The organism is Neisseria sp. P0021.S005 (assembly GCF_051956955.1).
In genome coordinates, this window is the sequence record NZ_JBQCWY010000001.1 from 1 (window position 1) to 56,857 (window position 56,857).

The window sequence follows — 56,857 nt, forward strand, 5'->3', positions numbered from 1 at the left end:
CCGAATCAAATCGGTTTTTTATTCCCATTCAGGGAAAGACTCTAAATTACAGAGCGTCTTTCAATGCTTTACCGGCACGGAATTTAGGAGTTTTAGCAGCAGCAATAGTCAAAGGCTCGCCAGTTTTAGGGTTGCGGCCTTGACGTTCGGCGCGTTCGCCGACGTAGAAAGTACCGAAACCGACCAGAGTAACAGTGTCGCCGTTTTTCAACGCATTGGTTACGGCATTAGTAGTAGCATCCAAAGCTTTTTGCGCAGCAGATTTGGAAATGCCGGCTTCTTGAGCAATTGCTTCGATCAATTCAGACTTGTTCACAATTAGTCCCTTCCTATCGTAAAAAATGATGAAATGCCCGAATACTCGGGGCTTAAGCACTTTTAAAGCACATACGCACTTTATAGCAATTCTGAAATTATCATGTCAAGTAAAAGATGTGGAATTGCCCTATTTTTGTGGCATTCAGGGCAAAACCACATTTTTTGCAACATCAGACGACCAACTTAATGCTTGGTTGCTTTTGTTCTTGACTTCGTCTTAGAAGTTTGCGGGGTCTCGGCAACCGCCAATTCAGCCGCCCATTGCTCAGGCTGAGCTTCCAAACCCAAAGCCAACACTTCATCAATCCATTTGACCGGATGAATGGTCAGACCGGTTTTAACATTTTCAGGGATTTCTTCCAAATCTTTGACGTTGTCTTTTGGAATCAATACATGCTTGATACCGCCGCGCAAAGCAGCCAGCAGTTTTTCTTTCAAACCACCAATCGGCAAGACTTCGCCACGCAAAGTGATTTCGCCGGTCATCGCCACGTCTGCACGCACCGGAATTTTGGTGAAGGCAGAAACCATCGCCAAAGTCATGGCGATACCTGCGCTCGGACCGTCTTTTGGCGTCGCACCTTCAGGCACATGAACGTGAATGTCTTTCTTCTCGTAAAAATCAGGCGCCAAACCCACTGATTCAGCACGGGAACGGACAACCGACCATGCAGCCGATACCGATTCTTTCATGACATCGCCCAGTTGGCCGGTGCATTGAATCGTACCTTTACCCGGCAAGGCAACCGCCTCTACGGTCAATAACTCGCCACCGACTTCGGTCCAAGCCAGACCGGTTACCTGGCCGATGCGGTTTTCGCTTTCGGCCACACCATAGTCGAAACGGCGCACGCCCAGATAGTCATGCAGATTTTTCTCAGTAACTTTAATCGCTTTAGGCTTGGCCTTGCTTACTGTTTTGGATTTGGACGCTTTTTTCTTGTCCTCATTCAAAGTAACCTGCATCACCACTTTGCGACAGATTTTGGCAATTTCGCGATCCAACGAGCGGACACCGGCCTCGCGGGTGTAGTAACGGATAATATCGCGCACCGCACTTTCATCAACCACCAACTCACCCTCTTTCACACCATTGCGCTTCATTTGTTTCGGCACAAGGTATTGCATGGCGATATTGATTTTTTCATCTTCCGTATAACCGGACAGACGGATAATTTCCATACGGTCAAGCAGCGGAGTCGGGATATTCAAGCTGTTTGAAGTGGCAATAAACATCACATCGCTCAAATCATAATCGACTTCGGCATAATGGTCAGCGAACTTGTTGTTTTGCTCAGGATCCAGCACCTCAAGCAAAGCACTGGCAGGATCACCACGGAAATCGCTGCCCATCTTGTCGATTTCATCAAGCAGGAACAATGGGTTTTTCACACCCGCTTTCGCCATATTTTGCAAGATTTTGCCCGGCATAGAGCCGATATAGGTACGGCGGTGGCCGCGGATTTCGCTTTCATCACGCACGCCGCCCAACGCCATACGCACATATTGACGGCCTGTGGCTTTGGCAATCGACTCACCCAAGGAAGTTTTACCCACCCCCGGAGGGCCAACCAGACATAAAATCGGGCCTTTGAGCTTGTCCATACGTTTTTGAACGGCCAAATATTCCAAAATGCGCTCTTTAACTTTTTCCAAACCATAGTGGTCGGCATTCAAAATCAAATCAGCCTTGGCAATATCTTTGCTGACACGGGATTTTTTCTTCCACGGCAACTCAAGCAAAGTATCGATGTAGTTGCGCACGACGGTAGATTCCGCAGACATCGGCGGCATCATTTTCAGTTTTTTCAATTCAGACAGACATTTTTCTTCAGCCTCTTTGCTCATGCCTGCTTCTTTGATTTTGTTTTCCAGCGCATCCAGCTCGTCGCGCTCGTCTTCTTCGCCCAATTCTTTCTGAATCGCTTTTACTTGCTCATTCAAGTAATACTCACGTTGGGATTTTTCCATTTGACGTTTCACACGGCCACGGATGCGTTTCTCGACCTGCATGATATCGAGTTCGGCTTCCAACTGCGCCAGCAGAAATTCCAAACGGTCAACAATGCCGGCAGTCTCCAGTACATATTGACGCTGCTCTAATTTCAGCTGCAAATGCGCGGCAATAGTATCGGCAAGACGGCTGTTGTCATCGATACTGCTGATGGTACTGATAACTTCGGCAGGGATTTTTTTGTTCAATTTCGCATATTGCTCAAATTGAGTCAGCAAGGTACGGCGCAAGGCTTCAATTTCGGGATTGTCCTTGTCGCTGTTTTCATCAATCGCCTCCACATGGGATAAAAACAGTCCGCCTGTTTCGTCAACCGTCAATGCGCGCGCACGACGGATACCTTCTACCAACACTTTAACGGTGCCGTCAGGCAGCTTCAAAACCTGCAAAACTTGGGCAACCGTACCAGTTTGGTGCAAATCTTCAGCTTTAGGGTCTTCTGTATTAGGGTCAAGCTGGGCCAACAGGAAAACCGGATCATCATTAGCCATTGCCGCCTCAAGGGCTGCAATCGATTTAGGACGACCGACGAACAGCGGCAATACCATATGCGGATACACCACGACATCGCGTAAAGGCAAGGTAGCCAGCGCACTGTATTCCTCGAAATATTTGTCTTTTGTCGGCATAGTTAGAAATCTCAATCATTGTTAAATCAGAATGTAGCTCAAAATTGGGCTGAAGCGCTCCATTTCAAGACTTGAAAACAGCTTATCCGCACCTATTTTCTAAAACATCATTTTTAATAGCCCGATATGGACGTTTACGATAAAATATATCGGATTTTGGGCCGTCTGAAAACTTTTCAGACGGCCCTGGCTAACCAAAAAAGGTAGTAAACCATGACAGACTCAACCGAAAAAAAATCATTAATTGAATTCCCTTGCACCTTTCCTGTAAAAGTCATGGGCGTGGTTCATCCGGAATTTGAATCCGCCATCTTGGAAACCGTGCGCAAACACGCTCCCGATACCGAGCCGCACCACATTACTACGCGCCCAAGCAGCAAAGGCAACTATACCGGCGCGACTGTCCATGTAAATGTTGAAAATCAAGAGCAGCTCGACAATATCTACCGCGACCTGACTTCACACGAATTGGTAAAAGTGGTGCTGTAATGAAAATCGTGCACAAAGGCTTGGTCGATTACCTGCCGACTTTCGAAGCCATGAAGGCATTTAATGCCTCGCGTGACGAAAATACCGAAGACGAATTATGGGTGGTCGAACATCCGCCCGTATTCACTCAAGGCTTGGCCGGTAAGCCCGAACACCTCCTCATCCGCGACGATATTCCCGTTGTCCAAATTGACAGAGGAGGTCAAATTACCTACCACGGTCCTGGCCAATTGGTCGTTTATACGATGATCAATTTCAAACGCCGTAAGACCAGTGTGCGCCATATCGTTTCCGCACTTGAAAACAGCATCATCGCCACCTTGGCAGAATACGGCATCGAAGCAGCCGCCGACCCCAAACGTCCCGGCGTTTATGTCGGCGAGCGTAAAATCGCTTCCCTGGGCCTGCGTATCAAAGACGGCTCCGTTTACCACGGCTTGGCGCTTAACGTGAACATGGATTTAAGTCCGTTTACCCATATCAACCCCTGCGGTTATGCCGGTATGGAAATGACCCAAATTGCCGACTTTGTCTCTCCGGCACCCGGCTTGGCAGAAGTTTCAGACAAACTGACCAAGCATTTACAGAAAGAGCTGGCATAAGGCCGTCTGAAAATATTCGACCCCAACACCATCTTTTAACTGCCCCTCTGAACCCACAAGCCCTTAGTTCATAAAGACTACAATAAGCTTTTCAGACGGCCTTTATAACGACAGAAAGAACACATCACCATGAGTGAAGAAGTAAAAAACGACCCAAAACGCGGCATCAAACTGAAAGGCGCAGATAAAACTGCACGCATTCCGATTAAAGTTGTTCCATTGGAACAAAAATTGAAAAAGCCCGAATGGATCCGCGCCAAATTACCGGGCAAGAAATTCTTTGAAATCAAAAACATTCTTCGCGAACAAAAAATGCATACCGTGTGCGAAGAAGCATCTTGTCCAAATATCAGCGAATGCTTTACCAAGGGTACGGCCACATTCATGATCATGGGCGATATTTGTACCCGCCGCTGCCCGTTCTGCGACGTTGGTCATGGCCGCCCCAATATGCTGGATCCTGACGAGCCTAAACACTTGGCCGAATCCGTTAAATCCATGAACCTGCGCTATGTCGTGATTACTTCCGTCGACCGTGACGACCTGCGTGATGGCGGCGCCCAACACTTCGCCGACTGCATCAAAGCCATCCGCGAAACCAGCCCGAATACCAAAATCGAAATCCTTGTTCCCGATTTCCGCGGCCGTTTGGACATCGCACTGGAAATCTTGGCAGAAACACCGCCCGACGTGATGAACCACAACTTAGAAACCCATCCAAGCCTGTATAAAAAAGCCCGTCCGGGTGCCAATTACCAACACTCCCTCGAGCTTCTGCGCCGTTACAAAGAAATGATGCCCCATATCCCGACAAAGTCCGGCATCATGGTCGGCTTGGGCGAAACAGACGAGGACGTACGCGAAATAATGCGCGATATGCGTGCCAACAATATCGAGATGATTACCATCGGCCAATATCTGCAACCTTCAGACGGCCACCTGCCCGTCCTACGCTATGTAACGCCTGACCAATTTAAAGTTTTTGAAAAAGAAGCATACGAATTGGGCTTTACTAATGCCGCGATCGGCGCAATGGTTCGCTCCAGCTACCACGCAGACGAACAAGCAGCCGAAGCTTTGCGTGAAACCCACGGCGGTTGCAGCCACCACTAAGGTTTAAATCATATAAGGCCGTCTGAAAAATCAGGGGACTATTTTTTCAGACGGCCTTTGTTTATGCAAAACTCTTTAGATTTTCAAAAAATAAACCTTAGTCGGGCCCTATTGAGCCAATCTTAAGTAATACAAAAAAGCGGCTAAACAGGATAAACACTGTTTGCCGCTTTTTAATTTATTTCTTTATTTTACTTCTTCAACAATTTTGCCGCTTCAATCGCGTAGTAAGTCAAAATACCATCGGCGCCAGCACGTTTGAATGCCAATAAGCTTTCCAAAATGGTTTTTTCGCCATCCAGCCAACCGTTTTGAATGGCAGCCTGAAGCATGGCATATTCGCCGGAAACTTGGTAAGCATACGTCGGTACGCCGAATTCGTCTTTGACTCGGCGGACGACATCCAGATACGGCAGACCCGGTTTTACCATAACCATGTCTGCGCCCTCTTGAATATCCAATGCTACTTCGTGCAAGGCTTCGTTAGTATTTGCAGGATCCATTTGGTAGGTTTTCTTGTCTGCCTTACCCAGATTGCCGGAACTACCGACGGCATCGCGGAACGGGCCATAGAACGCTGAAGCATATTTTGCCGAATACGCCATAATGCGCGTATGGATATGTCCGGCATCTTCTAAGGCTTCACGGATGGCAAGAATACGTCCGTCCATCATGTCTGACGGGGCAATGACTTGTGCGCCTGCATCGGCATGACACAAAGCCTGTTTTACCAAAACTTCAATGGTTTCATCGTTGAGGACATAGCCATTTTCATCGGTTAAACCGTCTTGACCGTGAATGGTGTAGGGATCCAAGGCAACGTCGGTCATGATACCCAGCTCTGGGAATTTCTCGCGCAGGGTTCGTACTACTGTCGGCACCAAGCCTTCAGGATTATAAGCTTCCTCCGCAAACTCGGTTTTGTTTTGCGTTACCACGGGAAACAAAGCCAGCATAGGAATGCCGAGCTTCAGTGCTTCTTCAGCAGTGAACAACAATTTGTCCAAACTTTGGCGTTTGACACCCGGCATGGATGGGACTGCCTCTTCCTGATTCTGGCCTTCCAATACAAAAACCGGATAGATCAAATCATCTGCCGTCAAAGTATGCTCGCGCATCAGACGACGTGAAAAATCATCTTTACGCATACGGCGCATACGGGTGTTTGAGACATAACGCGGAGGGAAATTCATAACAATTGCCTTTCAATAATGAAGTCTTAAAATCAGTCTTCGACTTGACGTATGGCTTTGACCGAACGTTTGATTTCGCTGAACGTACCGGTTTTATAACTATTACGTTCCTGTTCGGTCATACCGTTTTGATCCAATTTGGCGATATTTTTCAATGCCTCGGCATACTGGCCGTCTGAAAGTTTTTCCTGTTTGATGCGCCAACGGTTGTTCACTTCGGAAGCCGTCCATAAGCCTACTTTGTTGTAGTAGAACAAAATGCTTGCCGCCAGCGTCTTCATATCGCTGTCGGGTTTGGCACTGCCGATACTGCGGCCGATACGGTTATTACGTTGATCGACTGCCTGGTCGGCAAGGTAGCGGCTGAAGTAGTCGTCTTTACCTTCTCGCAACTCCATATCCGTCAGACGCGCATTACCTGCTTTTTCTGCAATAATGCTGTCGAATTTAGAAGCAATCGCCGCCTGCCACAATGCTTGGCGTACGGCATTGACCTGTGTTCCCCTGCTGTCGCCGTTTGCTTTGTCGTCCAAACCTGTACGCTCGGCAAAGCGTGTGGCATTACTGGTCATATTGATTAAGCCTTCGTCTTCCATCCCGATAACTTGGGCGGCCACGGGATGGTTAAGCGCGAATTGAGCCATTTTACTGCGGCGGCTTTGATCTTCCTGATACGATTGGCAACCGGACAATACCAGCATGCCGAAAACGGCGCATTGAATGTGTTTTTTAATATGTTTCATGATGTAACTATCGATATTATTGTGTGAGTTCAACTTCTTTGTTTAACATAGAAACGCCCGTAAGCGCAAAATAATTTCCACACGGCCAAATCAGCGCATGAATGGCTATTTTATAATAAAAATAAGGCCGTCTGAAAACTTTCAGACGGCCTGAGTATTTTTAACCCAGTAAGCTGCGAATCTGCGGCCAATAAAACAGGCAGGCTATCGAGCAAATAGCAATACTGATACCGGCTGCATTAATGCTGCTGATTTTTTCCTTAAATATTGCCGCACCGATCAGCGTACCCAAAACAATCACGCCAATATTCATACCGGCAAAGACCAAGGTTGGATTATCCTTCATGATTTGGTGTGCCGAGATGTAGGTAACAATATTCAAAAAGTTCAGACAGCCCAAAATCATACCGCCCACTATGCCCTCTTTGGTCCATTTGCTTCCTTTGGCAAACAGGTAGCCAAACATCAAGATACCGGCCAAACAAAACGCCACCAGCAAATTACCGGCAAAAGCGGTACCGCTTTTCGCCACTTGTTTGAACAAAATATCGATGACGCCGTAGCCGCACCAGACGCTCAAAAGCAGCATTACTTGCGTGCTGAAGCCGCCGGATTTCTTGCCGCCATCGCTTTTCCAAAGCAAGAAAAACAGTGCCGTAAATGCCAATACCAAACCGATCAGACGGCCTTCGGTCAACTGCTCATGGAAAAGCGTGAATGAAGCGACAATCGGCAGAAACAGCGATAAGCGTTGTGCCGCGTCCGATTTGACGATACCTGCCGCATCTACGGATTTGCCCATAATGACAAACACGCTTGGCAGCAATATGCCCAAGGCCGCAAAAAGCCACCACGTCGGTAAAAATACCTGCGGATTGCTCAAATCGGGTTTTAACACCAGCATGGTCAAAGTGACGGCAACGATATAATTCACCGCCACCGCCTGCTCGATATTGATTTTTTGCTTGCGCGCCACTTTCAGCAAGACAGACACCAACACGCTGCAAACGATACTTGCCAATAAATATGCCATGCTTTAAAACCATCCTTGATTGGAAACAGGCTTATCTTCATTCAGTTTAATCAGTCCGACGACTACACGGTAAATAAACCAAATGGCAGTTACCAATAAAATCAGCCAACCAATTAAGATCAGTGTAGTAAAAGTTCCCAAAACCGTACCCACTAAAGACACCCAAAATGTCTTAATCAAATAATCGATATGACTGGCGTAAATACTGCCTTGAGCCTCATCGCGTTTAACATACGCCATAATCACACCGACAACGGGGGTAAACAAAATCAATAAGCCCACAGCATATGTAACATAAGCAATAAAAACATAGTTTTTTACGTCAGAGCTGGGCGTGTTGACCACATTTGTCGCCGTATTATTGAAGCTGTTGTCTTTGGCTTCCTGACGCTCGTACTGCATAGCCGCATCATAAGCCAAACGTTTTTCCGGATGAGACAATACTTCAAACGCCTGTCCGATGGCTTTGAAACGCTCCGCATCTTTCTGAATATCCGGATTGGCCACCAATTTGCCGTAAGCTTCGCGGATAACGTTGATATCCGCATCCTGAGATACACCCAAGATTTCGTATAAATTCACTTGTTCCATCTGTATTCCCCTCCTTTACGCGTCCACTGCAACATGAACATCTTGCGGATTAAGCGTCCGCAGGTTTTCAGGCTTCATGCCTACGATAAACCCACGTTTGCCGCCATTGATAAAAATCTCGTCCAAAGCCCAAATACTTTCTTCCACATAAACCGGCAACGCGGTTTTCATACCGAACGGCGACGTCCCGCCGACCAAATATCCTGTCCATTTCGCCGCCTGATCTGCCGTTGCCGGTTCGATGTGTTTCAAACCCAGTTCGCGCGCCAGATTGCGGGTGGAAATATGTTTGTCACCGTGCATTAAAACAACCAAACCTTTTTTATGCTCATCCTGCAAAACAATCGTTTTGATGACCTGATGCTCGGGCTTGCCCGTACATTCGGCAAAACGCGCCGTACCACCATGTTCTTCATATGCGTAAACATAAGGGACAAAATCGATTTTCTTACTGCGTAAAAAGCGTACTGCCTGCGTAACCGGATATTCTGCTTTACTCATGGGTTGTTTTCCGCCATCCTTTTCAGACAGCCCCTCTTAAATGTGGAACGTAAACAGTCGCAATGTTACCATACCTTCTTTTTGAAATCAGGAGACAACATGGACATCCGCTATCTTGGCACAAACAAACGCTATTCGGAAGCCGTCGTGGCCAACGGCTTGGTTTTCCTCTCCGGCATGGTTCCCGAAAATCCTGAAGCCGATGCCAAAGCGCAAACTGAAAATGTTTTGGCGCAAATCGATTCATGGCTCACCCAATGCCAATCCAACAAAGCCCACATTTTAGAAGCCACCATCTATCTGCCCGATATGAACGACTACGCCGCTATGAATGAAGCCTGGGACGCATGGACAGCGCCCGAACGCGCTCCGGCCCGCGCCTGCGTGGAGGCGAAACTGGCTTCGCCCGACTGGAAGGTTGAAATCAAAATCACCGCCCTTCAAATCAAATAAAGCACAAATATCAGGCCGTCTGAAAACGCCGCTTCAACCAAGCAGGCGCAGTTTTTCAGACGACCTTTATTCTTTTGCGGTACAATACCGCCCTTAAATTTTTCTATTATTTCAAAGCACAAACAGCCATGTCCAAAAAAACCAAGCAAGAATTAGAAAACAACAAACTCAGCAAACGCCTGCGCCACGCTGTCGGCGATGCGATTAACGATTTCAACATGATCGAACCGGGCGACAAAATCATGGTCTGCCTCTCAGGCGGCAAAGACAGCTACGCCCTTTTAGACATTCTGCGCCAGCTTCAAGCCAGCGCGCCGATTGATTTCGAACTGGTCGCCGTCAATCTCGACCAAAAGCAGCCGGGCTTCCCCGAAGAAGTATTGCCAACCTATCTCGAAAGCATCGGCGTTCCCTATAAAATCGTTGAAGAAGACACTTATTCCACCGTCAAACGCGTGTTGGACGAAGGCAAAACGACTTGTTCGCTGTGCAGCCGCCTGCGCCGCGGCATCCTCTACCGCACCGCAAAAGAATTGGGCTGCACCAAAATTGCCTTAGGACACCACCGCGACGACATTCTTGCCACTATGTTCCTGAATATGTTCTACGGCGGCAAACTCAAAGCCATGCCTCCCAAACTAGTCAGCGACAACGGCGAACACATTGTCATCCGTCCTCTGGCGTATGTCAAAGAGAAGGACTTGATCAAATACGCCGAGCTGAAGCAATTCCCAATTATTCCATGCAACCTCTGCGGCTCTCAGCCCAACCTGCAACGCCAAGTCATCGGTGACATGCTGCGCGATTGGGACAAACGTTTCCCCGGCCGTATTGAGTCTATGTTCTCCGCGCTACAAAACGTCGTTCCATCACATTTGGCCGATACCGAACTTTTCGACTTTGTCGGCTTGGAACGCGGTCAAAGCCTGAAACACGGCGGCGACTTGGCATTTGACAGCGAAAAAATGCCGGAACGTTTCTCCGACGGCAGCGAAGAAGACGAAAGCGAAATCAAAATCGAGCCGCAAAAAGCTGAACGTAAAGTCATCAATATTTTGGCAAACAAACCCAAAACCTGCGGTTTATAATTCCATTTAATTTTCAGACGGCCTTTTGGTAGCTATTTACCGAAAGGCCGTCTGAATATTCATATTTGAAATTTTTTCTATTCTTTTTTATCTATTCTTTCCCTGACAAACCGTGCAGCAGCAACCCCAATATATCCTGCGGCAGCTTTTGTGGTGCAGCGGTATAAAGTGCAGTCAGTTGCGGATGGTGCATCAATATATCTGCCTGACGGATGAACAGGTCAATGAGCTCCACCGGCAAATCGGGCTGAATCAGGCGGCGTTGTTGTAGAGTATGGAAGAAGCCGCGCATAAAAGCGTATTTTTCTTCGTTCAATTCGTGGAAAAATCGCTCCAGCTCCAAATCGGTGTTCTCTTCAATGTCGCGCAGGAAAGCGGCGGAATAAAGTTCTTCAAACGATTGTTTTTGCAAGACAAACACAGCCTCGGCGGCTTCGCGCAGGCTGCATTGCCGTTCAAGCAGATTTTCAAATTCGGCACGGACGCGGTTTTTCTGCTCGGTAACAATTTCCTGCAAGAGTGCGTTTTTACCGCTGTAATATTTGTAAAAAGTGACGCGGCTGACGCTGGCCTCGGCGCAGATACTGCCTACGAATACGGCGGAAAAGCCATGTTCGCGGAATAGGCGGCGGGCGGTGTCGGCGATGGTTTGTTGTTTGCTGGCAGTCATGACGGTAAGAAGATTTTGATTTTGTTCATAAAGGTTTTTCATTAAAGTTATCCGCAAGTCGGATACTCATCATATTTCCCCACAGCGGCAATGGCAATATAACGGCTTTCAGACGGCCTCTTTCCTTATCCTTCCGCTCCGCCCTACGAATGAGGACTATCGGATGCTTGGCAGGCCAAATTCATGAAGATTACAGAATCTGCCTCCTCCAACCTTCTCCCAAAAATAGGAGAGGGATTTTTTTGGATGATTCACAAGATAAGAGGGAAGTAAAGTGAATGATAAACACTTGCATTCCTGTTTCTTATTTCTTATACTTTACATTAATAGTTTGTTTTATGTAAATGTGTAAATACAAATATTTGCATACTGACGGAGCAATTGGATTACCTGATGTTCAATCCACCCCGACGTATGCCGTCTGAAAGGATAAGGAAATGCAGAAACACACCCTCCGCCGCCTCCCCCTATTGATTGCCGCCGCTTTCGCCTCCGAATGGATTTATGCCACCGATGCGGTGCAAGATGCGGAACAGGTGCAGTTGGAAGAAGTCGTCGTCACCGGCGAACGCACCAACCGCAACGGCTTTGAAACCGCCACGTCCAACCGCGTTTTCTCCACGCCGAACATCGACCGCAGCGGCCACAATCTTTCCGCAACCGACCTGATCAAACAGACTGTGAACACGGTGGACTTGGGCAGCGGCAACGATTTGCCGACCGTGCGAGGCGTGGACGGCTCCGGCCCTGCCGTCGGCGCGGTAGCGTTCTTTGCGGGCACGCGGCCGCGCCTGAACCTGTCCATAGACGGCCGCTCCGCCACTTACAACGAATACGCCTTCGGCACGCAATCGCTGTGGGACATGCAGCAGGTGGAAGTCTTGCGCGGGCCGCAAAGCCATGTGCGCGGGCAGAACGCGGTGGCGGGCGCGGTGGTGATGCGTTCCAAAGACCCGACCGACGAATGGGAAGGCGCGCTACGCTTGGGTTTGGGCAACCAGAAAACGCGCAACATCGCCGGCGTAGTGTCCGGCCCGATTGTGAAAAACAACCTTGCCTTCAGATTGAGCGCGGAACGGCAGCAACGCGAAAGCTACGAGCCGTTCGTGTCCTACGAGCCAACCGGCAATCCGCGCCGCGTGGAAAACACCAACGTGCGCTTCAAACTTCTGCTCACGCCCGAAAACCATCCCGATTTTTACAGCCGCCTGACGCTGAACCACATCCGTTCGCGCGCGCCGCAAAACGAAATCATGGGCAACACTGCCAGCCGCCGTTTTTTAAAAGAAAAACCCGTGTTCGTAACCGGCTCGACATCGGGCATCTGGGACGTATCGTGGCAGCTTAACGACTATCTGAAACTGGAAAACAAACTGGTTTACGGCCGCTACCACAACGAGCGGCTGCACCTGCCAATGACCGTCAGCCCGCAAGGCGTGCCCGCCGAACTAAAAGGCCGCGAACTGCAATGGGAGCCGGTATTGCATTTTTCAAACAAAGGCCGTCTGAAAGGCCTTGTCGGACTGCACTACTTCCGCAGCAAACAAGACGAATGGGTGGACATCCGCAGTGTCGGCGGCCGCAACACCTTTGACGACCGCAACAGCGTACGCGCCCTGTTTGCCGAAACCACATACAGCCCCAGCGAAAAATGGGACATCACGGCCGCCGCCCGCCTTGAAAAAGAAACGCACAAAAGAAGCGGCGGCAGCGGCGCACTGCACCTTAATTTAGACAAAGGCCAGACCGTGTTCCTGCCCAAAATCGACATTGCCTTCAAACCCACCGACCAATGGGTCAGCGGCATCAAAGCCGCACGCGGCTACAACCCCGGCGGCGCGGGCATCACCTTCGGCCGCCCCGTCGTAACCTACACTTATGAACCCGAATATGTGAACAACTACGAGTGGTACACCCGCTGGCGCAGCGCAGACCGCCGCCTGCAACTCTCCGGCAACCTGTTCCTGAACCACTACCGCGACATGCAGCTCCCCTTCTATCTCGGTACCAACTCCGTCGTCATCCGCAACGCCAAAAAAGTCCATACCTACGGCGCGGAACTTGCCGCCGACTGGCAGGCGACCGACAGCCTGAAACTCACCACCGGACTGGGGCTGCTCAACACCAAAATCAAAAGCTATCCCGACAGCGGCATCGAAGGCAACAAACTCGGCCGCGCGCCCAAATACACCGCCAACATCGGCGTGAAATACCTGAACGACAAAGGCTGGGAAGCCGGCGGCGACGTGCGCTTCTACGGCGGCTACTACTCCGCCGCCGATAATGCCGAATCGGGCAAAATCGGCGCATACAACCAAGTCAATCTCTACACCGCCTACAACTTCAAACAAGGCCGCGTCTCACTCTACGCCGACAACGTGCTCAACCGCCGCCAACCCATATTCATTTCCAGCGCCGACCGCCAAGACGCGCTCTACCAACGCCCCAGAAGCGTGGGCGTGAGTGCGGAATGGAAGTTTTAAATGAAGCTGAAATGATAGAGGCCGTCTGAAAAAACATAGGTCGGACATTTATGCCCGGCCTACCGTTTATTCCTCCAAAACACCCAAAGGAATCCCATGCACTACTTCACCCCCGCCAAAACCCTGCCCGAAGGCACCATCTACCTGACCGACCTGACCCACGTCGCCGACTTCGCCGGCTGGCTGACCGAATTCGAAACCCTGTTAAACCAAAACCCCCGCTTCGCCACCGTCTGCACCCCGATGCGGCGGCAGGTAAGCGACGAACAGCGCATTGCCGACCGTAAAACTTACATCGAATGGATAAAGGCACATCGGCCGCAACTGTCCGAACGCTGCGCCGCCATGCTCCTTATCGAACCCGACGCGGCACAACTGGCGTTATTCCGCGAACAATCGTCCAAACTCGGCCCCGCGCTGGGCGTGAACTACATCGTTGAAGCAGATGAAACAACCGCCCTACTTCGCGCAGAAGAAGCGTTGAAGGCCGTCTGAAAAGATACTAAACCTATTTAAATACAAATCAAGTATTACCACCCAATATGTTCAGACGGCCTTGTCCCTTTATTTGCCTCATCTTCAAAAGAATCATGTGATGTCCGACAATCAGACTTCCCCAAACTCACGCGACTGGCTGCTGCTTATCGGCGGCAGCACTTACAAATTCACGCTAACCGGTTTTTATCTGGTCGCACTGGTCGCTATTTTGAAAAATCACGGTTATAGCCTGAATCAACTGAGCTGGATTCATTTAATCGGCAGTATCGAAGCAGCGAAGGTATTGTTTGCCGCACTGATGGAACGGCGGCCGGCGGGGCGGTTTCGCGGCTGGCTGCTGGCGGCGACGCTGGGACTTTCGGCAGTGTTCGGGCTGATGGCCTGTACCGACATAACGCAGAACTTCGCGCTGCTTTTGACCTGCTGCGTACTGCTCTCGGCGATGTCGGCGGTGTACGGCTGCGCGATGCTGGGTTTGTCATGCATCGTCCTGCCGCACCGCGAACGCGGTTTCGGCGGCGTGATTCAAACGATGGCCGCACGCGGCGGCAAAATGATCGGCGGCGCGCTGGTATTGTGGCTGTATCAGGAATACGGACAGACGGCGGCGGCTGGCTTTATGCTGGCGTTCAGCCTGCTGATGTTGCTGCAACTCTTGTACTACCGCGAGCCGGAAAGTCCGACTGCGCAAGGTAGTTGGACGGCGTTGGCAACGCGGCTAGTTTCTTTTTGGCAGCAACCTGAAACGGGCTGGCGGTGGCTGGTTTTGCTGTTTGCCGTTGCCGTACCGTATGCGTTTATGGCGGCAACCTTTGTGCCCAAGCTGGCGGATTTGGGCTTCAACCCGAAGCAGACGGGCGGGATTCTGGCGGTGGGCATTCCTGTTGCCTGCCTGATTGTAACGCCGCTGTCGGGCTGGTTTTCGCGCAATTATCCGCGCCGCAAACTCGTATTCCTGCTCTACGCGCTGCAACTGCCGCTTTTGGTGTCCATGACCGCCATCGATACGCTCGCACGTGCCCACCCTTGGCTGCCGCCCGCGCAAATCATCGCCCTGAGCCTGAGCTACACGCTGCTGCTGCCGGTGATACTGGCGTTGGTGATGGACAAATCAGACCGCGCCACCGCTGCACTCGACAGCAGCCTGCAATTTTCCGTCGTCCTGCTCGGCAGTTACGCAGCCGGTTTCGCCGCCCTACGGCTGGCAAAGGCTATTGGTTATACAGATGCGTATTGGGTTGCAGTGTACTTAGCCGTATTGGTAGGCCTGCTTTTATATTTGAATAGAAATTTATTCAATCATTCAGAACATGATTCACAATAATTCGCTTAGATATTTATCCATCAATTTTAATTGAGCGCGCCTCCGGATAATTTTTCATTTTATTGCACAATCTCTCATGAAAATATAACAAAACGTGCCCATAATACTGCCGTTATTACACTCTTAAATTTAAAAGGAACCTCATGACTGCTGTTCTCATCGTTCTCGGCTTGATCGCCATTGTTGTCGGTATTTTAGGCACTATTTATCCTGCCTTGCCCGGATTGGGTTTGATGTTTGGTGGTGCATGGCTGTTGGGTTATGCCGGCGATTATCAAGTGTTTGGCTCGGGTACGCTGACCTTTTTGGCTATCGTTGCCGTATTCGGTACTGCAATGGACTATGTGGCGGGCGCATTGGGTGCAAAATATACCGGCGCAAGCAAAACCGCAGTTTGGGGTGCATTTATCGGCGGCATCGTCGGCGCATTCTTTTCCATTCCCGGCTTGTTGCTCGGCCCGTTGACCGGTGCGGCCATCGGCGAATTTATGGCACGCAAAGACACTTGGCAGGCAGGCAAAGTCGGTATCGGTACGTTTATCGGCTTCATCATCGGCACCGTGGCCAAAATCGGCTGCGCCTTGACCATCGCACTGACCATCCTGTTTGTTTGGTTGGCCTCGTTGTTCTAAGACAAAACATTAAAGGCCGTCTAAATTTCAAGCATTCAGACGGCCTTTTCATTTCACTGTTTATTTGCCGCAGCAGGCTTTGTACTTTTTACCGCTACCACACGGGCAAGGATCGTTGCGCCCCACTTTTTCGCCTTCGCGGCGGACGGTTTGCGGCTTATTGATGATGGCCTGCCAGTACCAGTAAATATCAAGCAGGACATGCGGCAAATCAGATTCCAGCTGGGTCAGCTCTTTTTCATTCAGATGCAAGATGACTTCGCCGTTTTCCTCATCGTCATAGATACCGCCCAAAGCCATAATCGGATAGAACAAATCTTCAAACTCTTCCTGATCGACTGCTTCAAACCAATCGGTAGGCACAATATCCAGTGCGTAAAGATAGGCGTTACACCAAGTGTAGAAATCCGGATTGCCGGCTTCATCTTCATAAAACCACAAATCAGGCAAAATCTTCTCGTCGAGCTTCATGCGCATATCAGCAGCCATTGCCATTACCAAACGCTCGATTTCGGTGCGCTCTTTAGCATCAAACAAAGATTCTTCACCCAAAATCTCAGGCAGCCAGTTGGTCGGGTTCAAAGCATCCGGACCGCTCAATAAAGCCATCATAAAACCTTGAACCTCATCACAACGCATGGTGTTGTGGGCTTCGGATTTGGCATCCAGCAATTCCATCAAGCGGCTGCGTGCCGCTTCATCAAAAGTCAGTATTTGCATTTTTGTTCCTTAAAATAAAATCGTATTATTGTTTTCAGACGGCCTGGGCATGGATACGCTGCCGCATTTGTTCAAACAGACAAACCGTCGCCGCCATCGCGACATTCAAGGATTCGGTTTGCCCCAACATGGGAATTTTGACACAGGCATCGGCCTTCTCTTTTACCGTTTCACTCACGCCGCTGCCTTCGTTGCCAAACACCCAAGCACAGGGTTGACTGAGGTCCATCTCATACAAACCGATATTGCGACCGCCCAAGGCAGTTGCCCAAATTTGATGCTGATACGTTTCCATCCAAGCTGATAATTCCACTCGGCTGAAAATAGACAGCAGAAAATGCGCGCCCATCCCCGCTCGCAACACTTTGGGCGACCAGATATCCACGGAATCATTGCTGCACACAATTTGCCTGACTCCGGCAGCCGCTGCGCTGCGCAAAATCGTCCCAGCATTGCCTGGGTCTTGTACCCGCTCCAATACCACGCAATCGCCGTCTGAAGGCAAGCCTGCCTGCTGCGGAATATCAATCCAAGTCATCACATCATCGGCATCGGTCAGACTGGTGATTTTAGACAGCGCTTCGTTACCGACCCAAGTAATCAATCCCTCGTCCAACTGCGCCGTAATTTCTTGAATTTCAATATGTTGCTGTTTCTTTTCAGGCAGATAAACCTGTTTGGGCGTACCTCCGCTTTGCAAATAAGTTTGCAGCAAATGTACGCCTTCCAATACGGTTTCACCGCTTTCACGCCTTGCTTTGGCCTGCGTCAGCAGACGGAATAAATGTTTGAGCTGTTCGTTTTGAGCAGAGGTAATCAGTTTCATGGAGCGCATTATAACTGTTTTGACTTCGTTGAAGCTATGCTTTCAGACGGCCTAACGGTTTTACTACGAAAATAAAAAACCCTTGCAATAAAGCAAGGGTTTCACATGATTTCATTTTTTACTGCACAACAGTCTGCTGCTCATTTTGCTGCTCGGTGCGAACAGTAGGACGGTTTTCAAGTTTGCCGTCTTTTGCCGCATTCGGTACAACAGTCTCGCCAGGCTCAGAAGCCGCTTTATCACTAGGCGTACCGCTTACCGGAATGATATTTTGGGCAGGCTGAGTATTAGACTTCTCTGCAACCGGCATAGCGTCACGAGAAGATTGCGGTGTAAATTGCCATACTGCAACAGCAATCGCACACACACTGGCAGCAGCTGCGAAGAATTTGAAGAAGCCGCTATTAGCCGCTTCACGCTGGGCATATTTTTCCTGTTTGCCTTCAGCTTCGGCTTGAGGCACTGTAAATGCTTTGCTTTGCATGGTTTCACCGGCAACACTTGCCGCTGCACCCTGACGGATACAGTCGCCGATAATGTGGTACTCATGCCAAGCGCGCATAGCTTCCTCGTCTGCCAATACGGCATCCAGCATCTCATCAGTCAATGCTTCACCGTCCATCAATGCAGACACATACTCCAATGCTTTATTTGTTTTTTCGTTCATTTTTATTACCACCTTTGATCTTCAGAAGTATCCAACAGCGGCCGCAAATCTTTTGCAATCAGTTCACGCGCTCTGAAAATACGCGAACGTACAGTACCTATCGGACAATCCACTACCCGAGCTATTTCTTCATAAGACAAGCCATCCATTTCCCTAAGCGTAATGGCTTGACGCATATCGTCTGGCAGTTGCGCAATGCTTGCTTCGACGGTCTGCAAGATTTCCCGATTCATCATTTCAGCTTCCGGCGTATGGTAATCCGCAATCTGATCGGTTAAATCAAGAACATCTCCCTCCTCATTGGCTGCTTCCGAACTGACAAAAAACTGGCGACCCGAAGTGGTCAGAAAATTCTTTGCCGTATTGATACCGATACGGTACAGCCATGTATAAAACGCACTCTCACCGCGAAAATTAACCAGCGCACGATAAGCCCTAATCATTGCTTCTTGGGTTACATCGTGCACTTCATGCTCATCCTGAATAAAACGGGAAATCAGTCTGTTTAGCCGACGCTGATACTTGGACATCAGCATCTCGAATGCCTTATGGTCACCTTTCTGCGCGCGCTCCACCAAAACTTGATCTATTTGGCGATCGTTCATACCCAACCTTTAATCGTTTTACTGCTTTAAACCAAAAAATAGTAAAGCGTGCTGTGCACAATAAAGACAGCATCGCTTTGAAATAGTTCCACAAGATTACATTTAATCGCAAAAGTTTATTCGTGCAGATGCTCTAACATAAGCTGTATTGCTTATTATATATACACTTAGCACAAGTAGTTAAATTACTAATACTTACTAAATTTAAAGTTATTCTCTTTACTTTTCTGCTATATATTTGACCAACTTTTCATGAACAGGCAGATAGCCTTCGCCTATTTGAACATCGCTTCCCACCCGAAGATTAACAACAGCAAGGCACTTGTTGCCCATACTTAGGATAATCGGCCAATATTTACGGACGAGTGGCACAATATGACACTCTTGCAATAGTTTTTCGACTGATTTTTCCCTCTGTCCCGACTGAATCACATCACCTTTGACCACACTTCTAAGTACCGCCGGCTTCTCCAACTCCTCTTCCGACAAACCTCCCTTAAACGGTAATAAAACAAAACCATTTTCGAGCAAAATATCTTTCAGACGGCCTTGAACTTCCCTGCCATTACACCAAGGCAGTTTTTGAAACTCACTTTCCTGACAAACAAACAGCTTGTCCCGATATGCGACCAGTTCCCCATCTGGCAAATTCAACTGCGCCTGATCAGCGGTTTCCAATACTCGGGCAAAATCGGCAATACTGTGATAAGAAGGCAATGATTCCGTTTGCTTTCGCAAAAAATACCAAAGCAGTCGACGACGCAAAAGCGGCGTACATTGCCTCCACAGGCTGATGCTGAATATTCCGTTTGGACTAATGCGCTGGTATTCAGACTCAATCAATTCATCTAAAAGCTGCAAATCTTCCTGCAATAATCGAACATTGGCACAAATTTGCTGCTCAAAATTCGGAATACGCTGCTGCCATTGCGGTAAAGCCTGATTTCTCATCCAATTGCGTAAATAGCCGGAGTCTTCATTACTTTCGTCTTCAACAAAAGATAATCCCCACTGTTGCGCATACTCAGCCAATTCCTGACGAGAAAATGCCAAAAGTGGTCGCCAGATTTGAATTTCTTCATTTAAATTACGCCATACAGGCATGGCTGCCATACCGCGTAATCCGCCCCCGCGCACAGCCGACAACATAAATGTTTCGATTTGATCATTGTGGTGATGGGCCAAAACAATAATTTTCCTCAGGCCGTCTGAAAATGCCTGATATCGGGCAGCCCTAGCTGCCGCTTCCAAACCTTTTCCTTGGTTTTGCACATTAACGCGGCACACCCGCAAGGCAACATCCAGACGCTGACAATAATCCTGACAAAATTTTGCCCAACTGTCGGCATTGGTGCTTAAACCGTGATGAACATGAACGGCACGCAAATCAAAATGGCGAAATTCGCGCATCCGATGCAAAAGATGCAGCAGGACGACAGAATCTAATCCGCCACTCAAGCCAACTTCAAAAACAGTATGGTTCGGCAAATCAGGAAAAGCTGTTTGAAAACTTTTAAATAGGGAATCAGGGGATACTTGCGACATTTCAGACGGCCTGAAATTGTGAATGACTCAAAAATAGAACACAAAAAAAGCAAGCAGCGACATCTGCTTGCTTTTTCAGCAGTCAAACTTATTTATCGGTAAATTTACCGTAAGCCATGATGCGGTCAAAACGGCGAGAAAGCAAGTCAGGCATGGTCATACTTTGCGCTTCGCTTAATTGCTGCTCCAAAACGGTTTTAACGTTTTTCATCGTGGTTTCAAAATCACGGTGTGCGCCGCCCAAAGGCTCATCAATCACTTTGTCGATGACATCCAATTCTTGCAGGCGTTTGGCGGTAATACCCAATGCTTGCGCGGCATCTGCTGCTTTTTCAGCAGTTTTCCAAAGAATAGAGGCGCAACCTTCGGGAGAAATCACCGAATAAGTCGAGTATTGCAGCATATTAACATAGTCGCCGACAGCCACTGCCAACGCGCCACCCGAACCACCTTCGCCAATGATGGTGCACAATACCGGCACATGCAGGCGGGTCAGTTCGTACAAATTACGGCCGATGGCTTCAGACTGGCCGCGTTCTTCTGCACCAATGCCCGGATACGCGCCTGGTGTATCGACAAAGGTCATAACTGGAATATTGAATTTTTCGGCAGTCTTCATCAAGCGCAATGCCTTACGGTAACCCTCAGGACGCGGCATACCGAAATTACGGCGGATTTTTTCTTTGGTATCGCGACCTTTTTGATGGCCGATAACCATCACGCTTTGGCCGTTGAAACGCGCCAAACCGCCGACAATGGCATGATCGTCAGAATAATGGCGGTCGCCATGCAACTCTTCAAAATCGGTAAAAATACCGTTGATGTAGTCCAAAGTATAAGGACGTTGCGGATGGCGGGACACTTGTGAAATTTGAGCCGGAGTCAGCTTGCTGAAAATTGACTTGGTCAACTCGCTGCTTTTCTTTTGCAGTCTGGCAATCTCGTCGGAAATATCAACGGCAGATTCGTCTTGTACGAATCGCAACTCGTCAATTTTATTGGTTAATTCGGCGATGGGTTGTTCGAAGTCCAAAAAAACGGGTTTCATAAAACAAAGCTCTCGGTAACGGTTGCTGACATGATACGCTAATCAGACGTATTTGACAGCATTTCTCAAAGGGAAACTGCCATCTTTTGCAATAAAAAATCTTTCAGACGGCCTTTAACAAAGAAATAGTATATCTGCACTAAACTCATGAAGTGCCGTATCTTATGATAAACTTCAATTCAGTTCAATCATTTCAAACAGGCTATGAAAAACGATCATGACAATTCGTCCATGCGCTTGGACAAATGGCTTTGGGCCGCGCGCTTTTTCAAGACCCGCGCGCTGGCACAAAAACATATTGAGCTGGGCAGGGTTTTGGTAAACGGCTCAAAGGTGAAAAACAGCAAAAATATTTCTGCCGGCGACACCATCGACATGACTTTGAACTCCCTTCCCTACAAATTCAAAGTTGCCGCGCTCAATCATCAACGCCGACCGGCACCGGAAGCGCGTTTACTCTACGAAGAAGACATGAAAACGGCTGCCGAACGCGAAGCTCAAAAACAGCTCGACCAAGCCAGCCGCATCAGTGCCGCTTATCCGGACGGACGCCCAACCAAACGCGACCGCCGCCAGCTTGACCGTATGAAACGCGATAGCTGGTAAGCGTCGAATCCATTATTTCAGACGGCCCCATATCCATGCCGTCTGAAAACCAAAAACAGGCAGGACATCCTGCCTGTTTTTTATTTGTAATGATTAAAATTTATATTCTAACTGACCACGAATAACGTTTACATCCTGCTTATCCGTGCCGACAGTAGGTGTAACCTGTTTACCGGCCAAATAGAAGCCTTTGAGTTTCCAGTTTTTCCAAGGAATATAGGTCGCACCGATTTGCACGCCTTGGACGTTTTTGCTGTAATCCTCAACAGAAGAGACACCGGACAACAAACCGACACGGCGGTAGTTCAAGAATACGTCGTAAGAATTGCGGACGTTCCAGTCGGCCAATTTATAGCGTACTTCAGTGAACACGCCATCATTTTTAATTTTTTGTCCGGCATCATTATAGGCTTTGATATTGGACTTGCTGACTGCGGCCATCCAATGCCAATCGTCATTAAACTTGATATCCGTACCGATTTCTCCAAAGACCGCATTTTTCTTCGCACCGCGTACATCGATGTCTTTCATGTAGCTGACCGTTGCGCCGACGTTGATATTCTCATTTACAGGCAACACGCTTTGAACTGCGGCAAAATGTCTGCGACGGCCACCAATGCCCCATGTGTTGTCGTTTAGATTGCCAGTACGGCGGCCCGCATAGATTTTGGTAGGCAGGGTTTTATTGTCGAAGAAGATTTCGCCGCCGGTTACTTCGGTATCCCATACGCGGCCGTATGAAGAGAACGCACCAAATTTACCGACACGCGCTTTAATATTGTTGTACAAAGTACCTTCGGCATACAGTTTATTCACCGGCACATCATGATCGCCGTTGAACTTACCGGTTTCCAAATCGATATTCGGCTCGATTTGGGCAACCAATTTCCAATCTTTATACAGTTTTGCGCGTAACCAAAACTCCGCATTAAAGTTGGCATTGGTATCTTCAGGCGTCGGATTAACGCTGCTGTTGTTGGCATTGATGTCTTTGGTATCCGCACGCACGCGCAAACCACCATTTATAGTCAATAAATCATTGAAAATACTGATTTTATCGTCATCTTTGCGAATAATACTGCCGGAATTGACGTAATCGTTGGTGGTGGACAAAGCCGCCGCATCACGTCCGCCATCAGCATTCTCTGCCAAAGAATAAGACGATGAAGCCAATAAAATACAGGTTACAATCAGTTTGGTTTGAAATTTCATGCCGACTCTCCAAAAGAAGGTATTGAAAGTGAAGTATTCGATAAAGCGTACAAAATTATGAATTTCGTATAAATTATTCATTTTATTTACTAATTATTTTTATCGTATGTAAATTAGTGTAATCAGTCAAGCAGATTTAAACGCTTTATCCTCTTTCAGACGGCCTCTTGATTCAGGTCAAACAGAATCCTGCTCATCAAGCTGTTCAAACTGCCATTCCAAGGCATCGGCCAATGCCGTCCTGCGTTTTTGATGGCATCCCACAGCCTGACATAATTCCTCCGCATTTTCCCAAAACACAAAACGTTCACGCGCACGGGTAATGGCTGTGTAAAGCAGAGCCTTATCCAAACCTCGGGCTTCTTCTTCGCTTTCCGTCGTTGCAGGCACTGACGGGGGCAACAGCCATACTTCCCGATATTCCGAACCTTGGCTCTTATGCACCGTCATGGCAAAAGCCGATTCAAAATCGGGCAAACGGCTGATGGCAATTTTTTTGAATCCATCTTTCTCAGGAAAATAGGCAGACAAGCCATTCAACGATTCTTCATCTTTCATAATCAGACCGATGTCGCCGTTAAACACTTCCAGCATGTAATCATTGTGGGTAATCATGATGATTTGTCCGGCAAACCAAGGCGTTTCGCCCGAAACCTTGCCTTGTCGTTGCAAGTATTCTTGATAAGCCTGATTCAAATCATCCGCATCCTGCCGCCAAGCCGCCAATACCACTACATCGGCAGCATGACCATAGGCGAGTGCAACATTATTCTCTGCCACGGCCTGCCAATAATCCTGTTGCTTTTGATACAGCAAGGCGACCTGCTCTTTCAGACGGCCTGATTTCATTTCCAATTCTTTGGGGAACTTGTCAAACTGTTCAACCGCAGTTTGCTTTTCCCCGGAAACCACCGCCCTTGCCAAACAGCCGATACCGCTGTCTGCACCAAACCGGTGGCTGAACGTCAATTTGGCATTGTTTTGCGATAAAGCCTGTGGCTGCCCTTTTATCTCAAAGCCATGATTGGGCAGGTACACTTCCAGCTTTTCAGCGGTTTCTTTATCCAAAGCCGTCGGACGCGACAATGCTGCCAACACGGCTCCCAAGCCAACCGACGGCAACTGGTTTTCATCGCCAAGCAACACAAGACGGCAGCCGGTAGGCACGGCGCGCAATAAATCCAACACCAGCGGCAAATCCAACATCGACGCCTCATCCACCACCAAAACATCCAAAGCAAGCGGATATTCATGATTGAACACAGGGCGCATTTGCGGCGGACGCAGTTTCAACAAACGATGGACAGTCTGCCCTTCCAAGTTTTCCAAATGCGCTTTAATGCTCGGAGACAAATCAAAACCGTCCAAAGCACGCTGCAAAGCCCGTGCCATATGTGCAGCCGCTTTACCTGTCGGCGCAGCCAACGCAATACGGGGCAGCTTCGTACTGTTATTGCAAATCAGACCCAAAAGCTTTGCGACGGTCGTCGTCTTCCCCGTACCCGGCCCGCCGGTAATCAGCATAAAGTTTTGCAGCAAGGCCAAAGCAGCAGCATCCCGTTGCTCTTTGCTGTCTTTAGTATCAAACCAGTCGCTCAGGCTTTTTGAAGCCACCATGAAATTCACTTCTTCCGCCTCGGCACTTGCCAGCCGTTTGATTTCAACAGCCAAATCATGCTCCAACTGCCACATCCGCCCTAAAAACAATTTCCGGCCTTGCAGGATAAGCGGTTTATCCGCATTACCGACCAAATTCGGCAAGTTGCTTAAGGCATCAACATCCGCTTTATCCAAATAAACAAACGAATGCCCGTTTTGCAAGGCTGCAAACAGTCGAACCACATAAGGCTCAATAACGGATGCACCCTGTACTTCGTGACGGCGGAAAAACGCTATGGCCGCATCTGCGGCAGAGGAAAGGATAGAGTTGGTTGGATTCATGGTTTATGCTTGATTGATACGGACAAAAGAAAGGCCGTCTGAAAAACAGCGTTTCCATAAATGAAAACCTATTTTCAGACGGCCTCTATTATACCGTTCAAAGCATAAAATATTTGCCTGAAATAATAACCTTATTGCAGCACTTGCAGGCTGCCGTCTTTCATGGTCATTACCCGGTCGAAACGCTCAGCCAGCTCATCATCATGGGTCACCACAATCAGGCTGGTGTTCAATTCGCGTTTCAAATCCAGCATCATGTCCAGCACATTTTGCGCATTTTTACGGTCAAGGTTTCCCGTCGGTTCATCCGCCAATAAGCATTTCGGCTCATTAACCAAAGCACGGGCAATCGCCGCACGCTGACGCTCGCCGCCGGAAAGTTCACTCGGACGGTGCAGCATACGCTTGTCCAAGCCAACCTTTTTCAGCATATTGACAGCCTTCTCCTCAGCCATCGCCTTGGGCATTTTGCCGATTAAAAGCGGCATCATGACATTTTCCAAAGCAGAAAACTCAGGCAATAGATGGTGGAATTGATACACAAAGCCCAAATAACGGTTGCGCAATTCACCCAACTGTTTTTGGCTCAAGCCGCCCAAATCCTGATCCATCAGTATCACCTTGCCTTCAGACGGCATATCCAAGCCACCAAGAAGGTGCAGCAATGTGGATTTACCGCTGCCTGACGAACCAATAATACTCACGCTTTCCGCTTCTGCAACTTCAAAATCCAAATGATTCAACACTTGTACATTCAATGCGCCATCATTATAGCTTTTGCCAACGCCGGTACATTTCAAAATTGTCTTACTCATAACGCAAAGCCTCCGCAGGTTGGGTTTTTGCAGCACGCCAGCTCGGATACAGTGTGGCGATAAATGCCAAGCCAAGCGAAATGCAGGCAATAACGGCGACATCCTTCAAGTTCACATCGCTAGGCAGGTAATCGATGAAATAAACCTGTGAGTTAATCAAATGTACGCCAAATAGGTCTTCAAAAAACGCGACAATCTTACCAACATTCCACCCCAACAATACACCGCATACCACGCCCACAAGCGTACCAAAGAACCCCGCAAATGCGCCCTGTACCAAGAAAATCTTCATGACCCCACCCGGGGACAAACCCAAAGTGCGCAAAATCGCAATATCGGCTTGTTTTTCCGTTACCGCCATTACCAAAGAAGAAACGAGGTTAAACGCAGCAACCGCGATAATCAGTGTCAAAATGATGAACATCATGCGTTTTTCCAACTCAACGGCTTCAAAATAGCTGCGGTTGTTAAACGTCCAGTCGCGCACCCATACTTCATCTTTTTTAGCATCAGGAATCAACTTGGCAATGAAAGACGGCGCATTCTGAGGATCAGCCAATCGTAAACGCAGCCCACCGACATTTTCTCCCAGTCGATACAAGACTTGCGCATCCTTGATATGCGTCATGGCCAATGTGTTATCGACTTCATATACACCGGTTTTTACCACACCGACCACATTAAACTGCTTCAAGCGCGGCACTACACCGGCAGGAGTAACATTCCCCTCAGGCGTAATCACTGTAACCTTGCCACCAATCTCCGTGCCCAATGCCTCAGCAAGCCCTTGACCCAAAATAATATCAAATTCGCCCGGCTTCAAATCGTCGAAACTGCCGGCCGGCATATCCTTGCCGTAATCAACGACATTTTTTTCTTCAGACGGCAAAATACCGCGTATTTGTACACCGCGCACTTCTCCTGCATTAGCAAGCAAAGCCTGATCGGAAACATAAGGCGCGCTGGCCAATACTTCCTTTTTGCCTTTTACAAATTCGCGCAAACTCTGCCAACCCGGCGCACTGCCGACATCGTAATAGCCGATTTCTGCATGAGGTGCGACGTTCAACAATTGACCTCGTATCTCTTTCTGAAATCCGTTCATTACCGATAACACCACAATCAGCGCCGTTACACCCAAGGCGATACCGACGATTGAAATCATGGTAATAAATGACATAAAGCCATTGCGTTTTTTCGCACGCAAATAGCGCAGGCCTATCCAAGTTTCTAAAGAAGCCATTCAAAAATGCCTCATTCGTTTGTCAAAAATGGCTTATTGTACCGTAAAACCGACAGGTCGTCCGATTGCCCGACTGATGTAGCATTCAGGGATAAAGTGTATGTAAAACCATGTATCTTCCCGTAAATTCCGCCGAAAAACTTGCACAATCGGCCAATCGCCCTTATTCTGAAGCTGTGACACACTTTGTCACCATCAAAAAGGAAATACACTAATGAACAGCAAAAAATTCTTGGCCCTCGTATCCGTAGCTGTGGGTTTGTCATTCAGCTTCAATGCATATGCCGCCAAAGAAATCAAAATCAGTTCAAACAATACCGCTTACTCCGACGCCGATGTTCAAAAACTGGCAGCCACTGCTGTCGGCATGGGCGTAAAAGAACCTGTCAGCCTCAACAGCGGAAACGGTGTTGTTACCGTATCCGGCAGCAGCGCAACCAAATGCGCATTTAAAGTCGGCAACGGTGATACGCCTCAAATTCAAGGCGTCAGCTGCAAATAATCTGATTTCATCAATGAAAAGGCCGTCTGAAAAACATTCAGACGGCCTTTTTATATTGGCATTTAAGATTGGATATTTCTTCTATCGTAAACAGCCTGTGCCAAAGTACCGGCATCCACATATTCCATCTCGCCGCCCAAAGGGATTCCCCTTGCCAACCGGCTGACTTTATAAGGAAGATTTTTAAACAATTCCGCCAATACATACGCTGTCGCGTCGCCTTCGGCTGTGAAGTTGGTTGCAATGATAATTTCCTCAATATCACTCGCCTGCAAACGGGCAACCAGCTTATCTAATGCCACTGCCGAAATATCCATGCCCTGCGCCGGACTGACTTGCCCCATCAAAACAAAATACAGGCCATCATGGCAATTAGCCGCCTCCATACTGGAAACATCCGCCGGCATATGCACAATCATCAAGCGGCTTTTCTCACGTTTTTCGTCGGCGCAAATTTCACACAAATCGCCTTCGCAAAATGTATTACACATCCGACAATGCTGCACCTGTCTTAAGGCAAACTGCAAAGCATCCACCAACTCCTGCGCTTCTTCGCGTTTGTACTGTAAAAGCTGGTAAGCCATGCGTTGAGCGGATTTCGGGCCGACATTAGGCAGGATTTTTAATGCATTAATCAAGCGGACAAAGGCATCAGGATTTTTACTCATGATTTCAGACGGCCTTTAAAAAGATAGCTAAAAATAAGAAAACAGCCGGAATTCATCCGGCTGCCCTACTCTAATATTCTGCTTATTCGGCAGCATTATTAACTTGTTGTGCACCTTGCGTACGATCGATTTTCTTATCCAAATACTGGAGCAAGGCATCGAAAACATTGGCGGAAAGCTGCTGAACCAAAGCCTGTTTAGCAGCCGGAATCTGTGAATCGGCATTTTCAGGAGCAGAAACGCTCTGAACTTCCATAATCACCGGCGCAGGCATACCTTCCAACAATGTATACGCAGGTTTGCCGCCGACAGGACGCGCTTTCAGCAAAGCTGCATAAGCCTCCGGAGACATGGTTTTACGTGCATCTTGTGCGCTCAATTGAGAAACAGGCGACCATTGAACATCAGCAGCTTTACCGGCTTTCAATGCGGCCAAAGTTTCCTGGGCTTTTTTCTCTGCCAGTTTGGCGGCTTCAGAGCGCTGATATGCTGCACGGACATTGTCTTTGACTTCCGCAAATGGTGCGATTTTCTCTTCGCGCACTTCTTTCGCACGAATGACCCAAACGGTTTCGTTGTTGATGGCAATTACTTCAGAATTGTGTTTTTTCTTCAGTACATCGTCGCTAAACGCAGCATTAATCAACGTTTCAGGCAAACCTGCCTCTTTCGCACCCGCTCTGGTCACCCATTCATCCAAGTTTTCCACTTTCAAACCTGAATTGGCGGCTGCTTTTGCCAAAGAAGATGGATCATTGAAGGCATCTTCACCCAATTTTTCTTTAGCAGCATTAAAGGCAGAAGCTGCTTTTTTCAGTTTCAAGGCTGCTTCGATACGCGCTTTGGCTTGTTCCAAAGTCGGCTCAGCTTCGACATTCAAAACTTTAATGACGTGATAACCCAAAGATGATTTTACGGTATCGCTGACTTCGCCTTTGCCCAATGCAAATGCCGCTTTATCGAATTCAGGTCCAAAGCCGCTGCCGCCACCTTTGCTCAGATAACCCAAGTTGCCGCCTTTATTGCTGCTGGACAAGTCTTTGGAATACTTGGCCGCCAGTTCGGCAAACGAATCCGGATGCTCTTTAAGCTCCGCAGCCATTTTGTCCACTTCTGCTTTAATTTCCGCATTACTTGCTTCATCTCCGTTAGGCATGACCGGAATGAAAATATGCGCAATTTCGGCTCTTGGCGACAAATCTACACTTTTGCTGTCGTAAGCTTTTTGTACTTCTTCCGCACTGACGGTTTGCTTGTCAGCCAAATCTTTGATGTTCAAAGCCACATATTCCAGCTTAACGGCTTGAGGAATCAAGTAATCTTTTTTATGCGCTTCATAATACTTTTGCAAAGCCGCATCATCTACTTTTACTTGTGCCGCAAATGCTTCAGGGCTGAACGTAAATGAACGGATGGTACGTGTTGCTTGAGTCAGGTTAATCAACTGACGTGCTTGCGCATCGCTGACCAAAGCGCCGTTTTGCACTAAATTCAACAGATTTTGCAATTGGAACTGTTCGCGGATATCTTCAACGAACTGATCCTCGGTCATCCTGCGTTGATCCAAATATTTCTTGAGCAAATCCTGGCTGAATTTACCGGAAGCATCATGGAAATTCGGATCATCCACAATAACTTGCTTGATTTGCTCCTGAGACACAGCGATGCCCATCAGCTTGGCACCTTGCTTCAGATAAGCACGTTGCAATAACGATTGGAATACCGCATCACGCGAAGGTGCATTATTGCCGGCAGCCTGCTCGTTTTGTATCGCAATCTGTAAAGCATGCTCGCTGACCTTCTCATCCCCGACTTTGACAATGTAATCAGAACCCGGCGAAGACAAGTTATTGGCACCGAATCCGATAAAGGTCAGACCGATGATACCTAAAACAATCTGGGCGGGTGTTTTATATTTTTCAACAATATGGAACATATTTATCCGAAAGAAAAGTTTGGCGCGGCAGCCAGAAAATGCTGCCGCAAAAATCTTAAAATCCTGAAAACAGGCTCAAAGCGCGTATTGTAACGTATTTTTTCGAGGCTTGCTTTTTCAGACGGCCTAAAAACCTAAAAATACCTTATCCGAAAATTTCCTGATACGCTTCTACTGAAAATCCGACATGAACCTGTCCTTCTTTGACCAATACAGGCCGCTTGATGATGCTGGGATTCTCCACCATCAAAGCAATCGCACCTTCTTTTGTGGCGGCAGATTCTTGCGCATCTTTATCCAACTTGCGCCAAGTCGTACCTCTTTTATTGAGCAAAATTTCCAAAGCCGCCTGACCCAGCCAGCCATCAATCAATTCGGCAGTCGGGGCGTTTTTCTTAAAATCTACAAACTCAAACTCGATGCCGTTTTCCGCCAACCAACTGCGCGCTTTTTTAACCGTATCGCAATTGGGAATACCGTATAGTTTTATCATCTTAATTTATCCTTGGTTTTATTCATAAAATCACAAATTCAGGCCGTCTGAAACTTTTCAGACGGCCTGAATTGAATGCAGCTTATTTCTTAGCAGCTTTCTTTACTTTAATCTTCACGCTTTTGCCTTGCGCGTTATTTTTATGCCCGGCTTTGACGGAAGTTGTTTTCGCCTGCGTTTTTTTCTTGCCTGCGGCTTTAGGTTTGCTTGGCTTGGCAGGCTTGGAGGCAGGTTTACTTTTCACCTTGCTCTTCTTTGCCTTCATGGGAGCAGCCAACGCTTCATCAATTTCTTTAGCCGACAGTTTACGCTTACGCTTTTCGACAGACTTGTCAGCAGCTATTGGCTTGCTTACAGGTTTTGCTTTTCTACCTCCGCGTTTCTTACCGACTGAACCGCCGCTGATTAAGGTCAAATCAATCTTGCTGGTATCCAAATCGGCTCGCGCGACTTTTACAGTAACCGTATCGCCCATGTTGAAACGGACACCACTACGCTCGCCCTCAATTGCCATAATTTCAGGACGGAAGTTGAAATAATCCTCTCCCAAATCGCTGATATGTACCAAGCCGTCGATATGAATATCGTCCAAGGTTACAAAAATACCGAAGCTGGTCATGCCCGAAATCTTGCCACTGAAAACTTCGCCGACTTTGTCGCGCATATAATAAGTTTTCAGCCAGTTTTCCACATCGCGGCTGGCATCATCGGCTCGGCGTTCGCAGAAAGAGGTATGCACGCCCAAAGCCTCCCAGGTTTTATTGGGTTGGTAAGTTTGTCCGTTCAATACAGCTTTAATGGCGCGATGTACCGTCAAATCGGGATAACGGCGGATAGGCGAAGTAAAGTGTGCATATGCGCCATAAGCCAGACCAAAGTGACCGTCGCAATGAGGCTCATAAACCGCCTGCTGCATAGAACGCAGCATCATCACTTGTAACAATTCCGCGTCCGGACGGTTTTTAAATTGCTCGGCAAGCGTAGCATAGTCTTTCGGCGTCGGATTATCGCCGCCACCCAAACTCAGCCCCAGCAAACCAAGCTGCTCGCGTAAGGTGGCCAGTTTTTCAGGAGTCGGGCCCAAGTGATTACGGAACAAAGCCGTATGTTTGTTTTTCAGCAAAAATTCTGCCGCGCAAACATTCGCCGCTAACATACATTCTTCAATCAGCTTGTGCGCATCGTTGCGGACAACGGGAACAATCTTGTCAATCTTACCGTTGTCATCAAAAATCATCTGAGTCTCAACGCTCTCAAACTCAACCGCGCCACGCTCGAAACGTTTTTTCTGCAAGATTTTAAATAACTTATACAGAGTATCGATTTGCTGCTTAAACGGATAATCCTGGCCGTCTGAAATCCAATCCCAAACTTGATTGTAAGTCAGTCGCGCATGAGAACGCATTACTGCCGGATAGAAACGGTATTTCTTGATATTGCCGGCATAGGTAATCACCATATCGCACACCATACACAGGCGTTCAACATCAGGATTGAGAGAGCAGATGCCGTTGGACAAATTCTCCGGCAGCATTGGAATCACACGGCGCGGGAAATACACGCTGGTACTGCGTTCTTGAGCATCTACATCAATCGCGTCATCAGGGCGGACATAATGACTGACATCAGCTATCGCCACCACCAAGCGGTAGTTGCGGCCAATTTTTTCGGCAAAAACCGCATCGTCAAAGTCCCGCGCAGTTTCGCCGTCAATGGTTACCAGAGGCAAATCGCGTAAGTCCACGCGCCCTTTCAAGTCGGTTTTACGCACATGATCGGGAATTTTCTTCGCGGCTTTGACACACGCTTCGCTGAATTGATGAGGCAAATGGTGCTTGCGTACAGCAATTTCAATTTCCATACCGCTGTCGGCATAATCGCCCAACACTTCAATCAGCTTAGCCACAGCAGGACGATGCGCTTCAGGATACGTCTCAATTTCAGCCACAATCACTTGGCCGGATTGCGGTTTAAAGTTCGCCACGCTTTCAGGCTCTAACACGATACTTTGGCTCAAACGCTTGTCTTCTGCCTCCAAAATAGCCACGCCACGATCCATATAAAAACGACCGACCACTTTAGACTGCGCACGCTCCACCACATCTAAAACCGTTCCTTCACGACGGCCTCTGCGGTCGATACCGGCAGGACGAACGGTAACAATATCCCCGTGCATCACGCCGCGCATCTGACGCTCATACAAAACGAAATCACCTTCGCCCGTCGGCGTTAGCGGCACAGCAAAACCAAAACCGTCTTTATGCGCTTCGACACGACATTTAACCAATGCCAATTTTTCTGCCGCGCATACCGCGCCACGTCGGTTGATCAACACCTGACCATCACGTGCCATCGCTTTCAAACGGCGTTCGAAGAATTCATATTCATCTTCTGTAATCGACAATTCATGTGCCAACGCTTCGATTTTTGTCGGCACACCTTTTTGTTCCAATAATTCAATGACCCATTCACGGCTGGGCAACGGATGAGCGTAACGTTGTTTCTCCCGCTCCAAATACGGGTCTTTTTCTCGTAAATTTAAAGATTTAGTATTTTTGTTCATTTTGATAGTTGACATTCTTTTTTTAAAATATATAATAGCTGCTTCTTCGCAGTTCAGGTAGTCAACTCTACCTTAAATTGAAGAATAAAGCAAAGCCCAGGTGGCGGAATTGGTAGACGCGCTAGCTTCAGGTGCTAGTGTCCTCACGGGCGTGGAAGTTCGAGTCTTCTCCTGGGCACCAAATAATTTGGTGCTTCTTTGCTTAAGAAAATTTAAATTGCCCAGGTGGCGGAATTGGTAGACGCGCTAGCTTCAGGTGCTAGTATCCTCACGGGTGTGGAAGTTCGAGTCTTCTCCTGGGCACCACTGATAAATCAATCAGTCAATTTTTCACATTATTCTGATAACAAGTCAGGATAATAGTCCACAGAGAGGTGGATGAGTGGTTTAAGTCGCACGCCTGGAAAGCGTGTATACGTGAATAGCGTATCGAGGGTTCGAATCCCTTCCTCTCTGCCATTTTCATTTTTATAAGTTTTTCATTACTTCTAAAACCGCATATTAAAGGCTAAGTTATCAATAACTTAGCCTTTTTTGTTATTCATCTGCTTTAAATTCATTTCGGGTATATTTCAATTCTTTTATCTTTTTTGTGGTATTTTATGTGTTATTACCCAAGGAGTAACACTTCATGCCAAAAATTGTAACGCCATTAAGTCTGTCTCAAATTAAAACAGCAAAACCTAAAGAGAAGGTTTACAAGTTACCAGATGGAGGTGGGCTTGCCCTATGGATTTTGCCTTCAGGTTCTAAGTCTTGGAGGCTACAATACCGCCGCCCTGATGGGAAAATGAACACATTGACGCTGGGTTTATTTCCACGTTTCGGACTAGCAGATGCGCGGGCATGGCGAAAGGAGATGTTAGAAAAAATCAGAAATGGAACTGATCCGAAGGCAATTTCTGCGGACGTAGGAGCAGAGTTTCGTTTTGAAAATTGCTTGGTACTTTGGTTTGAAAAATGGAAGAAATCGGGTGGCAAACAAGGGATGGGTAAAAATCCGCGTTATGCAGGGCAAGTACTGTCGGCTTTAGAATTGAATGTACTACCTTTTTTTAAGGGAAAGGATATTCGTTCGATCAAGACGGCAGATATAGTAGCAGTTTTAAGGAAAATGGAAGAACGCGGGGCGCTTGAATATTTACGTCGGGTTAAAGGTGCATTGGGATTGATGTTTGATTATTTTGTAGCAGATGGATCTATCACTATAAATCCAGTCAGTGTTATTGGAAAACAAGTATTCGATAGGCCACCTGAACGTCATTTCGATACACTGCGCTTTGATGAGCTACCACTCTTAGTGGAGAAGTTAGAAACATCGAAGGGAATTGGGGAACGAGCGCGGCTATTAATTTATTGGCAACTTTTGAGTATGACGCGGCCGTCGGAAGCAGCAGGGACTCGTCTGGATGAAATTAACTTAAAGGCAGGAACTTGGGAAATTCCAATTGAAAGGATGAAAACAAGGCCGCATGTTGTCCCATTAAGTTCCGCTTTGACGCGAATCTATTTTGAGGCATTAAGATTAAATGTGAATGGAGTATTCTTATTTGAAGGTTCAGGGTTTACCAAGCCATTGTCGTCCGAGACAGTCAGATTAAAGCTTCGTACTAAAATGGGGCTGGATACGACGGCACACGGTTTGCGGAGTCTAGCACGGACTTATTTGAGAGAGGTTTATAAGGTTCGCAGAGATGTGGGTGAATTACTGCTTTCGCATGGCATTACGGATAAGACAGAACGCGCTTATGACCGATCAGAGCTTTTAGAGGAGCGACGAGAAATGCTGGAAAACCTTGGTCGAGATGTGATGGCATTACGGGAAAAGTATCGGATAAAATAGTTTTGAGGTCGTCTGAAAAGTTTTCAGACGACCTTTTTCTATATCCAAAACTTAAAAAACCCACCTAAAACCCCATCTGCTTGCCCACATATTCACTCTTTGCCAAAATCAAATCGTCATCTGAAGTGATATGTTCCTTGTGATTGTTGAGTAATGACAGCCGGAAAGACGGCATCCCCCAAAGCCGCCGTTGCCACTCCACAACGGCGGCTTTCCAAAAACAGCAAAACCAAAACCAAGACCATGTTCAAAGAACCCTGCCAAGTCATAGCAATCCACAGCCGCCCCTTATTTTTTTGCGGCTTATGGTTCATTACCGTCAGACTAAAAAATGAATACGGCTGGAAATTCGACCGCAAAGCCATGTTTGAAAGCAAAAAAGCAGCTGAAAGCCTAAAAATCGGAGACTACATCATCCCATGACCAGTCGCAACATTGAAAACCTCATAAAAATCGGCACAGTTTCCCAAACCGACCCTGTTGCCAACAGAATCCGCGCACAACACGGCGGTCTCATTACAGACTGGTTGCCATACTTTGTTCCTGCAGCGGGTGGCGTATCAATTTGGCGTTTACCTTCCATCGGCGAAGGTTGCATCATACTTTCTCCCAGCGGAGAACCCGAAAACGGAATTATTATTTGCGGCTTCTCAACCTCCCAACATCCTGCTCCATCCCAAAACCCAGATGAAACCATCATCCTCATGCCTGACGGAGCAGAGTTTAAATACAACCACGCAAAAAGCCATCTACAAATCGAAGGCATCAAAACTGCCGATATTACCGTCAAAGAAAAAGCCACCGTACACACCAAACACCTGACTATCGACAGTCCCGAGACAGACATCAAAGGCAAGTTAACCGTTGCCGGACTGCTTACATATCAGGGTGGTATGGCAGGAAGTGGTGGCGAAGGTGGAGCGGCAGCAGTTATCAAAGGCACAATACGCCAAGAATCAGGCAGCATCATCAGTAACGGGGTCAACCTAACCACCCACACCCACCAGGGCGACAGCGGCGGCACAACAGGACAGCCTAGATGACCAACGACCAAACAGGACGCGGCATCGGCTTAAAAGAACACATTGCCCAATCCATAAAGAACATACTCTTCACTCGCATCGGTAGCCGCCTCATGCGAGAAGACTACGGTAGCCTTCTGCCAGAGCTGATAGATATGCCAATGACCCAGACCGTTATAGCACTCTGCCATCAGGCTGCCGTAACTGCCATAGCGGCATGGGAGCCGCGCATTACCGTGCGCAGCATACACTTTGACCCGACCGCCGCCGCCAACGGACAACTAGCCATTACCATTGTCACGACCCTGACCGACGGCACAGAACAAACATTCCAAATCCAATAACGCAGAAACATGGCAGAAATTGACCTAACCCGCCTACCAGCCCCCAAAGTCATCGAAGAACTCGACTTTGAGACCATATTTGAGCGCAAAAAAGCGAACCTCATCGCCCTCGTCCCGGCTGGCATACGTCCAACCATTGCAGCCACCTTGAAACTCGAATCAGAGCCACTGACCATCGACCTTCAACAACAGGCATATCAAGAAATCATCCTGCGACAACGTATAAACCAAGCAGCTGCAGCAACACTTTTAGCCTTCGCACAAGGAAGCGATCTTGACCACCTTGCCGCAGCCAAAGGCATAGAGCGGAAAACCATCATCGCTGCCGATCCAACCACCACCCCCCCCACAGAAGCCGTTTACGAAACCGACGATGACCTCCGCCGGCGCGTCCAGTTATATCCAGAGAAACTCGCAGCGGCAGGGCCTCGTGCAGCATATGAAGCCCATGCCCTTGATGCCGCCCCCGATATTACCGATGCCCGCGCCGTCAGAGTGTCTCCGGGAACAGTCGCTGTTTATATCCAAACATCCAGCAACCAAGGTAGACCTAGTGGCCGTACCCTTGAAACCGTCAATGCCTATCTTAGCGACGAAATCCGACGCCCACTCTGCGATACCGTAACCGTCCACGCCGGCACCCCGAAAGAAATACGCATATCCGCCCGTATTACCTATGAAGACGGCCCAGACAAAGAAATCGTCAAAGCCCGCCAGCTTCAAGACCTCAATCAAATGCTAGAGCAGCATAAAAGACTCGGCGCACAAATTGCCTTGTCCAAAATCATTGGCGCACTTGATACAGATGGCGTCAAAAAAGTAGAGCTGACAGAGCCAAGACAAGACATCCTGTGTACAGACGGCGAATTTATAAAAATTACAGAAACCATTCTGACAGAAGCCTAAGCCATGCCGACAGTCATCCCAACCAACAACACCGACCTCCTGCAAGCCCTTGCACGCCTGACATCGCAAGAACTGGCAACTGTCTTCGACCTCACAGTCATTACCAAAAGCCGCATTCCCGACAGTTGCCCTCCAGAATTCATACCATGGCTTGCATGGGAACGCTCCATAGGCAGTGACGAAGGCTGGAATATTACCGACACCGAAATCGCACGCCGAAAACTGATAGAAAACTATATTCAAAAGCATCAGCACAAAGGGACACCATCCGTCATCCGGCGCCTTTTCCGTGACCTAGGATACGGAGAAATACAAATCATCGAAAATACCGCCAATCTTTACTGGAACGGAAACGCCGTCTTTGACGGCACACACCTATTCGGAGGCAGCAATGGAGAATGGGCGAAATACAGCATTAAATTAAGCCGCCCGGTTACCAATAATGAAGCCCAAAAGCTTCGAGAATGGTTGGAACGAATTGTCCCTCTCCGTTGCGAACTGCACAGCCTCGACTACCGGGACCACCCTATCTATTGGAACGGAGAAATCACATTCGACGGTAGTTACAACTTCGGCATAGCCTGACCCTAAAGGATAAAAAATGGCCAACGCAAAAGAACTCAACCAATACACCCAAAACGTCCGCCTCATCGAACCAGGCGACCGCGTTATAGGCGGTACTGATGCCCCAATCAATCAACCCCTGCAAGCGCTAGCTAACCGCACCTTATACCTTAAAACCCAAGTCGAATCCAAGATTGGCAATAAAGGTACGCAAGTTATAGAAGGCCAGCTCAATATTCAAACCAACGCATGGGAAAAAATCCGTTTTACCAATGGCGACGGCAGCTACTGGCGTTTTGAGACCGCCCCCGTATCTGAAGGAGAAAACGGCGCACGCTTCAATTATGTTTTTACATCGGGAAGTCGAGAAATCGGGCGCGTACACTTCCCGCGCGTATCCGGATCGGAAAGCGTCGCCTATCAAAGTTGGGTCGAAGCCAATGCCGCCCGACTTGCTACTGACAAAATGAATGTCGCCACCACCAACTACTATGCAGACCAGTCCGGAGGCTATACCAAAAGCGGATTTTACCGATCCAATGGCCGTCAGCTTGACGGAAATACCCTGCCAACAATGGAAATCCACATTGCCCATCCGGAAGTAGTGAACGGCGCACACGCCCGCGGCATCGGCTTCTCATACGGCTCGTCGTCCAATCCGTATCATCTCGTTACCTCTGCTTGGGATGCCAACGGTCGTTATATCGGCATGAGAACCGTCTTAACCGAAGAAAACGGCGTCATGCTATCAAGTGACCAAACCGTCGGCGGTATCAAAACCTTTACATCAAAAGCCGTATTTAATGCGGGATTGTCCGTATCCGGCAATGGAAAATCTGCCGATATCCATACCGGTCCCCAAGATATTTATTTGCGTAATTCCAAGAGCAGAAAATATCTGCAACTTAAAGACGACGGCACATTGACATACAGTGATGTCAAAATCGCCCTTATGTCCGACAAATCAGATGCCGTAAATCTGGACAGTACCGACAATCTTGCCACATCCAAAGCCGTCAAAACCGCCTACGACAACAGTATCCGACGCGGAGGCGCAGTAGGTTTGGGCGGGCAGAATCATCAAATTGCCATCGGTTGGGACACGCCCGGACTGATTGCGCGTGTCGATAACAACGTGATGAATGTAGGCGTCCCCGTTGGTGCCGTCGCCTACTTTGCCCAAGATGTCCCACCATTTGGATGGTTAAAAGCAAACGGCGCGGCAGTATCCCGTACCATCTATGCCAACCTGTTCGCCGCCATCGGCGAACGTTACGGCCGTGGTGACGGACGCACCACTTTCAACTTGCCCGACTTACGCGGCGAATTTATCCGATCATGGGATGACGGCAGAGCAATTGATAGAAATCGTGTCTTAGGCTCATGGCAGGCGGATGAGTTCCGCAGCCACAGCCACGGCATCGGCGTCAACCGCATGTCCGATACCGACAGGGGTAGCAATCCGTCAACCGTATCGGTTGACACTGTCGGCCAAACCGACCCGGCTGGCGGCATTGAAACCCGTCCTAGAAATATCGCCCTGCTGGCATGCATCAAGGCATAAACCGTTTAGAAAGGTAAAAAAATGACCCAAAACATCCAATGGACAAAACCCGTTTGCCAACTTGACGCCGACCATCTCTACATCGGCCAAACCACAGCCGATCTGGACATCATGGCACGCGACGGCAGCTATCTGATTCCCGCCGGTTGCATCGACACCGACCCGCCTCAAATCAGCGCAGGCAAAGCCGCCCGCTGGAACGGCGAAGGCTGGGACGTCATCGAAGACCATCGTGGCAAAACTGCCTACCGAAAAACTGATCGCACAGCCGTTATCATCGACCAAATCGGCAGCCTTTCAGACGACCTGACATTTTTAAAACCTTCCTCACGGTTTGACGAATGGGATGGAGAAAAATGGATGGAAAACCAAGACAAAAAAGCACAAATTGAAGCCGAATTTCTAAACGCGTCCAAGGCTGCTTTAATCCGCGCCATCAACCGTCAAGCCCAAAACATTGTTGCCCAAAAATCAGGCATGGACGACCTCCCCGCCTTTGAAGTGCAGAGCTGGCCTATCCAAGCTGCCGAAGCCCGCGCATGGTCGGTAGATAAAAGCGCGGCCACACCCGTTTTAGATCAAATTGCCCAATCGCGCGGAATAGAAGCAGACAAACTCAAAGCCGCCGCCCTGCGCAAAACCGTTGCCTATGAGTCCCTCTGCGCTACCGTTGCAGGCAAACGCCAAGCCATCGAGAAACAAATCGAAGCCGCCCAAAACTTAGACGAACTCAACGTCATCAACACCGAAATCAATATCTGATTTACAAGGCCGTCTGAAAATGAAATCAAACATCAAAGCCTACTTCAAGAATCTTGCCATTGCTGCCGACCAAACAATTAATGCCGTATTTGGCGGCTACCCGGACGAGACCCTGTCCAGCCGCCTCTACCGCAAAGATGTCGAAGCAAACAAGAGTCACTGGACAGCCATCCGAAAAGCAGTTGACGCACTATTTTTCTGGCAGAAGAGCCACTGCCGAGCCGCCTATTTTCGCGAAAAACATAAAGCCCACTTCCCTGAAAGTCTCAAATGACCATCCAGACAAAAAACCTGACCTTATACAAAGGCGATACCCGTATTTTCAGAATCGGCTTTGACGGTGGAGGCCTGCCATTCGAGCCTAAATCCGCGCAATGGGCAATGACCGTACGCGGGCAGACAGGCGAAGAGCTGCGCCCTCAAATCAGTGTCAGCGGACAAGAAATAATTATTACTTTCCCCGCCCACTTGACTCAAAACATCGCATGGACATTAGGCCAATACGACCTACGCGCCGTTTTTGGGGGCATCGTCTGTACCGTCCTGCGCGGAGAAATCTACATTGCACCCTCCATTACCAACGTCAGCGGCATTATCGGCGAGAGTACCGAACCCATCCGCGTCAGCATCATGGAGCAGGGGCTAGTCGTCGTATCTCCTGCCGAAGGCACACCAACCGCCGGCGTATCTCCTGAAAAAATACGGGAAATCGTAAAAGAGGTCATTAAAGAAACACAAAACGGCAACGGCAACGGCACGGAACACATACCGTCCACGCGACCTGAACAACCGGTTGCCCCTACTCCGAATCCAGCTGCATCCACTGACCTGACCGACGAAACACTGGCAGAAGTGTATAAAAAATTAGGAAATAAATAATGACATCAAAATTAGATCAAGCCGTATTAGCAATTACCGATGCAGTAGTGGCAGCAAAAGAAGAATCCGCAAAAGCCAAAAAACTTGCAGAAAATCCAAACGTGACCGCCTCTCTTGACGAAGAAGGCCGTCTGAAACTAAACGACAATACGTCCGACATCCACCTCATTACACCCGCCAAAGTATCAGAAGCAGTAGGCAATGCCTTTGCCGATGTCAAAACACCATCACTGATTATTACCGAGCAGGCCAAGTTCGAGGGCGAACAAATCGAGGCTGCCGCCAAGATTGCCATTGAAAAAGGTAAGTTCTATATCGAGGACGCCTTGACACCCGAACTGCGTAAAAAAGTTTACGACGGTTGGTACAAAAACAATCCTTCTAAAGAAGACGCATTGAATATTGTCCGTCTGATTCAGGCATGGTACGACCGTCTGCCGTCTAACGTCTTTATTTCTTCGCGCGGCGGCTTTTTCCCGGTAACGAAGAACACAGGTTACAAGCCGGAATACTACGGCGCGGACGGACGGCAAATTTCCGTCGGCGGCATGATGCTGACAGTCAACGGCCAACAGCCGTGTATTACCTTTCATCATTCCGTTTTTAATGTGTACGACTTCTCGTTGGCAGAATTTTGCGTGGAAGAAATGGGGCAGGACGTGTTCCACTTGTGCGGCAAATCCGAGGGCAACACCATTCTGCACGGCGGCAAAATTACCACCCGTGCCTATAAAGACTATGGCTATACATCGGGCATGGCCGACCCTGACAAACGCTGGATTCCGCATATCGACGGCTGGACGCGCGAAAAACCGCACATCGGCACGGGTATGGCGCTGAAAGGTACGGCGGAGGCAGGTTTCAATACCACCACACTGTCCCACGATGTTGCCCGTTACATGAACAATTCGGCTGATACATCAGGCGTACAACAACCTGAAGGATATACACGCGAAAAAATCCGCCAACTGCACATTGACGAATCGAGCCAACGCTACCGCAGCGTCGGCGGCTACTGGAATTCAGACGGCCTGTCGCAATTCCCTCAAGATGACGGCACGGTTGCGCCCACATTCGGCCTCTGGCGCGGTGGTCAGGTATGGAGTCGCGGTTACGGTTGGCGACTGTTCGACTGCAGAGGCACAGAAATCCGCTACTTCGACGTACGGGGATTCACTGGCGGCGCAGTGATTGCAGGTTTACATGGTTCTCCGTCCGGAGAGGATGTAGGCGGAGGCGAAGTCGCCAAGGCCTACGAAAAAGGCATGGTTGCCGTCAACACCCGAATCACGGGCGGATACTTTACCCACAACTATACCTGCGGGGTGGAAGCAGTCCGCGTATCAGGCTACGAACTTTGCGGCATCTTCGCACCTGATTCTGTAGTCGGACACCCCGATGCGCATCTGGAACATGTGCGTGGCTGGAATAATTCCATCGTCAGCCTTGATCCGGGTTATCAGCAATGTACATCCCGATACCTGCCAATGGACAACCTATTCATTCACGACAACGTGTTCGGTTTTGGCAAGCGCAAGGTAATGGATATTCATACCGGAAACAACGTCAAAATCGTAAACAACAGTGGCCGTGCCATGTACTACGGCATTTCCACCGTGATCGAAGAAGTATTTGCCGCGACGGACGGACGCGCCTCCAAAATTGCAGACCCGTACAGTTTCTATTACCAAGACAGCAATATCGAAATTACCGGGAATACCATTGTCAGCGGCAATATCGGCATTCATCCGATTAATGGTGCATTGGGAGTGCTTTCCCGCCGCAATCAGAAGAAATGGTGGCTGCGTTGCCGTCAACTGATTAACGACAATACGGTCTATGCCCCGCGCGGTTTGCAATGCAACTACGGGCATAACCACTTTTTGATTGAACGCAACCAGTTTACGTTTGCCCTGCCGTTCGGCGATTTTTACGGCATGCGCTACGTTTCAGGATTTGCTGTTACCAATGGTGGCAGCGGCTATACCACCGCCCCTAAAGTCATCATCACAGGAGGCGGTGCGGAAGCCTTCGGCGCAGAAGGCGAAGCAGTAGTGAAAGACGGTAAAGTTACCGAAATCAAGCTGCGCCGCATCGGCAGCCGCTACGACACACCGCCAACCGTAACCCTCGAAGGAGGCGGTGGTACGGGTGCGACGGCTACCGCAACCGTCAACACATCGACATACGGCATGAGCGTGGGCGCAGAAGCGCGTTACGGCACAATGTTGGCTGCACAAATCCGCGGGAACTACATTCAAAACTCCCCCGACGGCAACTTCATGCGCCAGATGATAATCGGCAAGTTGCGCGGCGCGTCCATTGTCGGCAATCACTGCGATATTACCCCGTACAAGAACGCCGAGCAGGGCAAAACCGAAGTGGGACAACCCTATACCGTTGACACAGTTAAATACCGAAACGGCCTACTAAGTGCAGGTTTCTACCCTATCGGCGAATTAGACAACTGCACCGTTGCCGAGAATTACATGCACAACCAACTGACCGATACAGTAGAAGTATGGACCGGCGCGCGTAACCATAAAAATACACAGACTACTGACTATGCCGCCACCCTGATGCAGGCGAAGCTGACAGATTTAGAGGCCGAAATCACTAAACTCAAAGCATCGACAGCAGGCAAAGCGTCAGAGACAGTCACACAGCCGACACCAGAAACGGCAGTACCAAAAGCTGATTCAGCAACACCTAAAGCAGAGCCTGAACGACCGGCACCCACTAATGAACAGCCCGCACCTGCCGCCACAGAAACATCCCTTAAATTCACATTTAACGGCCTCGAATCCAGCACAACAGAAGCCGTCAGCAGCAATAGTGAGGCTCGTCTGACGAGCGTCATCAATGCACTACGTGCAGGAGAGCCGGAAGGATGGGTAGGTGCATTTGGAGAAGAAGGCAACATCCGTTACATGAAGGCACAGGCAGGCGAAAACGGTAGAGGCCACCGCTATATCGAAAGTAGCGGAGTCAGTGCCACAACCGGTACTCCGACCACAGTCATTATGCCGTTCAAACTTGAAAAAGGAGGCACACCAGGGGCAGCATTTATCCTACTGCCGATAACAGGCGAAAGCCCCGCCGTTGGCGGCGTAACCGCCACTCATGGCGAAAACGGTTTTACTCTACGCATGCCGGAAAATGCCACAGTCGATGGCAAAGTCAACCGAGCAGGCAATACCTATTCCTACGGTGAATGGCATATAGCCGTTGTACCTTGGAATACCGCTTTCGACAAAATCCGTATTGGTACCAGCCACGTTGCCAATACAGGCCGTACAGTTCGAATCGGTGCAGGTTTTGAAATCGTACAAGGGGATGTGTCCAAAGCCACCGATAAAGGCGCGGCATTGATGACAGGATTTGGCATCGCCGCCGCTTAAGACAAACAAAGGCCGTCTGAAAACTTCAGACGGCCTAAAAATCCCACTCAAAACCTCCACCGCTTGCCACCGATAAAAAGCAAAGCAACAATCAGACCATCCCCAAAGAAACGGACAGCCACATGACCGCAAAACGCATGCACGGCGTAACAGCCAACGAATTCACACACGGCGCGCGCCATATTTCCGACATCGCCACCAACATTATCGGCATCGTTGCCACCGCAGAAGACGCTGATGACACAGTCTTTCCCGCTACCAAACCCATATTTTCAACATCCGTCTCTGCCCTGATTGATAAAGCAGGCAGCAAAGGAACCTTGGCAAAATCCCTAGACGCAATTGCAGATCAGGCAGATGCCCAAATCGTTGTAGTCCGCGTTCCCGGCTCAACCAAAGCACCGGAGCAGAAAGCAAACGTTATCGCAGGTATCAAAGCACTGGCGAAAGCTCCCGCACATACCGGTTACAAACCAAAAATCATCGGTGCGCCCGAACTTGACGACGCTGACGTAACCGCCGAGCTGGTTGTAACCGCCAACGCTCTTGAAGGCTTTGTATATGCATCCGCCGGCGGCGCAGAAAATATTACCGCCCTGACCCAATATAAGAACGGATTTGGGCAAAAAAACCTCATGCTGATTGACAACGAATTCATGACATTCGGCGCTTCCAAAACCCAAGAAACTGCCGCTACCGTTGCCCGCATCCTCGGCGCACGTGCCATGCTTGACCAAAAAATCGGTCCGCACAAATCCATTTCAAATACCGAAATTCAAGGCGTATCCGCCCTTAAATACCCACGCAGCTTCGGACTTCTGGACATCAACAGCGACGCCAATACCATCAACAACCTCAACATTACCACCCTCATCCGTGAAAACGGCTTCCGCGTTTGGGGCAACCGCACATGTTCTGCAGATCCTGCCTGGGCATTCGAACCAACAGTCCGTGTCTCTTCCGTAATTAAAGAGACCATCGCCGAAAGCTTTCTCTGGGCAATGGACAAACCAATGCACCCGAGCCTTATGATTGACATCATCAACAGCATCAATGCCAAGCTCGCCGAAAAAGTCTATCAAGGCTGGTTATTGGGTGCGCAAGTCTTCATCGACCCCAAAAAAATCGAAAAAGAACGCGTAGCCGGCGGTATCTTTGCCTTCGACTACGAATTTACCGTAGCCCCGCCTTTAGAGAATATCGAACTCAACCAACATGTATCAGACCGCTTTATCGTCAACCTGACCGACCGAGTTATCGAATTCGCATCTAACCTCAAACCTACCACCGTCTAAACTACCTTGCCTCCCAATAATTCCCCTCTCCCAACAGAGAGGGGTTAGGGATAGGTACCCCAAACACAAGTAATAAAGGACACCCAAATGCAGCTGCCACGCATCTTGAAAAGTTTTAACGTCTTTACCGACGGACTCAACAAAGACGGCGTCCTCATGACCGTCAAACGCCCGGACATCAAATTCAAAACCGAAGACTACACCCCGGGCGGCGGTATGGGCGAATTTACCGTCATTCATGGCATCGAAAAATTAGAGCTGGAGCTGACCAGCAAAGGTTTTGATCTTGAGCTGTTCAAATCCATCAGCCACAAAATCAATGGCAACCTCTTACGCTATCAAGGCGCATTGCACAAAGAAGACGAAGAAACCTACCAAACACTGGTCGGCGAAGCGCGTGGCCGAATTATCGAAACCACACGCAGCGAAGACAAAGCAGCCGAAGGTGGAGAGCAGACATTCAAATATGCCCTAACCTACTGGAAAGAAACCGTCGATGGAGAAGTCGTTTTTGAAGCAGACCTCATGGCGAACAAACTCATCATCGGCGGCAAAGACGTTCGTGCCGGCATTCGCGCCGCATTAGGCCTCTAAACACATACAACAGGAACAAGTAAATGCAAGAACCAAAAATCAAAATCAACCCCGACGATACCCTGACCGTAACCCTGACCGACGGCAAAGCCTACACTTTGCGCGAACCGCTGGCCAAAGATATGGCAGGCATGGGACAAGACCTCATCAAAATCAAACACACCGAAACTGTTCAAAAGCTCCTCTCAAAAATCAGCACCCCAAAAATTGGCATGGCGCAATATGGCGTATTAGGTATGGCAGATGTACAAGCCCTCAATGCCGCTATTGATTTTTTTTCAGCCGCACCTTCGGCGAAAGCAGAGATTCAGGAAGCCTTTGCCGATTTGGGCTATACCCATGCTTCCGATACCGAGCCGGCCAGTTCGCCGACCTTATAAAAGCAGCGCCCGACATCTGGCAGGCTGAAGAAGATGAAGACGTTCCTGCGTTTTACCCAATAGACGACGCCCTTGCCCTCTGCGCCATTACTTTCAAAGGAGGTATCGGCTGGTTCGCAGGACTAAATCTTTTTACCCTTAACCGCTGGGCTGCCAAAGCCGCCGAAATCCAACGCGCACGCCAAGGAGACGGACAATAAAAAAGGTCGTCTGAAATCAATTCAGACGACCTTTTCAATCGACAAAATAATCAAGGAAGCATCCATACCATAAGGGCAATGACGGCAACAAAAAGCCAAAATAATGCGCCATACCACCAAATGACAGAATCAACTGCATTCAAAACCGAATCTGCCAAGATCTGATTTTTCATTTTCCGTTTCATCTTAAAGCTCGAGCCATGACAGACAAGACAATTAATATTATCCTCAAAGCCGCCGACAAAGCAAGCAAAACGTTTGACAGAATTAAAAAAAGTAGTAGCGGGCTGTCGGGCGAATTGGCGAAAAACAAAAAAGAAATGCGTGATCTTGAGCGCGCCCAAACCGCACTGGTAAAAATCGGCAAGGCAGAACAATATTTCAACCGTCTGAATGAGCAAATCATCCGTAATTCTGCCGCCACAAGCCGTCTTACTGCCGAAATCGACAAAACGGGCGTTGCCACAAAAAAACAGGCGGCAGAACTCAAAAAGCTGACCCGTGAAGACGAAAGGCTGAATAACGAATACGAAAAACAATCCGCGCAGCTAAAACGCTACAAAGACCACATGGAAAAAGTCGGCGTATCCGGACAAAACCTTGAAAAAGAGCAGGCAGAGATTGCCGCCCGAATGCAAAAGACTACTGCCCAAATCGAAAAGCAGTCTACCGCCTTAGAAAAGCTGGAAAAACGGCAACAGAGTCGAATCAAGGCCGCAGCCATCGCAGGTATTGCATCGGGTGTCTCATCATGGACAAGTAGCAAGGCTGCCACCATGAGGCAAGGTGCAGGGCATGCCATCAATACAGCCATGTCCGAAGAAGATGCAATGCAGGGACTGATCCGCCAAGTCGGCAGCCTCAAAAATACAGACGGCAGCCTCAACCACGCCGAAATCGCCAAAATCCGCGCTGAAGTCCAAAAACTAAGCGGTGAATTGCCCATGGCAACGGTTGAGATCATGAATATGATGACTGCCGGCGCGAAGATGAATATCCCACGCCAAGAGCTTGCAGCCTACGTTACCGAAGCCGTCAAAGCTGCAAATGCCTTTGAAGCAGCAGACCCGGGGGCGCTTGCAGAAGAGCTGGGGCGCATTCGCCAAAACTTCAAATTATCCAAAGAAGCCGCTTCTGAACTAGTCAACGTCATGAACTACCTTGATGACAACGCACTGGTTGCAGGCGACCAGCTCATCAGCTACATGAACGAAGTATCAGGCAGCATGGGTTTGGCGAAAATGAACGAGAAGCATGTAGCGGCTCTAGGCTCCGCCCTTATATCCGCAGGTGTAGATGCTTCCACCTCTGCCAAAGCGGTTGGCAGCCTTATGACAAGGCTGGGTACCGCGCCTGATATGAAACCCGTACGGGAAGCCCTGAAAAGCATAGGTATAGACGCAAAATCCGTCCAAAAAGGCATGGTCGAAGACGCGCAAGGTACGCTTGAAAAAATCATTGCCGCCGTTCAACAAATGCCGAAAGAGCAACAAGCAGGCATTCTCAAAGGCTTGGCAGGCGGCGAATATAACCGCGTATTTGCCCAACTCATCGCCAATACAGAGCTTTGGCGCGAGCAAATACGCCTTGCCACCTCCCCGGACGCATTAGGCAGCCTCGACAAAGAGTTCGAAATTCGTGTCAACGCCATGTCGTCCAAATGGCAGATGTTCAAAAATAAGCTCTTCAATACCGAATCAGGCTTTGGGCGCAGTATGTTTTCAGGCTTAGAGTACGGCATGAATGTCATTTCAGGCTTATTGGATAAATTCAACGAATGGTCGGCAAAAAATCCAGAGGCCGCCGCCAAACTTGGAAAAATCGCATTTTATGCAACCGCAGCAATGACCGCCTTAGCAGGGCTGGCCGCAGTTATTGCCGCAGTTGCCGTCCCCTTTGCCGCCGCCCGCATTGCCTTTGGCGGATTCGGCATGAGTATTCTTAAAGTATTAGGCATTGCCCTACGTTTCATGACATTAAATCCCATAGGCCTTGCGCTGACTGCCCTAATCGGCATCATCTATCTCGTTTACACCAATTGGGATACATTGACTGCCGCCTTCATCAGAGGCTGGGAATGGATTAAAAAAACATTCGCCCAAAATCCCATCCTATACGCCCTGACCGGGCCGATTGGCGCAATCGTTGCACTGGCCACACACTGGGACCGCATCAAAAACGCCCTCATCATAGGCTGGGGATGGATAAAAAAAACATTCAGCGGCAACAACCCCATATCCTACGCCCTCTCCGCCGCCCTAGGCCCAATCGGTATCCTCATCAAAAACTTCCAAATCCTCAAAAACGTCGCTACTAGCGCATGGGAATGGATGAAAAAAGCCTTTTCCACCAAACCGACCGCACCGGGAGGCAGCGCAGCCGGTTATGGCGTAGGCGCATACATTCCCAACAAAGGATATTCCACAGGCGGTTACACAGGAGCGGGAGGTGTCAACCAAGCGGCCGGTATCGTGCATAAAGGCGAGGTTGTCTTCAATCAACAGGATGTAGCCCGCTTCGGAGGATGGCGGGTTCTGGAAAAAATCCGCAAAGCAGGCTTGGGCGCATTGCAGAGCATTATCCCCGCCGCAGCTGAAGAACCGCGCCCTTCCCTTGTCGGAGCAGTTCCCGTATCGGCAGGATTAAATCACACAAACGCAGGCGGTATGACCGTCAACATTACCATCAACGGAGGCAGCCAAAGTCCAGCCGACATCGCCCGCGAAGTTGCCCGTCAGATTAAGCAGATTGCAGACCAAGCCGCACGTCGTGCCCGTAGCGCATTTTCAGATGACTGACACCAAAAAAGGACACTACCATGCTTGCCACATTAGGATTCTTCCCCTTTCTCATCCGTACCATCCCCTTTCAAACCATCAACCGCCAAAGCGGCTGGAAGCACCCAAATCAATCCACCGTCGGCGGCGGTATTAATCCCACCCAATACCTAGGGCCGGAAACTGACACCCTGACCCTGTCAGCCGAAATGAGGCCGGAAATCACAGGGGGAGACACCTCCCTGGCCATGCTCCACCTCATGGCAGAGCGTGGAAAACCATACAACCTCATCCTCGGCACAGGTCAAATAATGGGCGCATACGTCATCACATCCATTAAAGAAGACAGAAGCCAACTCATGCACGATGGCAAAGCCCGTTCCATCAGCTTCAGCATAGAATTAAAAAAAGTATCCGACAGCCCGCTGGGACTAAAAGGCAAAGCCCTTCAGCTTGGCGTATCCATCGCCCGCAGCATTGCAGGAATCTGACATGACCGCACTTACCCAAATCAAAGACCAAGCCGTCAAAATCTTCAACACCATTACCGACACCGGCGGCAACCATCTAACCCCCGTCGCCAAGCTGTCCATCAACGGCAAGCCGTTCAATACCGACGCTCTCTCCCGCATCATCTCCATCAGCCTGACCGACAAAAGCGGCTTCGAGGCGGACGAACTGACCGTCAGCCTGTCCGACCACGACGGCAAGCTCGCCCTGCCCCCGAAGTCTGCCGAGATAACCATCGCCCTGGGCTACATCGAAACAGGCATTGTCGATAAAGGCAGCTACAAAATAACCGAAGTAAGCTGGAGCGGCGCGCCCGACACCCTGCACATCACCGCCCAATCCGCCGACACATCAGACCGATTTTCAGAGGCAAAAGAAAAAAGCTGGCACAAAACCAGCCTGAAAGAAATCATCGAATCCATTGCCGCCGCCAACGGCTACACACCAATCATCGGCAAAGCCTACCAAGACGAAAAAATCGACCACATCGACCAGAGCAACGAATCCGACGCCGCCTTCTTGTCGCGCCTTGCCGAACGCTACGACGCCATCGCAACAGTCAAACACGGCCGCCTCCTGTTTGTTTCATCAGGCGAAGCCACGACCGCCGGCGGGCAGCCGTTGCCCACAATCAGGATTACCCGCAACAGCGGTGACCAATATGCATTCAGATACAGCAATACCGAAAGCTACAACGCCGTCCGCGCCTACTACATCGACAAACAGACAGGTAAAAAGCACGAAGTCGTCATTACCGAAGACAACTACGACCCCGTCAAAAAAACCGTTACCACCACCAAAAAATACAAGACCAAGCGCAAAGACGGCAAAACCCACAAAACCACCACCAAAGAAGTAACCGAAATCAAACAGGTGGATACTGCCGGCAAAAAAATCAAAACCCTGCGCCATACCTACCAAAGCCCCAAAACCGCCGCCACCGGCGCGCGCGCCGCGTACAAAAAACTAAAACGCGGCGCAATGGAATTCGATATTTCCCTAGCCATCGGCCGCCCCGACGTCGCCCCCGAAAGCCCCGTAACCCTACAAGGATTCAAGCCCGAAATCGACGCAGAGAAATGGGTCGGAAAAGAAACCGTCCACACCCTCGACGGCAACGGACTGACGACCGCCGTCAAACTCCAAAGCCTGATCGACGTACCGATTGTCCTCTACGAAGGCGAAGTCAGCCCAAACTTTGCCGCCGCAGTTTCCAAACCCTGACCAAAACAAAAGGTCGTCTGAAAAAATCAGACGACCTTGTTTATCCATAGCCAACATCAAGACGGCACATCCTTAATCTGCTCGTCAATCAGCTTCTTCAGCTCATAGCGTTTATCATCCGCCACAATCAGGCGTGTCAATTCATCATTGGCAAACAGAAGAACCTTCATACTCTTATGCGACGTGCGTAGAGCCTCCAGCCTGACCGTAGAAGCGATTTTATGGCTGGCCGCAATAATACCAAGTTCCGCCAGACCGCTGCTGGATTCGATTTTGGACACAAACGCCAAAAAATCATTCTTATCGACAGGAGCGGAAGGACGGTTTTTTGCCTCCACAAAAATATACTTGCCGAATTTAGCTAAAAACGCATCATCAATATCATTGCGTAAAATCAAATCCACTTCCGAAGTCGCATCCGTTACCCGTTTCCGAATAAACTGAAAACCGATCTGTCCGAAAAGATTGACAAGGAAGTCCTCAAACAACACACCCTTGCGGAACGGGTCCTTTTCATTTTTGGCAGAACTGTACGCATTCAGCAACATCTTACTGTTTTCCGAAAACTCACCGTCCCGTTTTTCAAAATAACCGGCAACCGTCCGTTCCAATTCCGGCACCCATTCCGCCATCGATTTTTTCTCCGACACCGCCAACACGCTGCCAGAAGTCATCAGGTCCTGCATCGCCGTTAAAAACTCCGGCAGCCATGCCGACACGATAATAACCTTCGCCAGAGGATTGTTTTCCAAGATACGGCGGCATATTTCCAAGCCGTTGAACGGATAATCATCCATCCGCAGATCCACAATCGCCAGCGAGCAGAAGCGGTCGGCAACTGCCTGCATAATCTCATGTTCGCCGCTCAAAGGCTCGAACACATATCCATTCCCGCCCATACGCTCATTAAGCTGTTTTGCCAGCCCGTCGGCCTGAATCTTTTCATCATCGATAACAAAAATATGCTTATACATCGTCCAATCCTATAAAAGGCAGGGTAATCAGGAAACGCTTCGAATATTCCGCCCTGTCTGACGGCACACATTCAACCGTTCCCTTCAACAATTCACAAATATAACGTGCATGGTAAAGTCCGATGCCGCTACCTTCCGTAGTAGAGTATCCATAATCGAAGATTTTGTCGAGACAGATTTGCTCAACAGCTGCGCCCGTATCGTAAACCGAAAAGAAAAGCTCATGGTTTTCCTGATCGATGTCAACCGCAAACAACACCTCGCGCCGCTCGAAATCCCGCAAATGGCGGCAGGCATTAATAATCAGATTACTGAATACCTGAAGCAACGAATGAAAAGGATATTTAGTCCGCAAATCGATGTCTTCCAGCAATTCCTTCGTGAACAAAACCCCGTTTTCCTCCAGCATCGAACGAGTCAAAGCCTCCGTCGCGCCAATCAGGCTGTTGACCTTGAAAATCCCGTCCCGCCCGTGCGGCACAAGCTGCGCAAAATTGCCCATTACCTCCCGAATCATGTCCAACTGTACCCGCAGACTTTCCAAATGCCCCTCAGTAATCTCGTCCGCCCTATAGCTTGTCAAGATGACATCCATGTTTTGAATACAGTTTTTCATATCATGGCCGAGGAAATTAGACAGCGCGGCAATATGCAGATTATGAGATTCCTCTGTTGCCGCCATATTCCGTTGCAGTGTCTCGATGAGAAGCGTATTGCTGTTTACCGTTTTCTGTAAAGCATCCAATTCTTTTATGATTGCCCGCCGCCCGTTGCTCATCTTTTTTACGGGTTTACGGTATTGAGGCAGCGGAAACAAGCCTTTTGAATCCGTCATCACGCTTTCTCCCTAAAAACATCAAACAACCTTTCCAGCTTTTCCAACTGGTTCGTTTCCTCATCTGTAACCTTTCTGTCTGCTTTTGCGACATTGCGCGCATATTCCAGCACCGAATCACGCCAATCGGGGAAACGCTGATTAATAGCACGGATAGCAAAAGAAAAATCCATAGAATCCGGCACGGGCCAAGACTTCATAACGCCAAGCGAATAAGCGAGGAAATCATCGCCCATTTCCGATTTGTCCGTCAGCCATTGCGCGATATACCGCTGTTCAGACGGCGCATATCTCCCGTCGCAGTACGCGATATAAACCAACACATCCACAATCGGCTTCATCTCCCGAATAAAAAAATCCATCTGCCGTTCGGGAGCCTCTTCATACCGTTCCTGCAAACGCCGTCTGAAAAGCGAAGGTTCGACAACTTCGCCGGTTTCCAAATCCACCAGTCCCATAATCGACTGATATTTAAACGTCCTGACCATTTTCCGCTCATGGCAAAACGCCTGCACATAACCGTCTGAAAGATTGGCAACAAACTTGCGGACATCGATAACCCGTCTGCTTCCGATTCCTTCAGCATTGACATATTCAATTTCAAAACTACCGCCGACAGGCAGCAGTACAGGTTTATCTTTCATCGTAAAGCCATTCTTTTTTAACCATGTTATGAAGAGATAATTCAGACGGTGTCAGTTTCTGTTTGCCCGCGTCGTTCCGCCCGTAGACTAATATCGCGCCCGAACAAGCTGCCCAATGGAGGCGGCGTTCAAAATCAAGGTTTCGGGCAGCAGCGAGTGCGGCTTTAAAATCTTTCCGAATCAGACCGCCTAAAAATTCCTGCCCGAATTTGAGCAACAATTTTTCAGGTTTGTCTGCGGCGGTTTGGAATTCGCCTTTATTTTTGTCTGATTCAGCCCCTGCTTCCGCCTCTTCGTCATCTGTTACTGACAAATCAACCCCGTTCAGAGCGAGCGCTGATTTAATAATTTGGTTGTATCTCAAATTCCGCGTCCGCGTTACCGGTTCAATATCGACCAGTGCTAGCAGTGCCAGCACAGCATCGATATTCTCTTGCACGGTCTGCTTCAATTGAATTTGCCGTGAGTGCAGTTCTTGCAAGTCCAATTTCACACCGTCTTGCCTGTCAGCCTGTTGACCACTTTGTTTTCCCATATTGCACTTCCCTAATAAACAAAATCACTAAATATCCAAAAAAACCAACGGCCGCACCTTCCAAAACTTACCGTGAATTGAGCCGATTCACAAAATTCAAATCAAAATCCCGACAAATGCCATGCGCCGCGGACTTTGCCGCAGATGGTTAATTTTTCCAGTCCATCGCCTTCGATGGTTTCCGTTCTGTATAACGGGTTGTCGCTGATGACCAGCAGGCCGCCGCCAACGGAGGCTTGCAGGCGTTTGGCTTTTAGGCCGTCTGCGAAGGACAGGAGGTAAATGCCCTCTCCTTCGAATGAGTGGACGGAGGTATCGACGAAGAGTACGTCGCCGTCCTCGATGGTGCCTTGCATGGAATCGCCGCGTGCCGTGATGACTTGGATACGGGATAGGTTGCCGCCGAGTTTTTCGCGCGCCCATGCTTTATCGACATGGACGAAATCGACCACCTCCACTGCTTCGTTGTTGATGTAGCCGTCTCCAAGCGCGGCAACCACGTCCAACCGCTCAAAACGTATGCGGTCGTCAGCGAGGCTGTCTGAATCTTCAGACAGTACTTTTGTTTGGGAGACTTCCTGATAAGGCAAAGGGAATCCTGAAATTTTAGATATTTTTACCATCGTTTCAAAAGTTGGCTTGTTTCGTCCTTTTTCTATTGCATTAACGCTGGCTTTAGTTGAGAAGCCAAGCTCAAGTGCAAAGTCCTCTTGAGTCATCCCAGCTGCTTTTCTTGCCTCAGTAGCCCATTTTGCCAAATCGTAAGTCATAAAATTCTCCATGTTTTCAGCATTGTAAATTTTAAATAGACAAAAAACGGCTACTAAAAGTTTACTTTTCAGGTTATTTAAAATATACTTTCTCAAAATTAAGGAGATGTTATGAATTACCTAGAAAAAGCAATCAAAGCTGCTGGCGGTCAAGCAGCATTAGCCGAAAAACTTGGAAAAAAACGTTCCACTGTAAATAGTTGGGTAAAGGGTCGCAATAAAATGCCAGCTGAAATTGCAGTTGAAATTGAGAAGCTTGGGTATGGAGTTCGGCGGGAAGATTTAAGACCAGACGTATTTTTATAATTTACTTTTGAAAGACTGAATAATTTCAGACGGCATCAACCCCAACCAAGGAGTAGAAAAATGAAACATGTTGCAAATGTTATGAGAATGAATGATTGGAATACAAATCAGGAAAGCACGGTAGGGCGAATCTTTGTCAAAGGGCGCGGGAAAACCAAAAAGCACCTGATTGTATGGCTGAACGGTAACGAAGAAGTGTTTGGCGGTAACTATTACGACGCATGCGCTTCCGGACTGAGTGCCCATCCGTGGAATTTCATCCGCCCCGTCTAATATTTAACCTGAACGGTGTAACGGAGTGATGACAAAGCGGAAAGACGCTTGACCCGCCGGACAGTCGGCATCAACCCAAAAAGGAAACGTCATGTGTCAAAACTGTATTCACAAAATCGAAGGCAGACTGTCTCTCAAACAACACGTCCACGCCGAACCCTGCCCCAAAACAAGCGCGCCGGAAGAACTAGCCACTGCCGCCGTCGAGGTCAAATTTTTCGGCGAAGAGCTTGACCTGATGGAATCGGCGGCCTGCGCGGCGAATAAGTCATTGAGCGAATTTGCCGCCGAAGCTGCCTTGGAATATGCGGAAATGTATCTGCGTGCCTTTGAAGACGCATCGGCAGACCTGAAACGGAGAAATGAAAATGGCGCAGCGCAACATCAGTAAGGCGGAACACGGAAATATGCGGGTACAGATTACCTGCCCTTGCTGCGGCAGCCGCTGCAAGGTAACGGCGAGTCGGAAGATGACAGACCGCCTCCGTTAT

At 48.8% G+C, this 56,857-nt stretch carries 59 protein-coding genes and 3 tRNA genes (1 of these 62 cut by a window edge); 35 read left to right on the plus strand and 27 right to left on the minus strand.

Features of this window, described 5'->3' with window-relative positions; all coding sequences use genetic code 11:
• Positions 1 to 46: 46 nt before the first annotated feature.
• Together ACTHUE_RS00005 and lon are read right to left on the minus strand one after the other, a co-directional pair.
• Positions 47 to 316, minus strand: a complete 270-nt coding sequence (locus tag ACTHUE_RS00005) for an HU family DNA-binding protein (RefSeq protein WP_003683413.1) — start codon at positions 314 to 316, stop codon at positions 47 to 49.
• A 185-nt stretch (positions 317 to 501) separates the two neighbouring features.
• Positions 502 to 2,961 (minus strand): endopeptidase La, encoded by a 2,460-nt coding sequence (gene lon, locus ACTHUE_RS00010; RefSeq protein WP_049333811.1) that lies wholly within the window; start codon positions 2,959 to 2,961, stop codon positions 502 to 504.
• 213 nt (positions 2,962 to 3,174) lie between these two features.
• Here lon and ACTHUE_RS00015 point away from each other — a divergent pair, with 213 nt between their 5' ends.
• The 3 genes from ACTHUE_RS00015 (at position 3,175) to lipA (ending at position 5,165) form a co-directional block, all read left to right on the plus strand.
• Positions 3,175 to 3,450, plus strand: a complete 276-nt coding sequence (locus tag ACTHUE_RS00015) for an HP0495 family protein (protein ID WP_004519710.1) — start codon at positions 3,175 to 3,177, stop codon at positions 3,448 to 3,450.
• Positions 3,450 to 4,052: a lipoyl(octanoyl) transferase LipB gene (lipB, locus tag ACTHUE_RS00020; RefSeq protein ID WP_004519711.1), complete on the plus strand. Its 603-nt coding sequence runs from the start codon at positions 3,450 to 3,452 to the stop codon at positions 4,050 to 4,052. Before ACTHUE_RS00015 ends, lipB begins: the two co-directional genes overlap by 1 nt.
• 129 nt (positions 4,053 to 4,181) lie before the next feature.
• The gene (gene lipA, locus ACTHUE_RS00025; protein WP_003683323.1) at positions 4,182 to 5,165 is read left to right on the plus strand and encodes a lipoyl synthase; all 984 of its coding nucleotides are present in this window, start codon (positions 4,182 to 4,184) and stop codon (positions 5,163 to 5,165) included.
• Between the two features lie 191 nt (positions 5,166 to 5,356).
• Here the strand turns inward: lipA and hemB are convergent, their stop codons facing one another.
• The 5 genes from hemB to ybaK form a co-directional block, all read right to left on the minus strand.
• Positions 5,357 to 6,358 (minus strand): porphobilinogen synthase, encoded by a 1,002-nt coding sequence (gene hemB, locus ACTHUE_RS00030; protein WP_003683488.1) that lies wholly within the window; start codon positions 6,356 to 6,358, stop codon positions 5,357 to 5,359.
• 32 nt (positions 6,359 to 6,390) lie between these two features.
• On the minus strand, positions 6,391 to 7,101 hold the full coding sequence (locus ACTHUE_RS00035) for a DUF6973 domain-containing protein (RefSeq protein ID WP_004519713.1): 711 nt from the start codon (positions 7,099 to 7,101) through the stop codon (positions 6,391 to 6,393).
• Between the two features lie 160 nt (positions 7,102 to 7,261).
• The gene (locus tag ACTHUE_RS00040; RefSeq protein WP_049344792.1) at positions 7,262 to 8,134 is read right to left on the minus strand and encodes a DMT family transporter; all 873 of its coding nucleotides are present in this window, start codon (positions 8,132 to 8,134) and stop codon (positions 7,262 to 7,264) included.
• 3 nt (positions 8,135 to 8,137) lie between these two features.
• On the minus strand, positions 8,138 to 8,725 hold the full coding sequence (locus ACTHUE_RS00045) for a DnaJ domain-containing protein (RefSeq protein WP_004519715.1): 588 nt from the start codon (positions 8,723 to 8,725) through the stop codon (positions 8,138 to 8,140).
• Positions 8,726 to 8,740: 15 nt separating this feature from the next.
• Complete coding sequence (gene ybaK / locus ACTHUE_RS00050; protein WP_004519716.1) at positions 8,741 to 9,226, minus strand: Cys-tRNA(Pro) deacylase; 486 nt, start codon at positions 9,224 to 9,226, stop codon at positions 8,741 to 8,743.
• Between the two features lie 99 nt (positions 9,227 to 9,325).
• Here ybaK and ACTHUE_RS00055 point away from each other — a divergent pair, with 99 nt between their 5' ends.
• Positions 9,326 to 9,679 carry a RidA family protein gene (locus ACTHUE_RS00055; RefSeq protein WP_070695578.1) on the plus strand — a complete coding sequence of 118 codons (354 nt, stop codon included), beginning with the start codon at positions 9,326 to 9,328 and terminating at the stop codon, positions 9,677 to 9,679.
• A gap of 128 nt (positions 9,680 to 9,807) precedes the next feature.
• The gene (gene ttcA / locus ACTHUE_RS00060; RefSeq protein WP_004519719.1) at positions 9,808 to 10,767 is read left to right on the plus strand and encodes a tRNA 2-thiocytidine(32) synthetase TtcA; all 960 of its coding nucleotides are present in this window, start codon (positions 9,808 to 9,810) and stop codon (positions 10,765 to 10,767) included.
• Positions 10,768 to 10,858: 91 nt separating this feature from the next.
• Here the strand turns inward: ttcA and ACTHUE_RS00065 are convergent, their stop codons facing one another.
• Positions 10,859 to 11,479 (minus strand): TetR/AcrR family transcriptional regulator, encoded by a 621-nt coding sequence (locus tag ACTHUE_RS00065; RefSeq protein WP_004519720.1) that lies wholly within the window; start codon positions 11,477 to 11,479, stop codon positions 10,859 to 10,861.
• A gap of 395 nt (positions 11,480 to 11,874) precedes the next feature.
• Between ACTHUE_RS00065 and ACTHUE_RS00070 the strand changes: the two genes are divergently transcribed.
• From ACTHUE_RS00070 to ACTHUE_RS00085, 4 genes are all read left to right on the plus strand, one after another.
• Entirely contained in the window at positions 11,875 to 13,920 is a 2,046-nt protein-coding gene (locus ACTHUE_RS00070) for a TonB-dependent receptor (protein ID WP_049336630.1), read from the plus strand.
• A gap of 96 nt (positions 13,921 to 14,016) precedes the next feature.
• Positions 14,017 to 14,415, plus strand: coding sequence for a hypothetical protein (locus ACTHUE_RS00075; RefSeq protein ID WP_004519722.1), 399 nt, complete (start codon positions 14,017 to 14,019; stop codon positions 14,413 to 14,415).
• Positions 14,416 to 14,515: 100 nt separating this feature from the next.
• Positions 14,516 to 15,742, plus strand: coding sequence for an MFS transporter (locus ACTHUE_RS00080; RefSeq protein ID WP_440361170.1), 1,227 nt, complete (start codon positions 14,516 to 14,518; stop codon positions 15,740 to 15,742).
• 143 nt (positions 15,743 to 15,885) lie between these two features.
• Positions 15,886 to 16,374, plus strand: a complete 489-nt coding sequence (locus tag ACTHUE_RS00085) for a DUF456 domain-containing protein (RefSeq protein WP_004519724.1) — start codon at positions 15,886 to 15,888, stop codon at positions 16,372 to 16,374.
• A gap of 60 nt (positions 16,375 to 16,434) precedes the next feature.
• Here ACTHUE_RS00085 and ACTHUE_RS00090 read toward each other — a convergent pair whose 3' ends face one another.
• The 6 genes from ACTHUE_RS00090 to ACTHUE_RS00115 form a co-directional block, all read right to left on the minus strand.
• Positions 16,435 to 17,094 carry a YecA family protein gene (locus tag ACTHUE_RS00090; protein ID WP_004519725.1) on the minus strand — a complete coding sequence of 220 codons (660 nt, stop codon included), beginning with the start codon at positions 17,092 to 17,094 and terminating at the stop codon, positions 16,435 to 16,437.
• Positions 17,095 to 17,128: 34 nt separating this feature from the next.
• Entirely contained in the window at positions 17,129 to 17,920 is a 792-nt protein-coding gene (locus ACTHUE_RS00095; protein ID WP_004519726.1) for a TrmH family RNA methyltransferase, read from the minus strand.
• A 118-nt stretch (positions 17,921 to 18,038) separates the two neighbouring features.
• The gene (locus ACTHUE_RS00100) at positions 18,039 to 18,587 is read right to left on the minus strand and encodes a sigma-E factor negative regulatory protein (RefSeq protein WP_039862135.1); all 549 of its coding nucleotides are present in this window, start codon (positions 18,585 to 18,587) and stop codon (positions 18,039 to 18,041) included.
• Between the two features lie 5 nt (positions 18,588 to 18,592).
• On the minus strand, positions 18,593 to 19,192 hold the full coding sequence (rpoE, locus tag ACTHUE_RS00105; RefSeq protein WP_004519728.1) for an RNA polymerase sigma factor RpoE: 600 nt from the start codon (positions 19,190 to 19,192) through the stop codon (positions 18,593 to 18,595).
• 219 nt (positions 19,193 to 19,411) lie between these two features.
• Positions 19,412 to 20,737: a tRNA lysidine(34) synthetase TilS gene (gene tilS, locus ACTHUE_RS00110; RefSeq protein ID WP_004519729.1), complete on the minus strand. Its 1,326-nt coding sequence runs from the start codon at positions 20,735 to 20,737 to the stop codon at positions 19,412 to 19,414.
• 88 nt (positions 20,738 to 20,825) lie between these two features.
• Complete coding sequence (locus tag ACTHUE_RS00115) at positions 20,826 to 21,785, minus strand: acetyl-CoA carboxylase carboxyltransferase subunit alpha (RefSeq protein WP_004519730.1); 960 nt, start codon at positions 21,783 to 21,785, stop codon at positions 20,826 to 20,828.
• Between the two features lie 204 nt (positions 21,786 to 21,989).
• Here ACTHUE_RS00115 and ACTHUE_RS00120 point away from each other — a divergent pair, with 204 nt between their 5' ends.
• Positions 21,990 to 22,391 carry an RNA-binding S4 domain-containing protein gene (locus tag ACTHUE_RS00120; RefSeq protein ID WP_003679090.1) on the plus strand — a complete coding sequence of 134 codons (402 nt, stop codon included), beginning with the start codon at positions 21,990 to 21,992 and terminating at the stop codon, positions 22,389 to 22,391.
• Positions 22,392 to 22,484: 93 nt separating this feature from the next.
• Here ACTHUE_RS00120 and ACTHUE_RS00125 read toward each other — a convergent pair whose 3' ends face one another.
• From ACTHUE_RS00125 to ACTHUE_RS00140, 4 genes are all read right to left on the minus strand, one after another.
• Positions 22,485 to 23,684, minus strand: coding sequence for a hypothetical protein (locus tag ACTHUE_RS00125; protein ID WP_004519731.1), 1,200 nt, complete (start codon positions 23,682 to 23,684; stop codon positions 22,485 to 22,487).
• Between the two features lie 96 nt (positions 23,685 to 23,780).
• Positions 23,781 to 25,544 carry an exodeoxyribonuclease V subunit alpha gene (recD, locus tag ACTHUE_RS00130; protein ID WP_070695576.1) on the minus strand — a complete coding sequence of 588 codons (1,764 nt, stop codon included), beginning with the start codon at positions 25,542 to 25,544 and terminating at the stop codon, positions 23,781 to 23,783.
• A gap of 131 nt (positions 25,545 to 25,675) precedes the next feature.
• A complete protein-coding gene (gene lolD / locus ACTHUE_RS00135; protein ID WP_004519733.1) occupies positions 25,676 to 26,359 on the minus strand; it encodes a lipoprotein-releasing ABC transporter ATP-binding protein LolD in 684 nt (227 codons plus the stop codon).
• A complete protein-coding gene (locus ACTHUE_RS00140; protein ID WP_004519734.1) occupies positions 26,352 to 27,602 on the minus strand; it encodes a lipoprotein-releasing ABC transporter permease subunit in 1,251 nt (416 codons plus the stop codon). Before ACTHUE_RS00140 ends, lolD begins: the two co-directional genes overlap by 8 nt.
• A gap of 214 nt (positions 27,603 to 27,816) precedes the next feature.
• On the opposite strand from ACTHUE_RS00140, the gene ACTHUE_RS00145 reads away from it, so the two are divergent.
• Complete coding sequence (locus tag ACTHUE_RS00145) at positions 27,817 to 28,104, plus strand: hypothetical protein (protein WP_003683377.1); 288 nt, start codon at positions 27,817 to 27,819, stop codon at positions 28,102 to 28,104.
• 62 nt (positions 28,105 to 28,166) lie between these two features.
• Here the strand turns inward: ACTHUE_RS00145 and recR are convergent, their stop codons facing one another.
• The 4 genes from recR to rnr all read right to left on the minus strand — a co-directional run bounded on the left by recR (position 28,167) and on the right by rnr (position 33,779).
• Positions 28,167 to 28,772 carry a recombination mediator RecR gene (gene recR / locus ACTHUE_RS00150; RefSeq protein WP_003679078.1) on the minus strand — a complete coding sequence of 202 codons (606 nt, stop codon included), beginning with the start codon at positions 28,770 to 28,772 and terminating at the stop codon, positions 28,167 to 28,169.
• Between the two features lie 82 nt (positions 28,773 to 28,854).
• Complete coding sequence (locus tag ACTHUE_RS00155; protein WP_004519736.1) at positions 28,855 to 30,708, minus strand: SurA N-terminal domain-containing protein; 1,854 nt, start codon at positions 30,706 to 30,708, stop codon at positions 28,855 to 28,857.
• A 145-nt stretch (positions 30,709 to 30,853) separates the two neighbouring features.
• Positions 30,854 to 31,201 carry an ArsC family reductase gene (locus tag ACTHUE_RS00160; RefSeq protein ID WP_004519737.1) on the minus strand — a complete coding sequence of 116 codons (348 nt, stop codon included), beginning with the start codon at positions 31,199 to 31,201 and terminating at the stop codon, positions 30,854 to 30,856.
• Positions 31,202 to 31,283: 82 nt separating this feature from the next.
• The gene (rnr, locus tag ACTHUE_RS00165) at positions 31,284 to 33,779 is read right to left on the minus strand and encodes a ribonuclease R (protein WP_070695574.1); all 2,496 of its coding nucleotides are present in this window, start codon (positions 33,777 to 33,779) and stop codon (positions 31,284 to 31,286) included.
• 79 nt (positions 33,780 to 33,858) lie between these two features.
• Here rnr and ACTHUE_RS00170 point away from each other — a divergent pair.
• The 20 genes from ACTHUE_RS00170 to ACTHUE_RS00265 all read left to right on the plus strand — a co-directional run bounded on the left by ACTHUE_RS00170 (position 33,859) and on the right by ACTHUE_RS00265 (position 52,029).
• Positions 33,859 to 33,945: transfer RNA gene (locus ACTHUE_RS00170), tRNA-Leu, on the plus strand.
• A 38-nt stretch (positions 33,946 to 33,983) separates the two neighbouring features.
• A tRNA-Leu gene (locus ACTHUE_RS00175) sits at positions 33,984 to 34,070 on the plus strand.
• A gap of 62 nt (positions 34,071 to 34,132) precedes the next feature.
• A tRNA-Ser gene (locus ACTHUE_RS00180) sits at positions 34,133 to 34,223 on the plus strand.
• Positions 34,224 to 34,395: 172 nt separating this feature from the next.
• On the plus strand, positions 34,396 to 35,607 hold the full coding sequence (locus ACTHUE_RS00185; RefSeq protein ID WP_107792038.1) for a tyrosine-type recombinase/integrase: 1,212 nt from the start codon (positions 34,396 to 34,398) through the stop codon (positions 35,605 to 35,607).
• A 153-nt stretch (positions 35,608 to 35,760) separates the two neighbouring features.
• Positions 35,761 to 36,030, plus strand: a complete 270-nt coding sequence (locus tag ACTHUE_RS00190) for a hypothetical protein (RefSeq protein WP_107792039.1) — start codon at positions 35,761 to 35,763, stop codon at positions 36,028 to 36,030.
• The gene (locus ACTHUE_RS00195; protein ID WP_107792040.1) at positions 36,027 to 36,650 is read left to right on the plus strand and encodes a phage baseplate assembly protein V; all 624 of its coding nucleotides are present in this window, start codon (positions 36,027 to 36,029) and stop codon (positions 36,648 to 36,650) included. Before ACTHUE_RS00190 ends, ACTHUE_RS00195 begins: the two co-directional genes overlap by 4 nt.
• Entirely contained in the window at positions 36,647 to 36,973 is a 327-nt protein-coding gene (locus ACTHUE_RS00200; protein WP_070647033.1) for a GPW/gp25 family protein, read from the plus strand. The genes ACTHUE_RS00195 and ACTHUE_RS00200 overlap by 4 nt, the downstream gene beginning before the upstream one ends.
• Before the next feature lie 9 nt (positions 36,974 to 36,982).
• The gene (locus tag ACTHUE_RS00205) at positions 36,983 to 37,879 is read left to right on the plus strand and encodes a baseplate assembly protein (RefSeq protein ID WP_150540469.1); all 897 of its coding nucleotides are present in this window, start codon (positions 36,983 to 36,985) and stop codon (positions 37,877 to 37,879) included.
• 3 nt (positions 37,880 to 37,882) lie between these two features.
• Positions 37,883 to 38,464, plus strand: a complete 582-nt coding sequence (locus tag ACTHUE_RS00210) for a phage tail protein I (RefSeq protein ID WP_063075574.1) — start codon at positions 37,883 to 37,885, stop codon at positions 38,462 to 38,464.
• Between the two features lie 16 nt (positions 38,465 to 38,480).
• Entirely contained in the window at positions 38,481 to 40,007 is a 1,527-nt protein-coding gene (locus tag ACTHUE_RS00215) for a tail fiber protein (protein ID WP_440392571.1), read from the plus strand.
• A 21-nt stretch (positions 40,008 to 40,028) separates the two neighbouring features.
• Positions 40,029 to 40,769, plus strand: a complete 741-nt coding sequence (locus ACTHUE_RS00220) for a tail fiber assembly protein (RefSeq protein WP_063075572.1) — start codon at positions 40,029 to 40,031, stop codon at positions 40,767 to 40,769.
• Positions 40,770 to 40,788: 19 nt separating this feature from the next.
• A complete protein-coding gene (locus ACTHUE_RS00225) occupies positions 40,789 to 41,043 on the plus strand; it encodes a hypothetical protein (protein ID WP_063075571.1) in 255 nt (84 codons plus the stop codon).
• Positions 41,040 to 41,648, plus strand: coding sequence for a hypothetical protein (locus ACTHUE_RS00230; RefSeq protein ID WP_063075570.1), 609 nt, complete (start codon positions 41,040 to 41,042; stop codon positions 41,646 to 41,648). Before ACTHUE_RS00225 ends, ACTHUE_RS00230 begins: the two co-directional genes overlap by 4 nt.
• Entirely contained in the window at positions 41,648 to 45,049 is a 3,402-nt protein-coding gene (locus tag ACTHUE_RS00235; protein ID WP_440392572.1) for a type IV pilus assembly protein FimV, read from the plus strand. Before ACTHUE_RS00230 ends, ACTHUE_RS00235 begins: the two co-directional genes overlap by 1 nt.
• Positions 45,050 to 45,171: 122 nt before the next feature.
• Positions 45,172 to 46,344 (plus strand): phage tail sheath subtilisin-like domain-containing protein, encoded by a 1,173-nt coding sequence (locus ACTHUE_RS00240; protein ID WP_063075567.1) that lies wholly within the window; start codon positions 45,172 to 45,174, stop codon positions 46,342 to 46,344.
• A gap of 87 nt (positions 46,345 to 46,431) precedes the next feature.
• A complete protein-coding gene (locus ACTHUE_RS00245) occupies positions 46,432 to 46,938 on the plus strand; it encodes a phage major tail tube protein (protein ID WP_063075566.1) in 507 nt (168 codons plus the stop codon).
• Positions 46,939 to 46,961: 23 nt separating this feature from the next.
• Positions 46,962 to 47,318: a hypothetical protein gene (locus ACTHUE_RS00250; protein WP_070647002.1), complete on the plus strand. Its 357-nt coding sequence runs from the start codon at positions 46,962 to 46,964 to the stop codon at positions 47,316 to 47,318.
• 400 nt (positions 47,319 to 47,718) lie between these two features.
• Complete coding sequence (locus tag ACTHUE_RS00255) at positions 47,719 to 50,316, plus strand: phage tail tape measure protein (protein WP_440392573.1); 2,598 nt, start codon at positions 47,719 to 47,721, stop codon at positions 50,314 to 50,316.
• 20 nt (positions 50,317 to 50,336) lie between these two features.
• Complete coding sequence (locus ACTHUE_RS00260) at positions 50,337 to 50,786, plus strand: phage tail protein (RefSeq protein ID WP_063075563.1); 450 nt, start codon at positions 50,337 to 50,339, stop codon at positions 50,784 to 50,786.
• Position 50,787: 1 nt separating this feature from the next.
• The gene (locus ACTHUE_RS00265) at positions 50,788 to 52,029 is read left to right on the plus strand and encodes a contractile injection system protein, VgrG/Pvc8 family (RefSeq protein ID WP_063075562.1); all 1,242 of its coding nucleotides are present in this window, start codon (positions 50,788 to 50,790) and stop codon (positions 52,027 to 52,029) included.
• 56 nt (positions 52,030 to 52,085) lie between these two features.
• Here the strand turns inward: ACTHUE_RS00265 and ACTHUE_RS00270 are convergent, their stop codons facing one another.
• The 5 genes from ACTHUE_RS00270 to ACTHUE_RS00290 all read right to left on the minus strand — a co-directional run bounded on the left by ACTHUE_RS00270 (position 52,086) and on the right by ACTHUE_RS00290 (position 55,787).
• Complete coding sequence (locus ACTHUE_RS00270; protein WP_063075561.1) at positions 52,086 to 53,003, minus strand: response regulator; 918 nt, start codon at positions 53,001 to 53,003, stop codon at positions 52,086 to 52,088.
• The gene (locus ACTHUE_RS00275) at positions 52,996 to 53,838 is read right to left on the minus strand and encodes a sensor histidine kinase (protein ID WP_063075560.1); all 843 of its coding nucleotides are present in this window, start codon (positions 53,836 to 53,838) and stop codon (positions 52,996 to 52,998) included. The genes ACTHUE_RS00270 and ACTHUE_RS00275 overlap by 8 nt, the downstream gene beginning before the upstream one ends.
• Positions 53,838 to 54,482, minus strand: a complete 645-nt coding sequence (locus tag ACTHUE_RS00280; protein WP_063075559.1) for a TerB family tellurite resistance protein — start codon at positions 54,480 to 54,482, stop codon at positions 53,838 to 53,840. Before ACTHUE_RS00280 ends, ACTHUE_RS00275 begins: the two co-directional genes overlap by 1 nt.
• Entirely contained in the window at positions 54,472 to 55,017 is a 546-nt protein-coding gene (locus ACTHUE_RS00285) for a hypothetical protein (protein ID WP_063075558.1), read from the minus strand. Before ACTHUE_RS00285 ends, ACTHUE_RS00280 begins: the two co-directional genes overlap by 11 nt.
• Before the next feature lie 101 nt (positions 55,018 to 55,118).
• On the minus strand, positions 55,119 to 55,787 hold the full coding sequence (locus tag ACTHUE_RS00290; RefSeq protein WP_107792098.1) for a S24 family peptidase: 669 nt from the start codon (positions 55,785 to 55,787) through the stop codon (positions 55,119 to 55,121).
• 111 nt (positions 55,788 to 55,898) lie between these two features.
• Between ACTHUE_RS00290 and ACTHUE_RS00295 the strand changes: the two genes are divergently transcribed.
• From ACTHUE_RS00295 to ACTHUE_RS00310, 4 genes are all read left to right on the plus strand, one after another.
• On the plus strand, positions 55,899 to 56,093 hold the full coding sequence (locus ACTHUE_RS00295; RefSeq protein ID WP_063075557.1) for a transcriptional regulator: 195 nt from the start codon (positions 55,899 to 55,901) through the stop codon (positions 56,091 to 56,093).
• A 60-nt stretch (positions 56,094 to 56,153) separates the two neighbouring features.
• On the plus strand, positions 56,154 to 56,366 hold the full coding sequence (locus tag ACTHUE_RS00300) for a hypothetical protein (protein ID WP_063075556.1): 213 nt from the start codon (positions 56,154 to 56,156) through the stop codon (positions 56,364 to 56,366).
• Between the two features lie 91 nt (positions 56,367 to 56,457).
• Positions 56,458 to 56,757 carry a hypothetical protein gene (locus ACTHUE_RS00305; RefSeq protein WP_063075555.1) on the plus strand — a complete coding sequence of 100 codons (300 nt, stop codon included), beginning with the start codon at positions 56,458 to 56,460 and terminating at the stop codon, positions 56,755 to 56,757.
• Positions 56,735 to 56,857, plus strand: the start of a protein-coding gene (locus ACTHUE_RS00310) for an ogr/Delta-like zinc finger family protein (RefSeq protein WP_159068341.1). The gene runs 180 nt beyond the window's last position; only the first 123 of its 303 coding nucleotides appear in the window; its start codon is at positions 56,735 to 56,737; its stop codon lies off the right edge, out of view. Before ACTHUE_RS00305 ends, ACTHUE_RS00310 begins: the two co-directional genes overlap by 23 nt.

Coding starts and splice junctions, on each gene's coding strand:
- ACTHUE_RS00265 (WP_063075562.1), top strand. CDS start 50,788: ATGACCGCACTTACCCAAATCAAAGACCAAGCCGTCAAAATCTTCAAC.
- lipA (WP_003683323.1), top strand. CDS start 4,182: ATGAGTGAAGAAGTAAAAAACGACCCAAAACGCGGCATCAAACTGAAA.
- ACTHUE_RS00235 (WP_440392572.1), top strand. CDS start 41,648: ATGACATCAAAATTAGATCAAGCCGTATTAGCAATTACCGATGCAGTA.
- ACTHUE_RS00015 (WP_004519710.1), top strand. CDS start 3,175: ATGACAGACTCAACCGAAAAAAAATCATTAATTGAATTCCCTTGCACC.
- ACTHUE_RS00065 (WP_004519720.1), bottom strand. CDS start 11,479: ATGAAAAACCTTTATGAACAAAATCAAAATCTTCTTACCGTCATGACT.
- ACTHUE_RS00090 (WP_004519725.1), bottom strand. CDS start 17,094: ATGCAAATACTGACTTTTGATGAAGCGGCACGCAGCCGCTTGATGGAA.
- ACTHUE_RS00250 (WP_070647002.1), top strand. CDS start 46,962: ATGCAAGAACCAAAAATCAAAATCAACCCCGACGATACCCTGACCGTA.
- ACTHUE_RS00295 (WP_063075557.1), top strand. CDS start 55,899: ATGAATTACCTAGAAAAAGCAATCAAAGCTGCTGGCGGTCAAGCAGCA.
- ACTHUE_RS00285 (WP_063075558.1), bottom strand. CDS start 55,017: ATGGGAAAACAAAGTGGTCAACAGGCTGACAGGCAAGACGGTGTGAAA.
- lolD (WP_004519733.1), bottom strand. CDS start 26,359: ATGAGTAAGACAATTTTGAAATGTACCGGCGTTGGCAAAAGCTATAAT.
- ACTHUE_RS00255 (WP_440392573.1), top strand. CDS start 47,719: ATGACAGACAAGACAATTAATATTATCCTCAAAGCCGCCGACAAAGCA.
- ACTHUE_RS00210 (WP_063075574.1), top strand. CDS start 37,883: ATGCCGACAGTCATCCCAACCAACAACACCGACCTCCTGCAAGCCCTT.
- rnr (WP_070695574.1), bottom strand. CDS start 33,779: ATGTCAACTATCAAAATGAACAAAAATACTAAATCTTTAAATTTACGA.
- ACTHUE_RS00075 (WP_004519722.1), top strand. CDS start 14,017: ATGCACTACTTCACCCCCGCCAAAACCCTGCCCGAAGGCACCATCTAC.
- ACTHUE_RS00140 (WP_004519734.1), bottom strand. CDS start 27,602: ATGGCTTCTTTAGAAACTTGGATAGGCCTGCGCTATTTGCGTGCGAAA.
- recR (WP_003679078.1), bottom strand. CDS start 28,772: ATGAGTAAAAATCCTGATGCCTTTGTCCGCTTGATTAATGCATTAAAA.
- tilS (WP_004519729.1), bottom strand. CDS start 20,737: ATGTCGCAAGTATCCCCTGATTCCCTATTTAAAAGTTTTCAAACAGCT.
- ACTHUE_RS00100 (WP_039862135.1), bottom strand. CDS start 18,587: ATGAACGAAAAAACAAATAAAGCATTGGAGTATGTGTCTGCATTGATG.
- ACTHUE_RS00215 (WP_440392571.1), top strand. CDS start 38,481: ATGGCCAACGCAAAAGAACTCAACCAATACACCCAAAACGTCCGCCTC.
- ACTHUE_RS00240 (WP_063075567.1), top strand. CDS start 45,172: ATGACCGCAAAACGCATGCACGGCGTAACAGCCAACGAATTCACACAC.
- ACTHUE_RS00260 (WP_063075563.1), top strand. CDS start 50,337: ATGCTTGCCACATTAGGATTCTTCCCCTTTCTCATCCGTACCATCCCC.
- lon (WP_049333811.1), bottom strand. CDS start 2,961: ATGCCGACAAAAGACAAATATTTCGAGGAATACAGTGCGCTGGCTACC.
- hemB (WP_003683488.1), bottom strand. CDS start 6,358: ATGAATTTCCCTCCGCGTTATGTCTCAAACACCCGTATGCGCCGTATG.
- ACTHUE_RS00035 (WP_004519713.1), bottom strand. CDS start 7,101: ATGAAACATATTAAAAAACACATTCAATGCGCCGTTTTCGGCATGCTG.
- ACTHUE_RS00280 (WP_063075559.1), bottom strand. CDS start 54,482: ATGAAAGATAAACCTGTACTGCTGCCTGTCGGCGGTAGTTTTGAAATT.
- ACTHUE_RS00195 (WP_107792040.1), top strand. CDS start 36,027: ATGACCAGTCGCAACATTGAAAACCTCATAAAAATCGGCACAGTTTCC.
- ACTHUE_RS00290 (WP_107792098.1), bottom strand. CDS start 55,787: ATGACTTACGATTTGGCAAAATGGGCTACTGAGGCAAGAAAAGCAGCT.
- ACTHUE_RS00070 (WP_049336630.1), top strand. CDS start 11,875: ATGCAGAAACACACCCTCCGCCGCCTCCCCCTATTGATTGCCGCCGCT.
- ACTHUE_RS00045 (WP_004519715.1), bottom strand. CDS start 8,725: ATGGAACAAGTGAATTTATACGAAATCTTGGGTGTATCTCAGGATGCG.
- ACTHUE_RS00270 (WP_063075561.1), bottom strand. CDS start 53,003: ATGTATAAGCATATTTTTGTTATCGATGATGAAAAGATTCAGGCCGAC.
- ACTHUE_RS00225 (WP_063075571.1), top strand. CDS start 40,789: ATGAAATCAAACATCAAAGCCTACTTCAAGAATCTTGCCATTGCTGCC.
- ACTHUE_RS00200 (WP_070647033.1), top strand. CDS start 36,647: ATGACCAACGACCAAACAGGACGCGGCATCGGCTTAAAAGAACACATT.
- lipB (WP_004519711.1), top strand. CDS start 3,450: ATGAAAATCGTGCACAAAGGCTTGGTCGATTACCTGCCGACTTTCGAA.
- ttcA (WP_004519719.1), top strand. CDS start 9,808: ATGTCCAAAAAAACCAAGCAAGAATTAGAAAACAACAAACTCAGCAAA.
- ACTHUE_RS00085 (WP_004519724.1), top strand. CDS start 15,886: ATGACTGCTGTTCTCATCGTTCTCGGCTTGATCGCCATTGTTGTCGGT.
- ACTHUE_RS00230 (WP_063075570.1), top strand. CDS start 41,040: ATGACCATCCAGACAAAAAACCTGACCTTATACAAAGGCGATACCCGT.
- ACTHUE_RS00190 (WP_107792039.1), top strand. CDS start 35,761: ATGACAGCCGGAAAGACGGCATCCCCCAAAGCCGCCGTTGCCACTCCA.
- ACTHUE_RS00055 (WP_070695578.1), top strand. CDS start 9,326: ATGGACATCCGCTATCTTGGCACAAACAAACGCTATTCGGAAGCCGTC.
- ACTHUE_RS00040 (WP_049344792.1), bottom strand. CDS start 8,134: ATGGCATATTTATTGGCAAGTATCGTTTGCAGCGTGTTGGTGTCTGTC.
- ybaK (WP_004519716.1), bottom strand. CDS start 9,226: ATGAGTAAAGCAGAATATCCGGTTACGCAGGCAGTACGCTTTTTACGC.
- ACTHUE_RS00145 (WP_003683377.1), top strand. CDS start 27,817: ATGAACAGCAAAAAATTCTTGGCCCTCGTATCCGTAGCTGTGGGTTTG.
- ACTHUE_RS00245 (WP_063075566.1), top strand. CDS start 46,432: ATGCAGCTGCCACGCATCTTGAAAAGTTTTAACGTCTTTACCGACGGA.
- ACTHUE_RS00120 (WP_003679090.1), top strand. CDS start 21,990: ATGAAAAACGATCATGACAATTCGTCCATGCGCTTGGACAAATGGCTT.
- ACTHUE_RS00160 (WP_004519737.1), bottom strand. CDS start 31,201: ATGATAAAACTATACGGTATTCCCAATTGCGATACGGTTAAAAAAGCG.
- ACTHUE_RS00220 (WP_063075572.1), top strand. CDS start 40,029: ATGACCCAAAACATCCAATGGACAAAACCCGTTTGCCAACTTGACGCC.
- ACTHUE_RS00095 (WP_004519726.1), bottom strand. CDS start 17,920: ATGAAACTGATTACCTCTGCTCAAAACGAACAGCTCAAACATTTATTC.
- ACTHUE_RS00275 (WP_063075560.1), bottom strand. CDS start 53,838: ATGACGGATTCAAAAGGCTTGTTTCCGCTGCCTCAATACCGTAAACCC.
- ACTHUE_RS00080 (WP_440361170.1), top strand. CDS start 14,516: ATGTCCGACAATCAGACTTCCCCAAACTCACGCGACTGGCTGCTGCTT.
- ACTHUE_RS00155 (WP_004519736.1), bottom strand. CDS start 30,708: ATGTTCCATATTGTTGAAAAATATAAAACACCCGCCCAGATTGTTTTA.
- rpoE (WP_004519728.1), bottom strand. CDS start 19,192: ATGAACGATCGCCAAATAGATCAAGTTTTGGTGGAGCGCGCGCAGAAA.
- recD (WP_070695576.1), bottom strand. CDS start 25,544: ATGAATCCAACCAACTCTATCCTTTCCTCTGCCGCAGATGCGGCCATA.
- ACTHUE_RS00305 (WP_063075555.1), top strand. CDS start 56,458: ATGTGTCAAAACTGTATTCACAAAATCGAAGGCAGACTGTCTCTCAAA.
- ACTHUE_RS00115 (WP_004519730.1), bottom strand. CDS start 21,785: ATGAAACCCGTTTTTTTGGACTTCGAACAACCCATCGCCGAATTAACC.
- ACTHUE_RS00125 (WP_004519731.1), bottom strand. CDS start 23,684: ATGAATAATTTATACGAAATTCATAATTTTGTACGCTTTATCGAATAC.
- ACTHUE_RS00185 (WP_107792038.1), top strand. CDS start 34,396: ATGCCAAAAATTGTAACGCCATTAAGTCTGTCTCAAATTAAAACAGCA.
- ACTHUE_RS00300 (WP_063075556.1), top strand. CDS start 56,154: ATGAAACATGTTGCAAATGTTATGAGAATGAATGATTGGAATACAAAT.
- ACTHUE_RS00205 (WP_150540469.1), top strand. CDS start 36,983: ATGGCAGAAATTGACCTAACCCGCCTACCAGCCCCCAAAGTCATCGAA.